Origin of the sequence: Parasphingorhabdus sp., from assembly GCF_039977335.1 — a bacterium.
Classification (GTDB): Bacteria; Pseudomonadota; Alphaproteobacteria; order Sphingomonadales; family Sphingomonadaceae; genus Parasphingorhabdus.
Genome location: NZ_JBDWDI010000004.1, coordinates 1,663,356 through 1,719,177 on the forward strand (window position 1 = coordinate 1,663,356; position 55,822 = coordinate 1,719,177).

The 55,822-nt window shown below is 54.2% G+C and carries 59 protein-coding genes (2 of these 59 only partly in view); 24 read left to right on the plus strand and 35 right to left on the minus strand.

The window, feature by feature from the left end; genetic code table 11:
- The 5 genes from ABJM21_RS15365 to ABJM21_RS15385 all read right to left on the minus strand — a co-directional run.
- Window positions 1-469: the beginning of a nitronate monooxygenase family protein gene (locus ABJM21_RS15365; protein WP_348300871.1), read on the minus strand. The gene continues 509 nt to the left of window position 1, outside the view; the window shows 469 of its 978 coding nt (coding positions 1-469); it begins with the start codon at window positions 467-469; its stop codon lies beyond the left edge, outside the window.
- A 73-nt stretch (window positions 470-542) separates the two neighbouring features.
- Window positions 543-1,568 (minus strand): acyl-CoA dehydrogenase family protein, encoded by a 1,026-nt coding sequence (locus ABJM21_RS15370; protein WP_348300872.1) that lies wholly within the window; start codon window positions 1,566-1,568, stop codon window positions 543-545.
- Entirely contained in the window at window positions 1,568-2,722 is a 1,155-nt protein-coding gene (locus ABJM21_RS15375; protein WP_348300873.1) for an acyl-CoA dehydrogenase family protein, read from the minus strand. Before ABJM21_RS15375 ends, ABJM21_RS15370 begins: the two co-directional genes overlap by 1 nt.
- A 24-nt stretch (window positions 2,723-2,746) precedes the next feature.
- A complete protein-coding gene (locus ABJM21_RS15380) occupies window positions 2,747-4,750 on the minus strand; it encodes an alkyl sulfatase dimerization domain-containing protein (protein ID WP_348300874.1) in 2,004 nt (667 codons plus the stop codon).
- Window positions 4,751-4,765: 15 nt separating this feature from the next.
- Window positions 4,766-5,563 (minus strand): enoyl-CoA hydratase-related protein, encoded by a 798-nt coding sequence (locus ABJM21_RS15385; RefSeq protein WP_348300875.1) that lies wholly within the window; start codon window positions 5,561-5,563, stop codon window positions 4,766-4,768.
- Between the two features lie 114 nt (window positions 5,564-5,677).
- Between ABJM21_RS15385 and gspH the strand changes: the two genes are divergently transcribed.
- Entirely contained in the window at window positions 5,678-6,163 is a 486-nt protein-coding gene (gene gspH / locus ABJM21_RS15390) for a type II secretion system minor pseudopilin GspH (RefSeq protein ID WP_348300876.1), read from the plus strand.
- Window positions 6,160-6,585: a type II secretion system minor pseudopilin GspI gene (gene gspI / locus ABJM21_RS15395; protein ID WP_348300877.1), complete on the plus strand. Its 426-nt coding sequence runs from the start codon at window positions 6,160-6,162 to the stop codon at window positions 6,583-6,585. The genes gspH and gspI overlap by 4 nt, the downstream gene beginning before the upstream one ends.
- On the opposite strand, the gene purU is transcribed toward gspI, so the two are convergent.
- A complete protein-coding gene (gene purU / locus ABJM21_RS15400; RefSeq protein ID WP_348300878.1) occupies window positions 6,582-7,442 on the minus strand; it encodes a formyltetrahydrofolate deformylase in 861 nt (286 codons plus the stop codon). The genes gspI and purU overlap by 4 nt on opposite strands.
- Before the next feature lie 125 nt (window positions 7,443-7,567).
- Between purU and ABJM21_RS15405 the strand changes: the two genes are divergently transcribed.
- The 8 genes from ABJM21_RS15405 (at window position 7,568) to ABJM21_RS15440 (ending at window position 16,688) form a co-directional block, all read left to right on the plus strand.
- Window positions 7,568-8,305 carry a 6-phosphogluconolactonase gene (locus tag ABJM21_RS15405; protein WP_348300879.1) on the plus strand — a complete coding sequence of 246 codons (738 nt, stop codon included), beginning with the start codon at window positions 7,568-7,570 and terminating at the stop codon, window positions 8,303-8,305.
- A gap of 141 nt (window positions 8,306-8,446) precedes the next feature.
- Entirely contained in the window at window positions 8,447-9,982 is a 1,536-nt protein-coding gene (locus ABJM21_RS15410; RefSeq protein ID WP_348300880.1) for an acyl-CoA synthetase, read from the plus strand.
- A gap of 26 nt (window positions 9,983-10,008) precedes the next feature.
- Window positions 10,009-11,316 carry a cytochrome P450 gene (locus ABJM21_RS15415; RefSeq protein ID WP_348300881.1) on the plus strand — a complete coding sequence of 436 codons (1,308 nt, stop codon included), beginning with the start codon at window positions 10,009-10,011 and terminating at the stop codon, window positions 11,314-11,316.
- Between the two features lie 78 nt (window positions 11,317-11,394).
- Window positions 11,395-12,822 carry an aldehyde dehydrogenase family protein gene (locus ABJM21_RS15420; protein ID WP_348300882.1) on the plus strand — a complete coding sequence of 476 codons (1,428 nt, stop codon included), beginning with the start codon at window positions 11,395-11,397 and terminating at the stop codon, window positions 12,820-12,822.
- 133 nt (window positions 12,823-12,955) lie between these two features.
- On the plus strand, window positions 12,956-14,128 hold the full coding sequence (locus ABJM21_RS15425; RefSeq protein ID WP_348300883.1) for an acetyl-CoA C-acetyltransferase: 1,173 nt from the start codon (window positions 12,956-12,958) through the stop codon (window positions 14,126-14,128).
- Between the two features lie 22 nt (window positions 14,129-14,150).
- Window positions 14,151-14,936 carry an SDR family NAD(P)-dependent oxidoreductase gene (locus ABJM21_RS15430; RefSeq protein ID WP_348300884.1) on the plus strand — a complete coding sequence of 262 codons (786 nt, stop codon included), beginning with the start codon at window positions 14,151-14,153 and terminating at the stop codon, window positions 14,934-14,936.
- 192 nt (window positions 14,937-15,128) lie between these two features.
- Window positions 15,129-15,998 carry a crotonase/enoyl-CoA hydratase family protein gene (locus ABJM21_RS15435; protein WP_348300885.1) on the plus strand — a complete coding sequence of 290 codons (870 nt, stop codon included), beginning with the start codon at window positions 15,129-15,131 and terminating at the stop codon, window positions 15,996-15,998.
- 51 nt (window positions 15,999-16,049) lie between these two features.
- Entirely contained in the window at window positions 16,050-16,688 is a 639-nt protein-coding gene (locus tag ABJM21_RS15440) for a TetR family transcriptional regulator (protein ID WP_348300886.1), read from the plus strand.
- Between the two features lie 99 nt (window positions 16,689-16,787).
- Here ABJM21_RS15440 and ABJM21_RS15445 read toward each other — a convergent pair whose 3' ends face one another.
- The 4 genes from ABJM21_RS15445 to ABJM21_RS15460 all read right to left on the minus strand — a co-directional run bounded on the left by ABJM21_RS15445 (window position 16,788) and on the right by ABJM21_RS15460 (window position 20,362).
- Window positions 16,788-17,933 (minus strand): serine hydrolase domain-containing protein, encoded by a 1,146-nt coding sequence (locus ABJM21_RS15445; RefSeq protein ID WP_348300887.1) that lies wholly within the window; start codon window positions 17,931-17,933, stop codon window positions 16,788-16,790.
- 123 nt (window positions 17,934-18,056) lie between these two features.
- Window positions 18,057-18,710, minus strand: a complete 654-nt coding sequence (locus ABJM21_RS15450) for an AraC family transcriptional regulator (RefSeq protein ID WP_348300888.1) — start codon at window positions 18,708-18,710, stop codon at window positions 18,057-18,059.
- 123 nt (window positions 18,711-18,833) lie between these two features.
- A complete protein-coding gene (locus ABJM21_RS15455; RefSeq protein WP_348300889.1) occupies window positions 18,834-19,148 on the minus strand; it encodes a DUF1330 domain-containing protein in 315 nt (104 codons plus the stop codon).
- Window positions 19,145-20,362: a CoA transferase gene (locus tag ABJM21_RS15460; protein ID WP_348300890.1), complete on the minus strand. Its 1,218-nt coding sequence runs from the start codon at window positions 20,360-20,362 to the stop codon at window positions 19,145-19,147. The genes ABJM21_RS15455 and ABJM21_RS15460 overlap by 4 nt, the downstream gene beginning before the upstream one ends.
- 94 nt (window positions 20,363-20,456) lie before the next feature.
- Here ABJM21_RS15460 and ABJM21_RS15465 point away from each other — a divergent pair, with 94 nt between their 5' ends.
- Window positions 20,457-21,974 carry a hypothetical protein gene (locus tag ABJM21_RS15465; protein WP_348300891.1) on the plus strand — a complete coding sequence of 506 codons (1,518 nt, stop codon included), beginning with the start codon at window positions 20,457-20,459 and terminating at the stop codon, window positions 21,972-21,974.
- 54 nt (window positions 21,975-22,028) lie between these two features.
- Here ABJM21_RS15465 and ABJM21_RS15470 read toward each other — a convergent pair whose 3' ends face one another.
- Window positions 22,029-22,529, minus strand: a complete 501-nt coding sequence (locus ABJM21_RS15470) for a PaaI family thioesterase (RefSeq protein ID WP_348300892.1) — start codon at window positions 22,527-22,529, stop codon at window positions 22,029-22,031.
- A 514-nt stretch (window positions 22,530-23,043) separates the two neighbouring features.
- Between ABJM21_RS15470 and ABJM21_RS15475 the strand changes: the two genes are divergently transcribed.
- The gene (locus ABJM21_RS15475) at window positions 23,044-23,502 is read left to right on the plus strand and encodes an Lrp/AsnC family transcriptional regulator (RefSeq protein ID WP_348300893.1); all 459 of its coding nucleotides are present in this window, start codon (window positions 23,044-23,046) and stop codon (window positions 23,500-23,502) included.
- Between the two features lie 227 nt (window positions 23,503-23,729).
- Here ABJM21_RS15475 and ABJM21_RS15480 read toward each other — a convergent pair whose 3' ends face one another.
- The 3 genes from ABJM21_RS15480 to hppD form a co-directional block, all read right to left on the minus strand.
- Window positions 23,730-24,740, minus strand: a complete 1,011-nt coding sequence (locus ABJM21_RS15480) for a fumarylacetoacetate hydrolase family protein (RefSeq protein WP_348301825.1) — start codon at window positions 24,738-24,740, stop codon at window positions 23,730-23,732.
- A 65-nt stretch (window positions 24,741-24,805) separates the two neighbouring features.
- Window positions 24,806-25,357 carry a VOC family protein gene (locus tag ABJM21_RS15485; protein ID WP_348301826.1) on the minus strand — a complete coding sequence of 184 codons (552 nt, stop codon included), beginning with the start codon at window positions 25,355-25,357 and terminating at the stop codon, window positions 24,806-24,808.
- The gene (hppD, locus tag ABJM21_RS15490; protein WP_348301827.1) at window positions 25,354-26,457 is read right to left on the minus strand and encodes a 4-hydroxyphenylpyruvate dioxygenase; all 1,104 of its coding nucleotides are present in this window, start codon (window positions 26,455-26,457) and stop codon (window positions 25,354-25,356) included. The genes ABJM21_RS15485 and hppD overlap by 4 nt, the downstream gene beginning before the upstream one ends.
- Before the next feature lie 178 nt (window positions 26,458-26,635).
- Between hppD and ABJM21_RS15495 the strand changes: the two genes are divergently transcribed.
- Entirely contained in the window at window positions 26,636-27,385 is a 750-nt protein-coding gene (locus tag ABJM21_RS15495; protein WP_348301828.1) for an ion transporter, read from the plus strand.
- On the opposite strand, the gene ABJM21_RS15500 is transcribed toward ABJM21_RS15495, so the two are convergent.
- Genes ABJM21_RS15500 through ABJM21_RS15510 form a run of 3 tightly spaced genes read right to left on the minus strand, consistent with a single transcriptional unit; the run spans window position 27,386 to window position 28,585 of the window.
- Window positions 27,386-27,682, minus strand: a complete 297-nt coding sequence (locus ABJM21_RS15500) for a DUF1971 domain-containing protein (protein ID WP_348301829.1) — start codon at window positions 27,680-27,682, stop codon at window positions 27,386-27,388. It abuts the gene before it with no gap.
- A 5-nt stretch (window positions 27,683-27,687) separates the two neighbouring features.
- Window positions 27,688-28,134, minus strand: coding sequence for a hypothetical protein (locus ABJM21_RS15505; protein WP_348301830.1), 447 nt, complete (start codon window positions 28,132-28,134; stop codon window positions 27,688-27,690).
- Window positions 28,121-28,585 carry a group III truncated hemoglobin gene (locus ABJM21_RS15510; protein ID WP_348301831.1) on the minus strand — a complete coding sequence of 155 codons (465 nt, stop codon included), beginning with the start codon at window positions 28,583-28,585 and terminating at the stop codon, window positions 28,121-28,123. Before ABJM21_RS15510 ends, ABJM21_RS15505 begins: the two co-directional genes overlap by 14 nt.
- 82 nt (window positions 28,586-28,667) lie before the next feature.
- On the opposite strand from ABJM21_RS15510, the gene ABJM21_RS15515 reads away from it, so the two are divergent.
- A complete protein-coding gene (locus ABJM21_RS15515) occupies window positions 28,668-29,105 on the plus strand; it encodes an Rrf2 family transcriptional regulator (RefSeq protein WP_348301832.1) in 438 nt (145 codons plus the stop codon).
- A gap of 12 nt (window positions 29,106-29,117) precedes the next feature.
- On the opposite strand, the gene ribH is transcribed toward ABJM21_RS15515, so the two are convergent.
- The 6 genes from ribH to ABJM21_RS15545 all read right to left on the minus strand — a co-directional run bounded on the left by ribH (window position 29,118) and on the right by ABJM21_RS15545 (window position 35,909).
- A complete protein-coding gene (gene ribH, locus ABJM21_RS15520) occupies window positions 29,118-29,537 on the minus strand; it encodes a 6,7-dimethyl-8-ribityllumazine synthase (RefSeq protein ID WP_348301833.1) in 420 nt (139 codons plus the stop codon).
- On the minus strand, window positions 29,537-30,844 hold the full coding sequence (ribB, locus tag ABJM21_RS15525; RefSeq protein WP_348301834.1) for a 3,4-dihydroxy-2-butanone-4-phosphate synthase: 1,308 nt from the start codon (window positions 30,842-30,844) through the stop codon (window positions 29,537-29,539). The genes ribH and ribB overlap by 1 nt, the downstream gene beginning before the upstream one ends.
- A gap of 270 nt (window positions 30,845-31,114) precedes the next feature.
- Window positions 31,115-32,017 (minus strand): sterol desaturase family protein, encoded by a 903-nt coding sequence (locus ABJM21_RS15530; RefSeq protein WP_348301835.1) that lies wholly within the window; start codon window positions 32,015-32,017, stop codon window positions 31,115-31,117.
- Window positions 32,018-32,046: 29 nt separating this feature from the next.
- A complete protein-coding gene (locus tag ABJM21_RS15535; RefSeq protein ID WP_348301836.1) occupies window positions 32,047-32,919 on the minus strand; it encodes an alpha/beta hydrolase in 873 nt (290 codons plus the stop codon).
- 279 nt (window positions 32,920-33,198) lie between these two features.
- On the minus strand, window positions 33,199-34,623 hold the full coding sequence (locus ABJM21_RS15540; protein WP_348301837.1) for a hypothetical protein: 1,425 nt from the start codon (window positions 34,621-34,623) through the stop codon (window positions 33,199-33,201).
- A gap of 461 nt (window positions 34,624-35,084) precedes the next feature.
- The gene (locus ABJM21_RS15545) at window positions 35,085-35,909 is read right to left on the minus strand and encodes a TauD/TfdA family dioxygenase (protein WP_348301838.1); all 825 of its coding nucleotides are present in this window, start codon (window positions 35,907-35,909) and stop codon (window positions 35,085-35,087) included.
- A 90-nt stretch (window positions 35,910-35,999) separates the two neighbouring features.
- Between ABJM21_RS15545 and ABJM21_RS15550 the strand changes: the two genes are divergently transcribed.
- Window positions 36,000-36,989, plus strand: a complete 990-nt coding sequence (locus ABJM21_RS15550; protein WP_348301839.1) for an SDR family oxidoreductase — start codon at window positions 36,000-36,002, stop codon at window positions 36,987-36,989.
- A 10-nt stretch (window positions 36,990-36,999) separates the two neighbouring features.
- Here the strand turns inward: ABJM21_RS15550 and ABJM21_RS15555 are convergent, their stop codons facing one another.
- Window positions 37,000-37,380 carry a hypothetical protein gene (locus ABJM21_RS15555; RefSeq protein WP_348301840.1) on the minus strand — a complete coding sequence of 127 codons (381 nt, stop codon included), beginning with the start codon at window positions 37,378-37,380 and terminating at the stop codon, window positions 37,000-37,002.
- Window positions 37,381-37,392: 12 nt separating this feature from the next.
- The gene (locus tag ABJM21_RS15560) at window positions 37,393-37,827 is read right to left on the minus strand and encodes a hypothetical protein (RefSeq protein ID WP_348301841.1); all 435 of its coding nucleotides are present in this window, start codon (window positions 37,825-37,827) and stop codon (window positions 37,393-37,395) included.
- Window positions 37,828-37,956: 129 nt separating this feature from the next.
- On the opposite strand from ABJM21_RS15560, the gene ABJM21_RS15565 reads away from it, so the two are divergent.
- From ABJM21_RS15565 to ABJM21_RS15575, 3 genes are all read left to right on the plus strand, one after another.
- Window positions 37,957-38,718, plus strand: coding sequence for a helix-turn-helix domain-containing protein (locus tag ABJM21_RS15565; protein ID WP_348301842.1), 762 nt, complete (start codon window positions 37,957-37,959; stop codon window positions 38,716-38,718).
- Window positions 38,719-38,768: 50 nt separating this feature from the next.
- Window positions 38,769-39,737, plus strand: a complete 969-nt coding sequence (gene bla, locus ABJM21_RS15570) for a subclass B3 metallo-beta-lactamase (RefSeq protein ID WP_348301843.1) — start codon at window positions 38,769-38,771, stop codon at window positions 39,735-39,737.
- Between the two features lie 77 nt (window positions 39,738-39,814).
- Window positions 39,815-40,162, plus strand: coding sequence for a nuclear transport factor 2 family protein (locus ABJM21_RS15575; protein ID WP_348301844.1), 348 nt, complete (start codon window positions 39,815-39,817; stop codon window positions 40,160-40,162).
- 5 nt (window positions 40,163-40,167) lie between these two features.
- Here ABJM21_RS15575 and ABJM21_RS15580 read toward each other — a convergent pair whose 3' ends face one another.
- The 3 genes from ABJM21_RS15580 to ABJM21_RS15590 are packed head-to-tail and all read right to left on the minus strand — an operon-like array spanning window position 40,168 to window position 41,726.
- Window positions 40,168-40,497: a hypothetical protein gene (locus ABJM21_RS15580; RefSeq protein WP_348301845.1), complete on the minus strand. Its 330-nt coding sequence runs from the start codon at window positions 40,495-40,497 to the stop codon at window positions 40,168-40,170.
- A 21-nt stretch (window positions 40,498-40,518) separates the two neighbouring features.
- Complete coding sequence (locus ABJM21_RS15585) at window positions 40,519-41,517, minus strand: nitronate monooxygenase (protein ID WP_348301846.1); 999 nt, start codon at window positions 41,515-41,517, stop codon at window positions 40,519-40,521.
- An 11-nt stretch (window positions 41,518-41,528) separates the two neighbouring features.
- On the minus strand, window positions 41,529-41,726 hold the full coding sequence (locus tag ABJM21_RS15590; RefSeq protein WP_348301847.1) for a DUF1674 domain-containing protein: 198 nt from the start codon (window positions 41,724-41,726) through the stop codon (window positions 41,529-41,531).
- 84 nt (window positions 41,727-41,810) lie between these two features.
- On the opposite strand from ABJM21_RS15590, the gene ABJM21_RS15595 reads away from it, so the two are divergent.
- The 5 genes from ABJM21_RS15595 (at window position 41,811) to purH (ending at window position 48,340) form a co-directional block, all read left to right on the plus strand.
- Window positions 41,811-42,740, plus strand: coding sequence for a M48 family metalloprotease (locus ABJM21_RS15595; protein WP_348301848.1), 930 nt, complete (start codon window positions 41,811-41,813; stop codon window positions 42,738-42,740).
- Window positions 42,741-42,839: 99 nt separating this feature from the next.
- Window positions 42,840-44,120, plus strand: a complete 1,281-nt coding sequence (locus tag ABJM21_RS15600; RefSeq protein ID WP_348301849.1) for an RsmB/NOP family class I SAM-dependent RNA methyltransferase — start codon at window positions 42,840-42,842, stop codon at window positions 44,118-44,120.
- A gap of 118 nt (window positions 44,121-44,238) precedes the next feature.
- Window positions 44,239-44,916, plus strand: coding sequence for a ribulose-phosphate 3-epimerase (rpe, locus tag ABJM21_RS15605; RefSeq protein WP_348301850.1), 678 nt, complete (start codon window positions 44,239-44,241; stop codon window positions 44,914-44,916).
- The gene (locus ABJM21_RS15610) at window positions 44,913-46,739 is read left to right on the plus strand and encodes a heparinase II/III family protein (protein ID WP_348301851.1); all 1,827 of its coding nucleotides are present in this window, start codon (window positions 44,913-44,915) and stop codon (window positions 46,737-46,739) included. Before rpe ends, ABJM21_RS15610 begins: the two co-directional genes overlap by 4 nt.
- 8 nt (window positions 46,740-46,747) lie before the next feature.
- On the plus strand, window positions 46,748-48,340 hold the full coding sequence (purH, locus tag ABJM21_RS15615; RefSeq protein WP_348301852.1) for a bifunctional phosphoribosylaminoimidazolecarboxamide formyltransferase/IMP cyclohydrolase: 1,593 nt from the start codon (window positions 46,748-46,750) through the stop codon (window positions 48,338-48,340).
- Window positions 48,341-48,415: 75 nt separating this feature from the next.
- Here the strand turns inward: purH and ABJM21_RS15620 are convergent, their stop codons facing one another.
- Window positions 48,416-48,817 (minus strand): GFA family protein, encoded by a 402-nt coding sequence (locus ABJM21_RS15620; protein ID WP_348301853.1) that lies wholly within the window; start codon window positions 48,815-48,817, stop codon window positions 48,416-48,418.
- Window positions 48,818-48,969: 152 nt separating this feature from the next.
- Between ABJM21_RS15620 and ABJM21_RS15625 the strand changes: the two genes are divergently transcribed.
- Entirely contained in the window at window positions 48,970-49,743 is a 774-nt protein-coding gene (locus ABJM21_RS15625; protein ID WP_348301854.1) for an SDR family oxidoreductase, read from the plus strand.
- A 37-nt stretch (window positions 49,744-49,780) separates the two neighbouring features.
- On the opposite strand, the gene ABJM21_RS15630 is transcribed toward ABJM21_RS15625, so the two are convergent.
- The 6 genes from ABJM21_RS15630 to ABJM21_RS15655 form a co-directional block, all read right to left on the minus strand.
- Window positions 49,781-50,188, minus strand: coding sequence for a DUF3035 domain-containing protein (locus ABJM21_RS15630; RefSeq protein WP_348301855.1), 408 nt, complete (start codon window positions 50,186-50,188; stop codon window positions 49,781-49,783).
- Window positions 50,189-50,299: 111 nt separating this feature from the next.
- A complete protein-coding gene (lspA, locus tag ABJM21_RS15635) occupies window positions 50,300-50,800 on the minus strand; it encodes a signal peptidase II (RefSeq protein WP_348301856.1) in 501 nt (166 codons plus the stop codon).
- Complete coding sequence (locus ABJM21_RS15640; protein WP_348301857.1) at window positions 50,797-53,829, minus strand: isoleucine--tRNA ligase; 3,033 nt, start codon at window positions 53,827-53,829, stop codon at window positions 50,797-50,799. The genes lspA and ABJM21_RS15640 overlap by 4 nt, the downstream gene beginning before the upstream one ends.
- Before the next feature lie 73 nt (window positions 53,830-53,902).
- The gene (locus tag ABJM21_RS15645) at window positions 53,903-54,886 is read right to left on the minus strand and encodes a glycerophosphodiester phosphodiesterase family protein (RefSeq protein ID WP_348301858.1); all 984 of its coding nucleotides are present in this window, start codon (window positions 54,884-54,886) and stop codon (window positions 53,903-53,905) included.
- A complete protein-coding gene (locus ABJM21_RS15650) occupies window positions 54,883-55,803 on the minus strand; it encodes a bifunctional riboflavin kinase/FAD synthetase (RefSeq protein ID WP_348301859.1) in 921 nt (306 codons plus the stop codon). The genes ABJM21_RS15645 and ABJM21_RS15650 overlap by 4 nt, the downstream gene beginning before the upstream one ends.
- Before the next feature lie 10 nt (window positions 55,804-55,813).
- Window positions 55,814-55,822, minus strand: the end of a protein-coding gene (locus ABJM21_RS15655) for a dipeptidase (protein WP_348301860.1). Its footprint extends 1,272 nt past the window's final position; the window shows 9 of its 1,281 coding nt (coding positions 1,273-1,281); the start codon falls outside the window, past its right edge; it ends in the stop codon at window positions 55,814-55,816.

A 55,822-nucleotide genomic window follows, 5' to 3' on the forward strand; every position in this document is an offset into this window, starting at 1 on the left:
TCGGAATATCATCTTCGCCGGGGTGGCCACCGCACTCGAAACCATCAACGGAAACCGCATCACAGCCAATGCTCTGTGCTTTCAATGCATGGCGCACCGCGGTGCATTTGTGGATGACCTTGACGCCTGCTTCTTTGAGGGCCGGGAGATATTGCGCCGGATTGTTGCCCGCGGTTTCCACTGCCTTGATGTCATTGTCGATAATCGCTTTGATATAGCCGGGATAATCGGGCGTGTTGACGATTGGCAGGAAGGTAAGGTTCACGCCAATTGGTTTGTCGGTCAGCGCTTTGGCTTTCTTGATCTCCTTGTCGAGATCTTCCGGTGTTTTCTGGGTCAGGCCGGTAATGATGCCGAGGCCACCTGCTTCGGAAACCGCTGCCGCGAGTTCGGCAAATCCCACATAGTGCATCCCGCCCTGAATGATCGGATGTTCGATGCCGAAAAGCTCTGTGATGCGTGTTTTCATGGGATTTGGTCCTCTTGCGTTGGAGTGATTGGAGACGGTATATGCCACCTCAAGAATCGGTTTAATCGGGCAGTTAACTAGCAATCCAGGCGCCGGTTGTCACGCCTTTCCAAATCTGGTCCGGTGACGTTACGGCAAGCTCAGCGCCCAGCAATTTGGACCAATGATGTTCGTTGCCCAACGTATCGCGCCAGGCCCACAGGCGGCGGGTATAATGGTGCAGATCATATTCCTGCGTATAGCCCATCGCGCCGTGCACCTGATGGAACGGCACGGTGACGGCTTCGACGCTATGACCGATTTGAACCTTGGCAACCACCGCTTCGTGCCATGCTTTTTCCGGATCATCGGCGTTGCGAGCGAGCGCGCTAGCGGCCTGCGTCGCGGCCATGGTCGCCGCGGCGCTTTCCGATGCGGCAACCGCGAGCTGATGCTGGATCGCCTGAAATTTCGACAATGGTCGTCCGAATTGTTCGCGATCGGAGACATAGGCGATGGACATGTTGAGCGCAGCCTCGATAGCAGAGGCCATTTGCACCGCACGGACGGTCAGGATTAACGCTTCGACCGCACGCCGCGACAGGTTGGTTGCGGCGCTGGCAACAGGCGTGGCGCTGGAGAAATCGAGACGATTGTCATCATCAGGGGACAGCGCTTGTCCGTCACCCGGCGATGTATCGGCGGTTTTGTAGAGGGCAATTTCGCTCTTGCCTGCATCGTAGACAGCAACATGATCAGCAGCACTAGCAAAGGGAACACCGGCCGTTTTTCCATCAAGCAGCGCAAAGCTGGTCGCGCCATCGGGGATGGCGATGCCAGCCCGGTCGAGCAGCCAGTTGGCAATCAGTGTCTCGGCAAAGGGAACCGGTGACGCGGCCTCTGCGGACACCCAGATCGCTCCAAAGACTTCGTCATAATCGGCACCAAAGCCGCCATTATCTTCGCTGACCCAAGCCAGCGGCAAGCCGTTTTCGGCGAGCGCATCCCACAATCCCTTCGGATACATCCCGGCTTCTGCTTCATGCGGTACTTCCCGTCCGCATAGATCGGTGTAAATTTTCGCCGCGGTTTCAGCGACCATGCCTTCTGTATTGATCATCAGCGTAGCCCTAACTGGCGCGCAGTAATGCCGCGCATGACTTCTGTGGTGCCGCCACGCAAGGTGTTGGGCGGTGATCGCAATATCCCGATATTGAGGATACGCCGCATCTCGTCGCTCCACTCTTCTTCCGGCAGATCGTTGAGCAAGGCCCGCACTTGCAGGGTCAGGTCATTTTCCAACCGGTTGCCGAGATCCTTGACCAAGGCAGCCTCGGTTTCCGGCGATACGCCTTGATGCAGCAGATTGGCAATGCCCCAGGACATGCCGCGCAAGGTTCGCAGATTGGCAATCAGCTTGCCGAGACGCGCCTGAGAATCCGATCCCAGCTTGCCCTGCAATTGATGGAGCGCTGTTTCGAGTGTGATGTAGCTCGACAAAAACCGCTCCGGCCCAGAGCGTTCCATCGCCAACTCTCCGGTCACCTGTTTCCAGCCGCCGCCTTCTTCGCCGAGCAGGCAGTCATCCGGCACGATCACATCCTCAAAATAGACTTCGTTAAAATGCGCATCGCCGGAAAGATCGGTAATTGGTTTGATCGTTACGCCCGGCAGGCTGAGATCAATCATAATTTGCGAAAGACCGACATGCCGGTTGCGGCCATCAGCCGGTGAGGTGCGTAAGATTGCGACCATATAATGGCACATATGCGCGCCGGACGACCAGATTTTCTGGCCGTTGATTTTCCATCCGCCATCTACTTTTTCGGCTTTGGTTTTGACATTGGCGAGGTCTGAACCGGCACCGGGTTCCGAAAGACCAATGGCGAAATAGCATTCTCCGGCGGCAATGCGTGGCAGGATGTCGAGCTTCTGTTCTTCCGTTCCATGTTCCAGCAGCATCGGCGCATGTTGGCGATCGGCAATCCAATGCGCTCCCACAGGCGCGCCGGCACGAAGCATTTCCTCGGTTACAATATAGCGTTCAAGGGCGGTCTTATCATGGCCACCATATTGGCTCGACCAAGTTAGGCCGATCCAACCGTGCTTTCCCATTTTTTTGGAAAACTCGGTATCGGCAGATGCCATCCAGCATTCCGGCTCGGGACGCAAATTGCCTGCCTCCAGCTCCTCTTTCAGGAACGCTTGCAGTTCGGCACGCAATTCTTCAAGCGCCGGATCAGGCTGGACAACAGGAAAATTGAAACGCTGCATCTAAAAATGCCTCTGGGTTAAGATTCAGGGTGTTACGATATTAAACTGTGCGTCAACCGGATCGAGCGCACCGAACATCGCGGCCATCAGGCCAACATTGCCTAGCACCCGCATGTTGCCGGACACAATAAGGTCCCGCGGCGTGACTTCCCGCATCAGGACACGGGTGAAATCGGCGCGGCTCACAGTGATTTGCGCAATCGAACGATCATTGGTCCCGTCACGCGGGAACATGACGCTTTTACCAATGTCGACATTCACGGCTTCACCGCGATCGGGGAAGGTAAACTGGATGATACCGCCGACATTGCTCATCCGCGCCGGATTAAAACGCGCCGCCAAGGCATCGAACAGATCGACCGCCGGAATACTGTTCAACACCCGCGCATTGTTGGTTGCGATGGCTTCGCCTTTGTCATTTCCTTCGCGCAGTTCCTTGGCGCCAGATAGATAGATGTTGCGCCATGTGCCTGCCTCGGCCTGAAAACCGAGCTGCTCATAAGTCGACGCAAGCCATTTTTTTGCCGCATCATTGGTAGGATCGACAAAGACGATATGATTGAAAACGGTCGCTGCCCAGCGGTAATCGCCGGTTGCAAAGGCTCTTTCCCCAACTGACAGGGCCTTGGGAGCACCGCCCATGGCCGCGACATATTTGCGTGAAGCTTCTACTGGCGGCAATTCGTGATAATGGGCTGGAACCCCATCCCACCAGCCGAAATAGCGTTGGTAGACCGCCTTACTATTATGATTGAGTGTGCCATAATAATCGCGCACGCCAAAATCGGTGGCGGCAAAATCGGGCTCACCAATATTTTCAGCAATCTCGTGCATCGTCGCGCCCTGATTGGCTTGCCGCAATGTCTGGTCATGGACATAGCGATAAAGACCGCGCTGGTTTTTCAGCGCCGTCTGCACATTCTCGCTGCCCCATGTTGGCCAATGATGGCTAGCGAGCATTACATCTGATTTCTCGCCATATTTGGCAAGCATCGCATCAATGACCTTGCTCCATTTCAACGTGTCCCGAACCAGCGCGCCGCGCGGGGTCAGGACATTGTGGAAATTGCGGGTGACGACTTCGGCAGTGTGCAGAGCTTTAAATTCAGGCAGGTAGAAAATTAGTTCTGCTGGTGCTTCTGTCTCACCGGCATCCATAAATTCAAACGTGACGCCATCAATGGTCAGGGTCTCACCATCCTTGCTGATGGTTTTTGTCGGTGGCAGCAGCGCCAAATCGCCCTTGGACAAATATTGACCAAGACCAGTCCCGACATGACCGGTCGGGCCAGCGGGCAGGTTTGTGCCGAACTGAAACTGTACCCGGCGGTTCATGGTGGTTCCGGCGAGGACATTCTCGCCAATGGATTCACGCAGGAAACCATGGGGTGCGATGATCTGCACCTTGCCATATTGCAATTCTTGCGGCGTAACCACACCGCTAACGCCGCCGAAATGGTCGCCATGGCTGTGAGTGAAAATCACTGCCTGAACCGGGCGCGGGCCCAGTGTTTCATTGGCCAGCGCCAAAGCCGCTTTAGCCGGAGCCGGCGTGGTTAGCGGATCTACAACTATCCAGCCTGTCTTGCCGGCGATCAGCGTCATTTGCGCCAAATCATAGCCGCGCAGTTGGTAAATGCCTTCCTGTACCTTGAACAATCCGTGAATACTGTTGAGCTTGCCCTGGCGCCAGAGGGAGGGGTTTACGGTATCGGGAGCTGCGTCTTTGACAAAATCAAACTGCCCGACCTCCCACGCGACCGAACCGTCTTCGTTGAGGATTTGCGGGTCTTCAATCTTGGCCAGAAAACCGCGATTGGCGTTGTCGAAATCCGTCTGGTCGGCAATCGGCAGGCGAGCGGCAACTCTCGCGTTAGCGGCCTTGGTGGATGCTGTCGCTACGCCTTCTGGCGGCGTGTTGGCCGGTGGGATGTTGGCTGGCGGAGCGTTGGTTTGTGGTTGGCCAGCGGCCATCAACAAGGGGGCAGCTGCGAGAAGGGCTGTTGTGAGATATCCGGTTTTCGTCATGATCACTGCTTTCTCTTATTGGCCCTTGAATACCGGTTTGCGTTTCTCAAGGATCGCATCAATCGCTTCTTGATGATCATCAAGCTGTTGCAATACGCCCTGGAACAACGCCGCCTGATCGAGATTTTCTTTCAGCGTCACGCTCTGTGCGGTGCGCACCAGTTCTTTTGTTTTGCGGATCGCCAGCGGGGGTAAGGCAACCACTTTTTCGGCCAATTCATAGGCGCGTTTGAGCAAATCATCGTTCGCCACCACTTCGGATACTAGACCGTAATCCAGCGCCTTATGCGCATCGATAAACTCGCCGGTAAACAGCATCTGGTTCGCACGCGCCTGACCGATGATGCGTGGCAGCAGCCAAGCACCGCCATCGCCGGGAATAATCCCGACGCGCAGGAAACTCTCGGCAAAAATCGCGTCTTCGCCAGCGATCCTGATGTCACACATGGTGGTCAGGTCGTTACCGGCACCGATTGCGTGGCCATTGACCGCCGCGATGACTGGAACCGAAATCTCGGCCATGGTCAGGGGGATGCGTTGAATGCCGGTCCTATACCATTCTTCAATCTGCATAGGTGTCATGTTTTGCTCGGCGGTCATCGCCTTGATCTCATGGAGGTTACCGCCGGAGGAAAAGCTTTTACCATTGGCCGCGAGCACAACACAGCTGACGCCCTTATCGGCATCTGCCTTTTTCATCGCCTCCACCAGCGCGGAGCAAAGATCGGTCGACAACGCGTTGCGCGTCTCCGGCTTGTTCAATGTAATGGTGACCACGCGGTCTTGCTTGTCATAAAGAACGGCGTCGCTCATAATTTTCCCACCTGCTTATTTGGTCTGAATCACTTTAATTGTTCCGCTCATCCATTGCAGGCCCGCCCCGCTTCTGCAAGAGAGGGATCGGACTGGACCGAATAAGCTATTGTTATGAAACCCCACCAAAACTCTGTTCGCAATCATCATGAAACCGGCTTCACGCTGGTGGAACTCATGATTGTATTAGTGATTTTGGGCCTGATGGCGTCGATTGTGGTCTTGTCTATTCCTGATGGCAGCAATGATCTGGAACAGGATGCGCAAAAATTTGCGGCACGCACGGCGGCGCTGCGAGACAATGCGATATTGCAATCCCGCCCGATGGCGGTGCAGGTCACGCCTTCCGGTTATAGTTTTCTGGAGCGGCGCAAAGGTGCGTGGTCGGTTATGGAGGACAAGCCTTTTCGATCGACCAACTGGTCCAACGGTGTGACCGCAGCGGTCGCTGAGACAGGGCCCTTGCTGATCAGTTTTGAAAGTACGGGTTTGCCCAGCGACCGCGCCGAAGTGCGTTTGAGTTACAAGGATTTTGCGCGCGATATTACCATCGCCCCGATGGGTGATGTCCAGTTGGCCGGTGTGGAGCAAGCCCCATGAGGTTCCGTAGAAACAAATCCGGCGAGAGTGGTTTTACCCTCATCGAAATGCTGGTGGCTTTGTCGGTCTTCAGCCTCGCCGCACTCGCGCTGATCCGGTTACAAGGCTATACCGCCCGCAATGCTGCTGAACTCGAACTGCGGGTCGTGGCGCAATCTGTGGTCCGCAACCGGGCGGTTGAAATACTAACCGATCCGCGCCCGCCGAGCCTTGGTGAATCCAGTGGCGAAGAACAAAATGGCGGCCTGAGTTGGACATGGACGCAAAGCGCGCGCCTCACCGAAGAAGGAAATTTCGTGCAGGTTGATATTACCGCGCAGGAAAAGGTCAGCGGCGCCCCTGCTGCACTAACGATATTGCGGCCAGCGGGCATATTGCTCGATGCGCCGCCCCCACCACAGGCATCAGAGAACCAACCTTAGCGGAACACAACCGTGCGATTGCCGTTGAGCAGGATGCGGTGTTCGCCCGCCCATTTTACTGCCTTGGCGAGCACCTGTGCCTCGATATCTCGGCCGATGCGGATCATCTCTTCTACGCTCGCCCGGTGATCGACCCGCTCGACCGCTTGCTCGATAATCGGGCCTTCATCGAGATCGGCGCTAACAAAATGCGCCGTTGCTCCGATAAGCTTTACCCCCCGCTCATGAGCGCGGTGATAGGGCTTTGCCCCTTTGAAGCCGGGCAGAAAACTGTGATGAATGTTGATGCAGCGACCAGCCAATTTGGCGCTCAGATCATCGGACAATATCTGCATATAGCGCGCGAGGATCAGATAATCGGCGGCTGCCTGATCCATCACATCCAATATCGCTTGTTCCTGCTCGACGCGATTGTCGCTGGTCACGGGGAGGTGATGGAAAGCGACGTCATGCCATTCGGTCAGATCGCGCAGGCTTTCATGATTGCTGACCACACCGGCAATATTGACGGGTAATCCGCCGGTTTTCCAGCGGTGAAGCAGATCATTGAGACAGTGGCTGCCTCTGGAAACCGCGATCACAATATTCGGCTTTGCTGCGCCGCTGACCAATGTCCAGTCGAGCGCATAGCGGCTGCCAACTGCTGAAAATTCATCAGTAAGCGCATCGAGATTGGCCGGAAACCTATCGCCCGCGCCCTTGAACTCAACCCGCATGAAAAAGCGCTCCAGTTCCAGATCGGCATATTGCTGGCTGTCGAGAATAAAGCCGTCATGCTCGGCCAGAAAGCCGGTCACAGCAGCCACCAGGCCAACCCGGTCCTCTGCCGTCAGCGTCAATATGTAGTTTTCTGTCATAGGAATATTGCCTCTTCGGCTATCAATTGGCGCAAACTTGGCGGTTTGAAAAGCGGGATTTCCCCTTGTGCTGATTTCTGCAACGATTAGAAGCCTCAACAAGAGACCGAAAGACAGGACGCGATATGAGTGAAGACGAGTCATGGGATTTGGATGATTTGCCGGAAGGTGAAGATTCACAACTCGAATGGTGGGATTTTGACGACCGGGCCGAAATGATTGAGGCGGTTGTCGGAGATATCAAGTTCATCATCGAAAGTGCTTTGGATGCGCGCGGTGAGGCCCTTTTGGCGCTTCCGGTGAGCGAAGAAGCGATGCCGGTGCTCGAAGCCCTCGCTGAACAACAAATCAAGTGGAAATATGTCACGATCATCCCGACTGACGATTATCTCGTCCCCGTTGACGATCCGCGCAGCAATGTCAAAACACTGGCGCAACTGTTTATGACGCGCGGTGCCCGGGTGCTGCCGATCGCGACTGAGAATGATGATTATCATTTGGCAGGCGGTGCCGCCGATGCACGGCTGCAGGATACCAAATGGCCACCTGATCTCATCTGGCTCGGCATGGGCGAGGATGGCAGTACCGCTGGTCTTGTCGAAAGCGCCGATCTGGAAGAAGCGCTGGAAGGGCCGAAAGAGAAGCGCGCTGTCGGCATCATGCCTGACAATGGCGACACGCCGCTGGTTACAATCACCAAGGCCGCTATTTGTGAGGCACGGACAGTGTTGGTGCTGCTCAACGGCGCTGGCTCGCAAATGTATCTGGAACAAGCCATTGGCGAAGGCGCTGGCAGCATGGCTTCGATTGGCCGTGTCTTTGCTGATCTCTCCGTGCCTGTGGACATATATGTGGAGAATTAGGGGATTATTCTTTTCGTCTATCGATAGACGGCCAGACAATCCATTGATTTAACTGCGCGCTTAAACCATGATGGGAAAAATGCGAATCGCCACACTCAAACAGGGCAAAGGCGGTCGCCCCCAAATGGAGAGACGCAACCGATGCATCCTTATCTGCATGCCCAGGAAAATCCTGACAAACCTGCGATTATCATGGCCAGCACTGGCGCTGTTGAAACCTACGGCGAGCTGGACGAGGCGACCAACCGCATGGCGCAGCTGTTCCGCAGCCAGGGCCTGAATATTGGTGATACGGTGGCGGTCTTTCTCGACAACCATCCCAGATTTTTTGATTTTGCATGGGGGGCTCAGCGTGCGGGCCTCTATTATGTTGCTATCCCTAGCCGCCTGACGGCTGAGGAAGCCTCCTATATTTTGAGCGATAGCGGGGCGTCGCTATTGGTGAGTTCCGACGCAAAGCTGGATGTGCTGGACGAACTGATCACACGCAATCCTGATGTGAAGCAATATGTCTATGGTGTTGATGATAGTCGCGCCATGGAACCCGCTTTGGCGGCGATGCCGGACACGCCGATTGATGATCAGCGCCATGGCACCGATATGCTCTATAGCTCGGGGACGACCGGACGGCCCAAGGGTGTGCGTATTCCCTTTCCGGAGAATGAAGATATTGCCGCGCCCAATGCGCTGGTGATGATGGCGCAGGGTGCTTTTGGCTTTACGCTCGGCTGCACTTACTTATCGCCCGCACCGCTTTATCACGCTGCACCGCTGCGCTGGTGCATGACCGTCCACAAAATGGGCGGCACCGTGATCGTGATGGAAAAATTCGATCCGGAACAGGCCCTGGCACTTATTGACCAATATAAGGTGGATGTCAGCCAATGGGTTCCCACGCATTTCAGCCGGATGCTCAAACTGCCCGAAGAGACGCGTGCAAAATATGATGTTTCCAGCCTGACATGTGCCGTCCATGCCGCGGCCCCTTGCCCCATTCCGGTGAAGGAAAAAATGATCGAGTGGTGGGGGCCCATAGTCCGGGAGTATTATGCCGGTTCAGAGGGCAATGGCTTTACCTTCATCAACTCCGAAGATTGGCTGGAGCATAAAGGCTCGGTCGGGAAAGCGCTTCTGGGCATTGTGCATATTTGCGATGAGAATGACGACGAAGTTGCTGTCGGTGAAGAAGGGCAAATCTATTTTGAAGGCGGTGCTCCGGTCAAATATCATAATGATCCGGAGAAAACCAAAGCCGCGCATAACAAACATGGCTGGACCTCGCTGGGCGATGTCGGGAAAGTCGATGAAGACGGCTTTCTGTATCTCACCGACCGCAAGAGTTTCATGATCATTTCGGGCGGCGTGAATATTTATCCGCAGGAGATTGAGAACCTGCTGGTCACCCATCCGAGAATCATCGATGCTGCCGTTATCGGCGCGCCGGATGAGGATATGGGCGAGAAGGTTGTTGCCGTGGTCCAGCCCGCCGATATGGCGGAGGCAGGCGACGCCTTTGCGCAGGAGCTGGAAGTCTATTTGCGGCAAACGCTGTCCGGTGTGAAGGTGCCGCGCCAGATAGATTTTCGCGCCGAATTGCCGCGCGTGGCGACCGGCAAACTCTACAAGCGCCTGCTCCGCGATGAATATTGGGGCAAAACCGGCAGCAAGATTGTTTGACGGCCAGATATTTTGAGAGGAATGATATGAGCGCAGCACCACAAGCACCGGCAGAGATAGCGGCGGCCGTTATTGATCCGCTCGCCTATGCCGAATGGGATGGCCTGCTCGACAAATTTGATGTGTTGCGCCGGGACATGCCGGTGGCTCGAATCGAGAATGGCGATCTGCACGATCCTTTTTTGCTCGTCACCGGCTATGACGATGTGATGCGGATCAGCAAGGATAACAAGACTTTCCTCAATAGTCCGAAGGGCGTGGTGTTTGGATTTCGCGAAGGCGAGGAAATTGTCAAAGCAGTCACCGGAGGCAGCCCGCATTTGGTCAATTCACTGGTCGCGCTGGATGCGCCGATCCACCCCAAATATCGCCGGCTGACCCAGGAATGGTTCATGCCAAAAAACCTGAAGCAGCTCGAAGCGGAAATTGGTGCACTCGCCAAGACAACGGTCGATCGGTTGGTGGAGGCTAGCCAAGAAAATGGAAATGGCGAAGCGGATTTTGTCCCATTGGCAGCATCGCCTTACCCGCTGCATGTCATCATGCAAATATTGGGCGTGCCAGAGGCGGATGAGCAGCGCATGTTATTCCTGACCCAGCAGATGTTCGGCGGACAGGATGAGGATCTCAATAAAACCGGCATGGCGAATATGACGGCGGAGCAGATCACCCAATTGGTCATTGGTGCGGTGGCCGATTTCGAAACCTATTTTGCCAAAATAACCGAGGAAAAACGGGCCAATCCCACCGATGACGTCGCCAGCGTGATCGCCAATGCCAAAGTTGATGGCGAATATCTCAGCGACCGCGATATGGCCGGCTACTATATTATCGTGGCATCGGCAGGACATGACACCACATCGGCCTCGACATCCGGCGCGATGATGGCGCTGGCGCAGGACCCGGAGCAGTTTGCGCGGTTGAAAGTCGACCGTGATTTGCTGCCCGGCATTGTCGAAGAAGCGATCCGCTGGACTTCTCCGGTGCAGCATTTCATGCGCACAGCCGCCGAAGATGTGGAAGTTGGCGGCGTGTCGGTGAAAAAGGGTGACTGGTTGATGATCAACTATGTCGCGGCCAATCATGATGACCGGGTTTTTGAAAATCCGCGGAAATTTGATGCGGCCCGTTCGCCCAATCGCCATCTGGCATTTGGTGCCGGGGCACACCAATGTCTCGGCCTGCACATGGCGCGAATGGAAATGAAGATATTATTCAACGAATTGCTCGACCGGATCGAGACGGTTGAACTGGCTGGAGAGCCCAAGCGGGCCAAGTCGAGCTTTGTCGGCGGGCTCAAAACGCTACCACTTAGATGCACTCTATCAAAATGACAGGCGGCGATAGTCTTGTAATAGTTTATAAGAAACCAAAATAGAAACGATACAGCAGAAATTCCAAAGGAGAGCGACATGGTTACCCAATATAAGAATCTCATCAATGGCCAGATGATCAGCACGGACGACATGCTGGACGTGGTCAATCCCGCCAATGAAGAAGTAATTGGACAGGTGCCGTCCTGCGGCGAGATGGAACTGAATGAAGCAGTGGCTGCTGCCCGTGCCGCCTTCCCTGCATGGAGCAAGAAACCGATCGAAGAGCGCCGCGCTGTGGTGCAGGCGATTTCTGCGACCATTAAAGAAAATCTCGACGAGCTATTCCGCTTGCTGACTGCCGAGCAGGGTAAACCCCATGCACAGGCGCAAGGCGAAATCATGGGCGCGTCGCTGATGGCTGGCGCGCAATCAACGCTCGATCTCGATGATGAGATTAATGAAGATACCGAAGAGCGGCTCAGCCGCACCCGCCGCGTTCCTGTTGGTGTCGTTGGCGGCATCGTGCCGTGGAACTTCCCGGTGATGATGGCGGTGCAGAAAATCGCGCCGGCATTGCTGTCCGGTTGCACGATTGTCTTGAAACCATCGCCGTTTACGCCGCTCACCACCTTGCGGCTGGCAGAACTGATTAAAGACGTCGCACCCGCTGGCGTGGTCAACATCCTGACTGGCGAAGACAGCCTTGGGCCATTGATTACCGGTCACCCGGATATCGACAAGATCACCTTCACCGGCTCGACCGCGACCGGTAAGAAGATCATGGAAGGCGCTTCCAAGGACCTCAAACGGATTACGCTGGAACTGGGCGGCAATGATGCTTCCATCGTTCTTCCTGATGCCAATGTCGAGAAAGTGGCGGAGCAGCTATTCTGGTCCAGCTTCACCAATGCCGGCCAAATCTGTGTCGCGGCAAAACGCATCTATATCCACGAAGATATTTATGATGAGCTGAGCGCAGCCATTGCCGAATATGCCAAGCATGTGAAAGTCGGTGACGGCTCGCAGCAAGGCACCGCGGTTGGTCCGATCCAGAACAAGAAGCAATATGACCGTGTGCTGGAACTGGTTCAGGACGCCAAGGATAATGGCTATAAATTCCTCGTCGGTGGCGATCATGACCCAGATGTGCCGGGCTATTACATGCCGATTACCATCCTCGACAATCCGCCGGAAGATGCGCGGATCGTGGCGGAAGAGCAATTTGGTCCGGTCATGCCGCTGATGAAATTCAGCACCGAAGAAGAAGTCATCAGCCGCGCCAATGACAGCGAATATGGCTTGGCCGGAGCGGTCTGGACCGCTGACCCCGACAAAGGCGTCGAAATTGCTGAGAAGCTGGAAACCGGTACGGTGTGGGTCAATGAATTTCTCCACCTGTCGCCTTTCGCTCCTTTTGGCGGCCATAAACAATCCGGCTTTGGCGCTGAATATGGCAAGGAAGGCTTGCTGGAATTCACCTATCCACAGGTGATTACGGTTAAGAAGAATAATGTCCCTGCCTAAAAACGCAGGTTAGGATTGAAAAGGGCCGGTTATCACAAATGTGATGATCGGCTTTTTTATTTGACGCTAGAGCAGTGCAAGTTTAATCGTTCAATTAAATTTCAGATTCTCATAAATACTAAGGAGTAGGAAAATGGCAGAAGCCTATATTGTAGACGCAGTTCGGACCGCAGGTGGTCGTCGCGGCGGCCGGTTGGCTGGAACCCATGCAGTGGACTTGGGCGCGGCAACGCTTGATGCAATCGCAGATCGCAATGATTTTGACGCCAGCGCGATTGAAGACGTGATCACTGGTTGTGTGATGCAGGGCGGCGAGCAATCCGGCGATGTTGGCCGGAACAGTGTATTGGCCTCTAAACTTCCTGACAGTATTCCTTCGGTTTCCATTGATCGCCAATGCGGTTCTTCGCAGCAGTCGATTCAGTTTGCGGCACAAGGCGTTATGTCCGGCACGCAGGATATGGTTTTGGCGCACGGTATTGAAAGCATGACACGCGTGCCAATGGGATCAACCTTCAAGCTGTTTAAAGATGCTGACCTCGGCACCAACAAAAGCCCTCGTCTCGAAGAAGCTTATCCGGGCATAAATTTCAGCCAGTTCATGGGCGCTGAAATGCTAGTGAAAAAGCATGGCTTTAATCGCGATGATCTGGATGCCTTCGCATTGGAAAGTCACCAAAAAGCTATCGCAGCGACTGAATCCGGCGCGTTTGCCAATGAAATTGTCGGTGTGCAGATCGAAACCCCAGAAGGCGATGCAACGCATAATGTTGACGAAGGCATTCGCTTTGATGCCTCAATGGAAAGCATCGGCGGCGTGAAAGTCTTGCAAGAAGGCGGCGCGATTACCGCTGCTAATGCCAGCCAGATTTGTGATGGTTCCAGCGCGGTTCTGGTTTGTTCCGAACAGGCCCTGAAAGACCACGGTCTCACGCCTCGTGCAAAGATCGTCAACCTGACTGTGACCGCTGGTGACCCTGTGATCATGCTCGAAGAACCCTTGTTCGCAACCGACCGTGCTTTGCAGCGCGCTGGCATGAATATTGGAGACATCGATCTCTATGAAGTGAACGAAGCTTTTGCTCCCGTACCGCTCGCATGGCTCAAACATACCGGCGCGGATCGCAGCAAGATCAACGTCAATGGCGGTGCGATCGCTCTGGGCCATCCGCTGGGTGCTTCGGGAACGAAATTGATGGCGACCTTGCTTAACGCTATGGAGAATCGCGGCTCCAAATATGGTCTGCAAACCATGTGTGAAGGCGGCGGTCAGGCGAATGTGACCATCATTGAGCGTTTGAATTAAGTTTAAAACAGAAAGAAAAATCATGGAACTCAACAATAGTATGTCAGCTGTCGTCACCGGCGGTGCCTCCGGACTTGGCGCGGCCACTGCGCGGCGCTTGGCGGAAAAAGGCGTGAAGGTCGCTCTGTTCGACTTGAACGAAGAAAAAGGCGAAGCGCTGGCTGCGGAACTGGGCGGTGTTTTCTGCAAGGTTAATGTGACCGATGACGACAGTGTCGATGCTGGCTTTGAAAAAGCCCGTGCAGCCAATGGCCAGGAACGCATCCTCGTGAACTGTGCCGGTATCGGTAACGCAATCAAAACCGCAAAACGCAGCCGCGAAGATGGCTCGATCAGTCATTTCCCAATGGATGCTTTCAACTTCGTCATTCAGGTCAATCTGGTCGGCACATTCCGCTGCATCGCCAAATCGGCGGCTGGCATGCTGACCCTCGATCCGCTCGACGACAATGGCGAGCGCGGCGCTATGGTCAACACCGCTTCGGTTGCTGCTGAAGACGGTCAAATGGGTCAGGCGGCCTATTCCGCTTCCAAAGGCGGCGTGGTTGGTATGACGCTTCCGATCGCCCGCGATCTGATGAGCGACGGCATAAGAGTGAACACGATTCTGCCGGGCATTTTCGATACGCCACTGCTTGCTGGTGCACCAGATAAAGTGCGCGATGCTCTGTCGGCGTCTGTGCCTTTCCCGAAACGTCTGGGTCAGCCGGACGAATATGCCAAACTCGCCATGTGCATGATCGAAACCGGTTATTTCAACGGTGAAGATGTGCGGCTCGACGGTGCGATCCGTATGGCACCACGGTAATTGACATTCATCCTCTCCCCTTGAGGGAGAGGACAGATTTGCTTGTCAGTTTACTAACTAGAAAATCTTGGAGAGGGGTGAGAGGGCACGCCAAGCCAATCCCCTCTCCAACTTCGCTAGGCAGGCAAGCTGCCAAGCTCTCGTTTCCTCTCCCTCAGGGGGAGAGGAGTTTTAAAGGAGAGGATCCTCCCCATGACCTACACTCAGATCAAATATGATGTCGCCGACAATATCGCGACGATCACGATCAACCGCCCGGAAAAAATGAACGCCTTCACCAACACCATGTTGAAGGAAATGTGCGACGCATTTGATCAAATTGATGCGGATGACGATGTCCGCGCAGTGGTCGTGACCGGGTCCGGAGAACGTGCTTTTTGCGCCGGTGCTGACCTGACACCAGAAGGCGGAGCAAAGCCCTTTGCCAGCAGTGATCCGGTGGACGATTATTCCGATCCTCGGGTGCGCGATGGCGGCGGCAAGCTGACGCTGCGTATCTATCAATGTCTGAAACCAGTAATTGCAGCGGTCAACGGGGCTGCGGTCGGGGTCGGTGCGACCTTGCAACTGCCGATGGACTTTCGCCTCGCCAGTGAAACGGCCCGCTTTGGATTTGTCTTTGCGCGGCGCGGTATCGCGCCCGATGGCGCGGCGAGCTGGTTTCTGCCGCATATTGTCGGCCGACCGCAAGCGATTGAATGGTGCATGACCGGGCGCGTGTTCAATGCGCAGGAAGCACTGGATGGCGGCCTAATCCGCTCAATCCACAAACCGGATGAGTTGCTTCCCGCCGCCTATGCCTTGGCGCGGGAGATTATCGACAATACCGCGCCGGTATCCATAGCGCTCACCCGGCAGATGTTATGGCAAATACCCTGCGCGGATCACCCAATGGAAGCGCACAAGATTGACAGCCGGATCATCTATAATCGCGCGAAATCAGGTGATGCAGCGGAAGGTATCGCCAGTTTCCTCGAAAAACGTGATCCGGTCTATCCGGATAAAGTATCATCGGACATGCCAGACACCTTCCCATGGTGGGAAGAACCTGTTTATAAGTAATCACTTGAGTTAGGGCCATAGAGTAAGGCCCGCCAAGTGAGGGGAAGAGTTATGAGCGCTGACAAACAGGCCGACAAAAACGGGGACATAGACGGCGCCAGTGCGCGCGGAAAATTGATCGAGACGGCCAGTCAGATCATGCGCGAAGGCGACACGATTGATATTTCCTTTAGCGAGCTATCAGTGCGGTCAGGTCTCAACAGCGCGCTGGTTAAATATTATTTCGGCAATAAAGACGGCCTGCTTGAAGCCATACTTGAACGCGACATGACCAAGATTGTCGAGGATGTCGGGCTATTAATCGCCAAGGATATGCCGCCCGAAGACAAGCTGCGCCACCATATCGGCGCGGTCATCGATACCTATTATAAATATCCCTATATCCACCGCCTAACCATGCGCCTGATCCGTGATCTGCCGCCCGAAGGCGCGCGCGATATCGCCAATAAATATCTGAAACCGCTGTCCGAAGCTTATGGGATTTTTGTCGGCGACGGTATCAAAACCGGCGTATTCCGCGATCTCGATCCCGACCTATTCTATTCCGCCGTAACCGGCGCTGCCGACCGTTTCTTCACCGGCAAACTGGTCTGGAGATATTGCTATGGCCGCGAGGATTTCGACGAAAAAATGCGCGACGCTTATCGGGAACAGACGGTGGACCTGGTGATGGCCGGGATATTGAAGTGATGCGGATTTCAGACACAGAAGTTACCGGTCTACAGCCGGCTCGCCATACGGATTCTTTTGCCAAGTAGGGCCAAGCAGAAACTGCCCGACTATTCTGGGTCATTTGGAGTATTGTACAAGAAGATCTGCATAGATTTCATCCATCATATCATCAAGCCAAATGCCACCACTCGTAGTAACTGCAACAACCCCCAATCCCAGTTCTGGCGAAAACCGGTAATCGCTTCCATAGCCGTCAAGGTCACCGAAATGATCGTAGCGGGTGGCTCGCTGAAAAAGACCGTATCCATAGTGCATGGGCGGATCACCAAACTCTGTGGAAGCGGTGCGAGAGGTCAGAATAAGATCGGAAGGCGTGCCAGTCTTTGCATTAGATCGATAGGCTTGGATCTGGCTACCAACCAACCTTAGCAGACCCTCTATGTTGGTATAAACGCCACCAGAAGGAGCTTGCTTACCCATTACCCATGCATATGTTTCGATCCGTCGATCATCTTTTCGGTAAGGCGTCGCGATACGACTTGTCCAACGCTCAGTGGGTTCAATGAAAACCTCCTTCATCCCATATGGTTTGGCTACATAGTCCTGTATCAATTTCTCAAAAGACCGCCCAGTCTTTCGCTCAAAGATATAGCCAAGAATATCATAGCCGAAGTTTGAATATTCCCACTTCGATCCGGGCGTAAACGCCAACTCCATAACATTCAGATCCGCAACCATCGCTTCTTCGGAATATCCGTCTAGCATCGGACTGTTGTGGTCAACGCGTACCGGCGTTACAGAATCGCGTGGGACACCAGCACGGTGATGCAGCAGATGCTCAATTGTTACAGGCTCAAGCCGCGCCTGCGCTTCTGGGCTGAGCAAGTCACCAAGATATTTCACTATGGATTCTTTTGGATCAATCACACTCTCTCGGATCAACCGGTTCGCTACAATTCCGGTCATCACTTTTGTCACCGAAGCAATTTGGATTAGAGAAGTTTCATTAAAGGGCGCCGGTTCCCCTCTCTGCATCACGCCGAAACCTTGAATCAGCAGCGGCTTACCATCCTTGATAACGCCGATGGCGACGCCGGGAATGTCGTTCTCCGTCTTATAATCGCGCACCCGATCAACGACCCACGCTACTTCGCCGGCAGAGCTAGAGCTATCTGAAGGACTGGCAATGGAATGAGCATTCAATCCCTCAACACAAGCAGACAGGGCGATAAACATAAACAGACGGGAAAAAGTATTTCGCACGTATATTCACCTTTCGAAGAAGGACAAGCCGAGACTATTATTTCTTGGCGTTTGAAATAGTTAAGGGGGCCGAGATGGAACTTTGGTCATTCACGGCAATTGCAATTACATCGCTGTATGAGGTTAGTCTTGAACGGTTTTGACTTTTCGCCATTCTCTAGGAGTAGTTCCGGTCAATGCAACGACCGACCGAGTCAAATGCGCCTGATCTGAAAATCCAGTGCGATATGCAATATCTGCTAGGCTGCAGTAGCTGCATATGATCTCGCGAAGCGCGTGTCGCGTTTGTGCTTCCCGCCGGTAACGGGCCGGTGTCGTGTCATAGGATTTTGAAAAACCGCGGGATACTGTCTCTGGTCGAATTCCTGCTCGATCTGCCCATCTTGCAAGATGAGTTGGCGATTCGAGAAGGTCTCGAGCGAGCATGTCAGTCCAGTCCTGAATAAGGGGTTGCTTGACCCGGTGCGGGATTAGGATTGCAGTAAGCTCTTCCTCACAACTAGTAACCGCCTTCAACAGGTCGTCTGGATGCTTAACTTGAAACACCGGCGGCAATGCAAGGTAACCTGGAACGGGAATATTGATGATTGAACAGGACGATGAAATACGGTTTGCATGAGCTTCAAGCGGGGAATGGTAGACGATGTCTCCGGCCTCGACTTGCCACCGACCGGTATCGCCAATCTCTTCGTAGGTGCCTGACAATACCAGTGCTGCATAGCCTATTGTGTGCCGATGACGCGGTTCCGCGCCCTTCTCCAAAAGCTGATGCTGCATGCTTGACGCATAACTTTTTCCTAAAAATGTGTCTAGCTTTTGTCGTCTAAAACGACCAAAATTCAATGTCCGCTTTCGGGATGACGCGGACATCGATCGAGCCCAGCTCTCACCCAATCAAAACTACCGCCCCGGCATCGGATGCAACATCGTCAGGAATTTGAGCTCTGTTCCGGCCCGCCGATGTTCCGACAGCGCCTGATAGTCGGGATCATTATACCAGGCCGTCGCCGCCTCTGCGCTTGGGAATTTGAACAGCACAACGCGGCCCTCGGGCGGCGTGCTACCTTCAAAGGTTGTGCTGTTGTCATCCAGGGTAATGAACGTGCCGCCATGTCTTTTCAGGATCGGAAAAAATCCTTTCTCATAGAGGCGATAGGTCTCGGCATCGTGGACGATGAAATTGGCCATGACGTGGACAGGGGCGGTGTCGCTCATGATGCGTCCTCCGCTTTTGGGAGCCCAACCGCGTTCCTGATCTCGTCATTATCTGCGCCCAATGTCGGCGGGTCGGCATAGACATTGGCAGGGCTGGCGGAATAGTGCACCGGATGTTTGATCGAGCGATATTTGCCGATCTTTTCACCCTCGCGCTCGGTCCAGAAGCCGACTTGCTGAAGATGCGGATCTTCGAGCACATCGGTCATCTGGTTATAGCGCATGGCCGGGATGTTGTTCTCGTCGAGCAGCTCCAGCCATTCGTCGGTCGTCTTGGTCGAGGCGATTTCCTCGATCAGGGCATAGAGCGCGGTGATATTCTTGGTGCGCTCTGAATAGGTGGCAAAGCGCGGCTCGTCAAAGACGCCCGGCTTACCGCCCAGTTCAAAAAATGTCTCCCATTGTCCGTCGCTATAGGGGACCAGGCCGATATAGCCGTCTTTGGTCGGATAGGGCTTGCGATTGGGGTTTATGGAACGCGTATAGGCAAGCTTGCCATTGCCGGGAATGAATGTCTCGCCCCACAGATTTTCGACCATGTTGAACCAGGTAAAGGCTTCGAACATCGGCACCTGAACAAATTGTCCTTCGCCGGTTTTTTCCTTGTGATACATCGCCGCCAGCGTCGCATTAACCGCGAACAGACCGATGGTTTTGTCGGCCACGAGTGACGGCATGTACAGAGGACGCCCGCTATCGCCGCGCATTTCAAACAGGGATGCAAAGCCCGATGAACATTGGATCAGATCATCATAAGCCTGCCGGTGGGAATAGTCGCCGCCTTGGCCAAAGCCGGCGCAATGGACATAGACAATGCCCGGGTTGATCGCCTTCACCGCTTCATAGTCGAGGCCGAGCCGCTCCATCCCGGCAAGCCGGACATTGTGGAAAAACACATCGGCATGTTTGAGCAATTCAACAATCACCGCCTTGTCGGCTTCCTCTTTCGCATTGAGCGTGATCGATTTCTTGTTGCGGTTGAGCGAGGTGAAAATCGGGCCGAGATCACCGGTCGGACTATCACCAGCATGGCGCATCATATCGCCGGGAAATTTGCCGCTGTCATTTTCAACCTTGATGACCTCTGCACCCATGTCGGCAAAATTCAAGGTTGCAAAAGGACCCAGCACAACCGTGGACATATCCAATATTTTCAGGCCCTTTAGCGGCCCGGTTGGTTCGACATCCCATTGCAGTTCCGGCCATCCGCTCATCTACTTATCCTTAAATTATTAGGTGCATGAATATGCGTGTCTGTTATCAGTTTTAATCGATCGATATACTGTTTATTTTGAGGGACTTTCGCGCATGACTATTTCCGACCGCCAGGCACCTGTATTGATAGGTGTGGGAGAAGCCAGCGGGCAATCCCTGAAGCAGGCATTGGGGCTGGAATGGCCATCACCGGTTGATCTTGCATCGGCCGCAGCGAAGAAGGCGCTGGCGGACAGCGGCGTCGCAGACAAGCTTAGCGCGTCGATCGACTGCCTGCTAGCCATTAGGCTATTTCATGATAGCGGCGTGGCTCATGCTTATGGCTCACCTGATAATTTTCCGGATGCCATTGCACAGGCATCAGGCCTCAATCCGGACACGCTTATCTATGGTGATGTCGGCGGCCAAAGCCCGCAAAAACATATTAACGAGCTGGCGATCCAGCTGCATGAGGGTAAAATCAAGGCAGCTCTTTTATGCGGCACAGAATCCATCGGCACCGTCAAACGCGCCAAGAAAGCCGGGCATGAGATGGATTGGAACCAGCCGTCCGATCGTGATTTCATCGACAAGCGCACCGAATTTCCGGTCCTCACCATGTATGAATTTCGCCACGGGATTATCTCCATGCCAATGGCCTATGGTTTGCTGGAAAACGCGCGCCGCAGCCGTTTGAATATGGACCGGGCGAGCTATGCGAAGGATATGGCAGAGCTGTGGTCGGCTTTTTCCTCGGTCGCATCCTCGCGCGAACATGCGCAATTTGCCAAGGACTGGAGTGCGGAAGAGTTGTTGCAAGACGGTGGTGGTAACTATCAGCTTAATGACCCCTATCGCCGCTGGATGGTGGCGCAGGATGCGGTCGCTCTGGGTGGTGCGGTTATTATCACCACAGCCGGCCATGCGGAAGATTTGGGCATTGCAGAAGACAAGATGATCTATCTGCACAGCGGCGCGGATGCGAGTGTCCCGATCATCAGCCAGCAAATGGATCTGTCACGATCTCCCGCTGTCGAATGGGCAGTGAGCAAGGCGCTGGATTTGGCCGAGCAGCAGGCGAGCGATATCGGTCCGATTGATATTTACAGCTGCTTTCCGGTCGCGGTCTCTTTGGTGATGGAAGCGCTAGGTCAACCGGATAGGCCGCTGTCCAGCTATACCCTGACCGGCGGGCTGAGTTTCTTTGGCGGACCGGGCAACAGTTACAGCACCCACGCGATTGTCGCATTGGTGCAAGCGCTGCGCAAGGACGGCAGCAAGCCCGGTATGATCTCCGCCAATGGCGGGGCGATCAACAAAGAGTCAGTCGGCATTTACGCCGCCGATCCGCTGGCAGGCGGATGGTCACCCGACCGGATTGCGACGCCCAATGCCTTACCGCCGGATGAAGGCACCAAGCCCGATCATTTCGCCTCGGGCAGCGGCGTGATCAAAAGCTATGCCTTGCCCTATGTGAAGGGTGTTGCTGGAGCTGCGACGTTATGGCTTGCTGACGAAAATGGCGTGCCGTGTATCGGTCTGCTGGAAGACCCACCGGAAGACACGGATTTGATCGGCAAGGCGGTTACGATCACGACGGACGGCAAACGCAATCGGGCTGTGCTGGTATAGGATAGGCGATGGTGGTTTGGCCGTATGGATGTCGGCCTGAAACCAGGAATAGGATCATTTTGACGGATCTGGTCCGAAGTCACGGTTAACAATCATCCATGATCCGACGACGAGAGCACATAGTTTTTCGGTTTGTTGGTTGATGAACCGCGTTTCAACAACACCAAGTCGCCGTGAACGATTTACGACCTGGCTCCTAACATCGATAATTTCGCCAGCCTTCATGGGCCGAAAAAAGCGTGTCGCAAAATCCGCAGTCGAAAACGCCTCCGGTTTTTGGCTTGTTGTCGAATAGGCAAATGACTGACCGGTATCTGCGATAACATTTACAATTCCGCCCTGAACCATTCCATCAAAATGCGTAAGATGCTGGCCAATGGTCCACACCATATCGAACTCACCGGCCGAAACACGTGTGAATTTTAGCCCGCTCAAATTCATGCCTCGCACGAAAGGAGGGGCCATAGACATGTCTGGTTCCTGCCCATCGGACACAGGCGCATTATCCATCATCATTTGAATATTCGCGATCGGGTCAAATACTTGTTCAGTCATCACAAGGCCCTCCGTTGAACAACGTCCGTGACTCTATCCGTCAGGCACAAGAGAGTCGACTTCGGATTTGAAGGCGCCTCTACTCAAGCTTATTGGGCCAGGGAGTGCTTTCCTACATTGGCCCGGCTATGATATTGCAATGCTGGTTCTTTCTCAGCTTTGAATATTGATCCCGTGTATCCATCCCATCATGAGCGAAGCGGTGTGAACCGTGTGAACTTTGGCATGATTTCACTCACCCTATAGCGATCCAAAGCGGGTGTGATTTGTGTGAACTTTGAAATAAATGACGCAGGTCCAAACGCCCCAAAGGACCTTGTGTACTTTGTGAACTTCGTACCCGATCTTTAGCAAATGGTCTGCCTATCCAGCAATTCGACCAGCGGCATCAGATAGCAATCACGGCGCGACTCTTCCTTGACCAGATCAGTTGAGAGATATTTGGCATTGCTGTCATAATAATTCTCTTGGAATAGATAGAAATAGTGATATTATTCTAGATATGAATGAAATAGTGAAAAAAATTGATGAGAATGACCGCAATATCTTGAAGGCTTTGCAACAGGATGCAAGCCTGTCGCTAGAAAACCTCGCGGCACAGCTTAGTCTATCGACCAATGCCTGCTGGCGGCGGGTGAAGCGGATGGAAGCGGATGGGATTATCGCGCGGCGTGTTGCCATTGTGGAACCGGAGGCTGTCGGGCTTGGGATGACCGCTTTTGTCGCGGTGCGCACTAATGACCATAGCGACAAATGGCTAGAAAAATTCGCCGCCGCCGCATCCTCGATTGACGAGGTGGTTGAGTTTTACCGGATGGCTGGCGAAGTGGATTATATGCTCAAGCTGCTGGTCCGCGACATGGCGGACTATGACCGGGTTTATAAGAAATTGATCAAGGCAGTGCCTTTGTCCGATGTGTCCGCAAGCTTTGCAATGGAACGGATTAAGTATGAAACGGCGGTGCCGTTATGATTGAACCTCAGGCGCCGGGCGCGGGCATCCGCCCGCTTGGCTACCGCGCCAATAAGGCACGGCGCGCAGTCGCGCTTGCCTCGCTATGCTCGTATAATAAACTCTATAGCTGTAGCCAAACCGACGCGAAGCGGAGGCAAGGCCGACCGGCCGCCGCGCCTTATTGGCGCGATAGCCAAGGGCACGGATGTGCCCACCCGGCGCTTGAGGTTAAATAAAAATTCCCTCTAAACAGTCACCACTTCCTGCCGGATCGCACCAAAGATTGAGTGACCCTCTCCATCCAGCATCTGGATTTTCACGGTATCTCCAGCACTCATAAACGGTGTTTTCGCTTCGCCATCAGCGATGGTTTCAATCATCCTGATTTCCGCGATGCAGCTATAGCCAAGTCCGCCTTCTGAAACGGGTTTGCCGGGACCGCCGTCGGCATCCTGATTGGACACGGTTCCCGAACCAATAATGGTGCCGGCGCATAAGGGACGGGTCTTCGCAGCATGGGCGACAAGCTGCGCCAGACTGAAAGTTGCATCAACACCAGCATTGGCGCGGCCAAATGGTTCGCGATTATAATCGACCTGCAGAGGTAAGTGGATGACCGACCCTTTCCAGGCATCGCCCAATTCATCGGGTGTAACACAGACTGGGGAGAAAGCGCTCGGCGGCTTGGACTGGAAAAATCCGAACCCCTTGGCAAGCTCTCCGGGAATTAGGCCGCGCAGGGATACGTCATTGCACAGCATGACCAGTTTGATGTGATCCGCAGCCGCTTCTGCACCAACACCCATCGGAACGTCGCCAGTAATGACCGCAACTTCGCCTTCCATGTCACACCCCCATTTCGGATCGCCCAGCGGGATATCATCGCGGGGTCCGAGAAACGCATCGGAGCCGCCTTGATACATAAGTGGGTCGCTGTAAAAACTCTCTGGCACTTCGGCACCGCGCGCTTTGCGAACCAGTTCGACATGGTTGATATAGGCGCTGCCATCGGCCCATTGATAGGCGCGCGGTAGCGGAGAATGCGCATCATTTTCATGGAAGCGTTCGCATGGAACAACCTGATGTTCGACATCCCGGTAGAGCGCGTCCAGTTTAGGCGCACAATCTTCCCAATTGTCGAGGGCGGCTTGCAGGGTCGGGGCTATATTATTCGCTTCGCAGCAACGGGTCAGATCTTTCGAGACAACGACCAGCCGGCCATCGCGTGTATCATTTTTCAGCGTCGCGAGTTTCATAGGGTTCCCATCTTTTGTTGAAAACGGATAGTGCGCCGGAACGCCTCAACAATCAACATGCGCGTTTAATGTTCGTCGCGGGCTTTCTCGTGCAGCCAGGCGGCATGTTGCGGTGCCTTTTTGGTGCGGCTCCATTCTTCGAGCATTTCTGGGGCCACGCGGCGCAGTTCCTTCATCTCTTCGTCGGTTCCGATGTCGCAGGCGATTTCCAGCCGGTGCCCATTGGGGTCAAAGAAATAGATGGACTTGAAAATGCCGTGATGGGTGGGACCCAGAACTTCGAGACCTTCGGCCTCTGCTTTGGCCTTGGCGGCCAGCAGTTCATCCAGCGTATTCACCTTGAACGCAATATGCTGCACCCATGTCGGCGTATTGGGATCCTTGCCCATCTCGGGTTGTTCGGGCAGCTCGAAAAAGGCGAGTATATTGCCGCCGCCAGCATCGAGGAAAATATGCATGTAAGGATCATATTCACCGGTCGATGGCACTTCGTTTTCAGCAAAGGCCAGGTCAAAATCCATGCCCATGACGCGCTGATAAAATTCGGTGGTCTCCTTCGCATCCTTGCAGCGATAGGCGACGTGATGAATGCCGGAGAGATTGGGGGCAGAAGTCATTCTGCGGGTTCTTCCACATTAAGCACGCCGCGCGCAACCTGATCGCGTTCAATGCTTTCGAACAGCGCCTTGAAATTGCCTTCGCCAAAGCCGTCATCGCCTTTGCGCTGAATAAATTCGAAAAATACCGGTCCGACTTGCGGCTCTGCAAATATCTGTAGCAGAAGCCGAGGCTGGCCACCTTCGGTTGTACCATCGAGCAATATCCCACGACTTTGCAGCGCGCTGGCATCCTCACCATGGCCTGGCAAGCGCTCACCGAGCATCTCGTAATAGGTATTTGGAGGGGCGGTCATGAACGGAACGCCGAGCTTTTTAAGGCGGTCCCAACAGGCGATCAAATCGTCACAGATGAGGGCGATATGCTGAATGCCTTCGCCATTAAACTCGCGCAGGAATTCCTCAATCTGGCCTTTGCCGCCTTCACCCTCTTCATTGAGTGGAATGCGAATTTTGCCATCGGGAGCGGTCAGTGCTTTCGACGTCAGGCCGGTATATTCGCCTTTGATGTCAAAGAAACGGATCTCACGAAAATTGAACAGCGTCTCGTAATAATCTGCCCAATAAGCCATCCGCCCGCCATAAACATTGTGGGTCAGGTGATCGATAATGTCGAACCCTGCACCAACCGGGTTGTGGTCAACATCGGGCAGATATTCAAAGTCGATGTCATAGATGGAAAGCGCATCGCCCCGCTCTTCATCGGCATAGCGATCGACCAAGTAGAGGATGGCCCCGCCAATGCCGCGGATGGCTGGGATATGCAGTTCCATTGGACCGGTTTCGACGGCCACTGGTTCGGCGCCTTTTTCCAGCAGGTGGGCATAAGCTTCTCGCGCATCCCGGACCCGGAAGGCCATGCCGCAGGCTGATGGACCATGTTCGCGGGCAAAATACCAGGCCGCTGATTTTGGCTCATAGTTGACGATAAGGTTGATCTGTCCTTGCCGCCACAAATGCACGTCCTTGGAACGATGCTGTGCAATGCGGGTAAAGCCCATCACTTCAAACACCGGTTCGAGTACACCTTTCTCTGGCGCACAAAATTCAACAAATTCAAAGCCATCAAGGCCAGCCGGGTTTTCAAAAAGATCAGCCATGCGTGTATTCCTTACAGGAGAGAGTAATATAGTTTCAAATGAAACTATAGCTGAGCCAGCCTCGAAATGCAAGAGCGGCGAAGCGTTCAATCGTTACTTGATCCGCTGAGCGTAAGTCGCCAAATGGCAGAAATCAAAGTTAAAAAGGGTGAGCTTAGTGATCCAGAAGATCAAAACCATGATCGAATCCACCTGGTTTCAAAATGCGGTGATGGCTGTAATCATTATCAATGCGATCGTGATTGGCATCGAAACCTCTGCTGATGCAATGGCGGCCTTTGGACCGTTTCTGGAGGCTTTGGATCAAATTGCCATTACGATCTTCGTCATCGAAATCCTTTTAAAGTTGCTGGTCTATCGTTTGGGGTTCTTCCGCAGCGGCTGGAATATTTTCGACTTTGTGATTGTCTCGGCGGCTTTGCTGCCATTGGGCGGGAGTTTCGCTATTCTCAGGGCACTGCGCATCGTGCGGGCCTTTCGCCTGATCTCGGCAATGCCGAAAATGCGGCAGGTGGTGCAAGGCCTGTTGGCGGCTATTCCGTCCATGGGGTCGGTGATTTTATTGCTCGGCCTGATTTTTTATGTCGCGGCGGTGATGGCAACAAAACTCTTTGGAGACTCCTTTCCGCAATGGTTCGGCTCGGTAGGTTCCTCGCTTTATTCATTGTTCCAGATCATGACGCTGGAAAGCTGGTCCATGGGTATTGTCCGCCCGATCATGGAAGTTTATCCTTGGGCCTGGGCGTTTTTCGTGCCGTTTGTTCTGGTCACGTCTTTTGTTGTGCTGAACCTGTTCATCGCGATTATCGTCAATGCAATGCACGAGGAAGCGGATGAAGAACAAAGCGCGCAGCGTGATATCATATTAGATGAGATACGCGGATTGCGGCAAGAAGTCGCAGCGTTGAGGAGTGACAAAAGCGGCTGATTACTTGTCGCTGATTCCGGGCCCGATATCTGGCCTTTCGCGATAGAAATGCACCTGCATCTGCATAGGGCCAATTAGGGCGACATGATGCAATTGTTCCGGCTCGATCAATTGCCGATCTCCGGCAGTCATTAGTCTGGTCTCCTGATCTTCTTCAATCACATAGTGAAGGCTGCCATTAATTATCTCAAGCACGCCCCAAGCACCGGCTTTGGTGCTGTGGGCAGCTTGCAAGGCTTTGGGCAAGTTGTTTTCATCGAAGACCGGTGTTGAACTATAGGGTGTCGGTTCAGGCATATCGGTCACATCACGATCGAGCGAATAATCGCAATACTGATGCCAAAGAACGCGAACACCATCGGCACAATCAACATCTGTCCATAGACGGCACCAAAGCTCATTCTACCAGTAAAGGTATCAAACTTGCCCTTGATCCACTGGCTCTTTTCGTTCTCAGCTGATCCGCTCAAGCTGTTCAGGGCAAAGACAGTACCAAAGTACATGGCCGTATAAAGCATGCTGACGGCAATCATGAACAAGGCGCGTCCATCGTGACCCGTGCCGAGGATCAGGCCTAAGAAAAACAACGCATAGCTTGCGGCCATACTGCCCCAGATGATTGCGGGAATGCCGAAGGTGCGGGCTTCGGGTTGAGCGGGAGCGGCAAGCACATCCAGCTTATGGGGTGCAGGCGCGTGGTAATATTCGTCACTTAGGACGGCTAATTCATTCTCATCAAGCAACATCATTAATCTCCTTTTTCTGAGATATTGTGGGCAAGCCATCACGGTGGATGGAAATGCCGGTCATCAGGCTGTCAGCAATACGTTCTGCCCGTTCGGACAGGAATTGGCAGGCAGCTGCATTGGACATCACCTCAGGCAATGTCTGATCAAACAGAGCAAGCCAGTGATTGAAATGGGCACGTTCAATATCGGGGATCGCCAGATGTTTGACCATCGGATTGCCGCGAAACCGGCCTGACTCAATTGCGATCGACGTCCAAAAGTCTTTCATGCGTGCAAGATGGGGCGGCCAGTGGGCGATATGTTTGTTGAAGATCGGTCCTAGCAGAGCATCGCTGCGGATCTTTTCATAGAAATTCTCTACCAGGTCCGAAATCCGTTCTTCGGTAATCCCAAGAGCTTCTGCATAGGCGGCTTTTTCTTCTCTGGCAGCAATTGTGTGAGCGTGTGGCATCGTGCGACTCATTTAAAGAGGTATATAATATGCCTCTTATATCTGCCTTGAATTTAAAAGCAATATATAATATGCATGTTTAATGAGATTAACCACACAAACTGATTACGCGTTGCGGACATTGATGTTTTTGGCATCGCAAGAGGGCAGCCAGAAGATCGATGATATCGCGTCCGCCTATGACATTTCAAAAAACCATTTAATGAAAGTCGTGCAGCGCCTGGTCGGTGAAGGCTTTATCACTAGCCAACGCGGGCGTGGTGGGGGACTGACTCTGGCCCGTGATCCTGCGGAGATCAATATTGGCGCTGTCGTTCGCGCGATCGAAGAGGTCAGTCAGTTTGTTGAATGCAGTCCCGGTTCAACCAACCATTGCATAGTGACGCCCGTATGCGGCCTCTCCCACATGTTATCCGATGCGGTTGAAGCTTTTTTGAGTCATCTCGACAAGTTTACCCTGTCTGATGTGATGGGTAAAAAGGAAAGATTCGCTGATATATTTCAAGCAGCGATGGCCTAAACCCTCTGGCACTCAACTATATTTTAGCGCCAGATCATACATGGCAACAGCCGCTTTGGCCGCTTCTCCGCCCTTGTCTTTCTGTCCCTTGTCGGCGCGAGCCAAGGCTTGCGCTTCATTTTCGACCGTGATGATCCCGTTTCCAATCGCCGCGCCGTCTAGTGTCAGGGCCATGATGCCGCGCGCACTTTCGTTGGATACGATTTCAAAATGATAGGTTTCGCCGCGCAGCACGACGCCTAGTGCGACAAAGCCATCGAACTGGCCGCTGTCAATTGCGAGGGAGATAGCACCGGGTACTTCCAGTGCGCCAGGAACGATCAAGGTCTCATGTTCATGGCCAGCAGCTTCCAGAGCCGCCTTGGCGCCGTCGAGCAGCATATCATTCAAATGGTCGTAGAAACGCGCTTCGACGATCAGGAATTTGGCCATTATGCGGTCTCCAATTCTTTATGTGTTTCGCCATCGGGAATGGCACGTTGGCCGACAATACGCAGGCCATAGGCATCGAGCCCGACCAAGTCATGGCTGGTATTGGAAAGCAATTCCATATCGCTCACGCCCAGCTCGGTCAGGATTTGCGCGCCTACGCCATAGTCGCGAAGCTGATCCATATCGGCTGGCTTTTCCCCTTTCAGTCTTGCGACCTGACGGGAATAATAATCCGGTATGCGGGGGCTGATAAACACGATGATTCCGGAACCTGCTTCTCCGATGATTTTCATCGACTCTGCCAGCGTCCCGCTATGGGCGCCCATCTTACCAAACACATCGCTGAAAATAGCGGTGGCATGCATACGGACCAAGGTCGGGCTGTCCGGATCGACATGGCCTTTTTGTAGGACAATCTGTTCGGACTCGGTCGCCGTATTGAAGAAGGTGATTGCTTTCCACTCTCCGCCCCAACGGCTTTCGAATGTTGCCTCTGTACGTTTCTGGGCAAGATGATCGTTGCGCAGACGATAGGCGATTAAGTCGCGGATCGTGCCGATTTTCATGCCGTGATGTTGGGCAAATTCGATGAGATCATCGAGCCGTGCCATTTCGCCATCATCCTTCATGATCTCACAGATCACACCGGACGGGTTGAGACCGGCAAGGCGGGACACATCGACAGCCGCTTCGGTATGACCAGCGCGCACCAGCACACCGCCATTACGGGCCTGCAACGGGAAGACATGACCGGGTGTCACAATCTCGCTCTTGCCCTTGGTACCATCAATCGCAACCGCAACAGTGCGCGCGCGATCAGCAGCGGAAATGCCGGTGGTCACACCTTCGCGTGCTTCAATCGAAATCGTGAAGGCGGTCTCATGGGCGGTCCGGTTATTCTGGCTCATCATGTCGAGGCCCAGCTCTTCCACCCGGTCTTTCGCCATCGCCAGACAGATCAGCCCGCGGCCATATTTCGCCATGAAGTTAATCGCATCGGGTGTCGCCATTTGCGCCGGGATGATCAGGTCACCCTCATTTTCACGGTCCTCGTCATCGACCAATATATACATCCGGCCATTACGGGCTTCGTTGATAATCTCTTCTGCCGTTGCCATCACGCTATTACCACCGCGGGCCAGATATTTTTCGAGCTTGCCCAGCGTTTCGGCGGTCGGGTTCCAATCTGCCTCACCGAGTCGGCGCAAGCTGTTGGCATGCAGGCCAGCGGCGCGGGCCAGACCTGCACGCGTTTCCTTGCCAGAATCGATCAGTTCGATGAGTTGCTCTATCAATATCTTGCTCATGGATACGTCCTATTTGCTAGTAATGGCATATAGGTATCACATTGCAATGTGATCCGTCTAGAGGAATATCACATCAAGTGTGATAGGGTTTTGACGATTTCGGCCAGTTTATACGCAATATACACAGAATCGACCAAAAATTTTTGCGCGTCCGGTCTTTATAGCGCGACCGCAATGTGATGATCGATGTGCTGCAATATGAAAAAGCCATCCGCTCCACTATCATGGCAGAGGTTATGTAGGAAAGCGTTCCGACGCCTGTCTACTGGTTCACTCCGCAGGCTCCAGCGTTAGCGCATATTTCGGGCAGTCACTGCGGCACACGCCGTCATGGGACCATTCCGGCGGCTTCCACAGATAGAGTAGTTTATCTTGCCAGCGCTCCGCATGGCTCATTCGTTCGGACAGCTGTTTAATGCCGGCAAATTGTGCGGTGAGCGGATTATTGTCATGGACCTGTTTGACCAGCCCGACCACTGGGGGCTCCTGATAGGGTTCAAAACTGCCAAACAGCCTGTCCCACAGGATCAGCACCTGAGAAAAATTCTTGTCGATATAATGCGGTTGGTTGGCATGATGGACCTTATGATTGCGCGGGGTCGCGAATATGTGTTCCGCTGGTCCCAGATCACCGACATAGCTGGCATGATTCCAGATACCGAAGATATTTTTAAACGCCGACACACCCAGGAAGATGATCGGCGGCACGCCCATCAACGCCGCAATTGCGTCGAGCGGCCCCCGCGCAACATTATCGAGGACAAACCCGCGCGCCGACGTGCTGTGGTTAAATTCATTCGAACTGTGGTGGATCGAGTGAAACGCCCAGAGCAACCCAACGCGGTGGCCCAGCCGGTGATCCCAATAATAGGACAGCTCGTGCACGACAAATGCGAGCACCGCCGCCAGCGCGAGATTGTCGATCATGAAAAACCGGAAATTTTCATAGACCAGAATATAGAGTGCAAAAGGCAGCACGAGGCCAAATATCAGCTTGATGACGCTCCCGAGCAGGTTGAGCCCAATGCTGCATAAAGCATCAGCATTATCATAGCGGCCGCCTTTTAGAAGGTGATAGACCCGCTCTGCCAATACCATTCCGAAATAGGCGCCCGCCATCCACCAGATGCCGGTTTCGCTGCCCAAAGTTTCTATGGCTGTTTCGATCATCATCCGATCCCGCTCCGGTTGAGACAATAAGCTTACAGGAAATCCCTTAACTCGCCAACAAACTGATCAAATTGGTCATGATGCAACCAATGCCCCGCATCGGCAAATTCCTTCACCGCGACAGTGTCACCGAAAAATTTTATCCGGCCGTCTTTCTCCGGATTGCTCGCCCAGCTGTCGGCGCCATAGTGTAATTGGGTGGGGCAAGAGATGTTCTTCCACAATTGCTGAATGTCAGATTGTTGTAGATCGATTGAATCCCAATGCTGCACATAGGGATCGAATTTCCAGCTATAGCTGCCATCCTCATTGCGGATGACCGCATGGGTGGTGAGATGGCGAGCCTGTTCGTCCGACAGATGGCCATTGGCATCCTGCATTCGTTTCAGGGCATCTTCAAAGGTCGGATAGCGCTTTACCTGGCGACCGGCAGCCTTGCGTTTTTCCTCAATTGAGCTTCGCACGCGTGCGAGTTGACCGACTTTTTCACGCTCGGCGAGCATTTCCGGCCCGGGGCCCAATCCTTCAATCGCAACCAGCTTACGCACAGTATCAGGATAGAGGCCGGTGTAGCGCAAAGCGATATTCCCGCCCATGCTATGCGCGACAATAGTTACTGGCGACAGATCAAGCTGATGGATAAGCTGCGCCAGATCGGTGACCATCGCCATAGTCGTATAATTACCATCAGTGCTCCACTGGCTATCGCCATGGCCGCGGACATCGGGCGCAATAATATGCCAATCATTGCGCAATTCCTGCGCAACCCAGTCCCAGTTGCGGCAATGATCCTTACCGCCGTGAAGTAGGATCAGCGGCGGTTTCTCCGCATTACCCCAATCAGCATAATGCAGCCGCAGCCGCTGGGAGAAATAGCTGTGCGAAGCAGGGCCGACCAATTCCATGTGTGTTCCTTGGGATGTAATGCGTTTGGATGGTCTATAAACGGTTCGCCCTCGGTTTGTCGAAGGGTGTTTGTCGGGATGTGGTTCTTATCAGCGGCTGTCCGCTTTATTCCGAAAGCGGACATTGGCTTTGACTTCCCTGAACGACAATTTTTGGGGGTGAAAGCGGACATTGCAAGAATGATCTCAAAGCAGCCCAATTTAGCATCGAATGGGCGTCGCCCATTCCCATAAACCATTGGCAAGCAAGCACTATGGCTTTTGGCTGATGTGATTCTATCAATTTGTCACAATGATGTTATCTGACTCTTCGTATAACTCTTGCCTGATTGGTGCTAGCTTGGGCGACGATTCTTGTTCGTTACCACGATCAATCATTCGCTTCCGGCAGGCCTGAGACGGCAAGCGCCCCGCCGCTTGTGCCTCCGTTATGACGCAGGAATGCCCTGGGTAGCCCTCAGGAATATTCACTCCATCTTTCACCACGAAGTCCTCCCTGTGGCTTCCAGTTAGTCTTGCTGGCCAATGGGGCATCGCATCGGTGATAAGCAGCCAGCTGTTTTTAATTCTCTCAAGCGCGCCGCTCGCCAGCAATTGCGCCAGCCCAAACTGGTGGGGCAGGACTTTGTAGACCCCGACGGCCTGACTTGTGACCAAAGAAGCCGGATCGACGTTCTCCAAGCCGCCGGGCTTGTACCTAATGGCGTCGCGCCACATTAGCGCGTCAAATCCTTCTGGCGCCGGCTTCTTGCTTAGCATGACTCGCTGTGCCGTTGCTTGCGGTAGTTTCACTGACCCTACATTGTACTCGTTTGCGATTACATTCATCGCGCTACGGCCAATTATCTGCGCGATCCGATCTGCCCCGCCCCGATGTTCGTTGCTAATATTTGCACCATTGGTCAGACACTCTGCGGGCAAGGCATGAAACCGATCCTCATCGATCCCGATGGCAGCGACCGCTGATGCCAAAGGCCAATCTTGATCGCTATATCCTGATTTTCGTTCATGGCTGTCAAAGGACGAAGCAACGACCTTTTCAACCCTTTCGGTCGCGCCGGAAAAACGCCAGATCGTCGAGTGATATGAATCAAGAATTATATAAAGTGGCGCCTGGCCCGGTTCGATGATCACATCAGCTATGCTGGTTTCGACTGAGGGTTTGCCAATCCATGTGTTGGCGAGAACTCCCGCTTGGTATGTGGAAAACAGCACCAATTCGGCGTCCACACTTGCAACAGGATAAACGCAACCTTTGCTGATCAGTCGCTGACGAATGCGCTTTTCGCTCTGATATTGAAAAAGCCGGTGGTGCTCGCCCTTGTCGATAAGTCCGTTTTCATTCTGATCGAAATGGTCAAAGACCTTTTTCGCAATTCTGCTCAGTTCCAGGACCGTCAATTGTCCATCATCATCGGGGTCAAGCGCAAGCAGGCCGTTTAGGAAAAGGTCGCGCTCTTTTTGTTCTTCCTCGGGATCAATTTGCGTGACTTCTTCAAGCGTTGCGACCCCGTCGCCATCGCGATCGAACCGAGCCATTTGACTATCCGCTTCCTCTTCGCGTTGGGTCGCGTCAAGACTGCGTGAGTATTCGATAATTTCAGCGCGAGTGACGGTGTAATCGCCATTATAGTCAAAGCCTAGCAGCTGATTGATCGCATGCCGGCGCCGAATCGTCGCCCGCCTTGCATATTCTCGCGCCAAATCTGTCTTGTCTAAACCGTCTCTATCGCGGTCTAGATTGCGAATGGGCCTCAACGTGCTTGCGATGTAGCTCTCGCGTGCGGTTCCTTGTCTAAGCGAATGCGTTAGAACCCCTTGTGAGGTTATTAACGCCTTGAGAATTTCTTCGTCAAACTCCACAGGTTGCGCGCGCGCCGTATCCCGAAACTAGAGCCATGGACAGACCAACCGCGACAAGGGATCGTTTGACCCCCAAATTCGCTCGCGGTGGTTTTGTCATATCTTCACACTCCTTTGACCTGTCGTTCCAAGTTGCGACGACTGCCAAATACTAACAATTTTGACTCTAAAACACTAATATTAAGTACTTACAGTAAACGTCCTAAATTGGGTCGTTTGCTGAATGGCCGCTTTTGCTTTCTTAACGTCCGCTTTTGCGCTCAAAGCGGACGTTGAAACTCGTTACCAAACATTATTTATTCTCAGAGCAACGGCACGCCCGCCACCGTAATCCGGTTGAGATAGCGCCGATGGCCCTGATAATCGTTTAGCGCATAATGCCAGGTTGAGCGATTGTCCCACATGGCGAGCATGCCCTCTTCCCATTGCAGGCGGAAATGAAACTCGGGTTGGGCGATATGGGCATAGAGTTCTGCCAACAGCGCTTTGCTGCCTTCCTCTGCCATATCGACGATGTTCAGCGTGAAGCCTGGATTGACATAGAGTCCTTTTGCTCCGGTTTCGGGATGGCGGAGCACTACAGGGTGAACCGCTTCTTGTACGGCGGATTCCGTATTGCCGAACCGACCGCCAAATTTCTTTTGATAGTCGCTGTCTTCGCCGAAAATATGGGCGTTGCCATGCCGGGCCTTCAGGCCATCGAGGCGCGCCTTCATATCATCATCCAGTGCCTCATAAGCGGCCTGCATTCCGGCGAACAGTGTGTCTCCTCCGCTGGGCGGGATTTCCAATGCGTAGAGGATTGAGCCCATGGCGGGAACCTCATCATAGCTGTGATCGGTATGCCAGCCGCCGCCAATATTCACTTCCTGATCAGGTTCCTTGAGGACTTTTGCAATTTGCGGATAGCCCTCAACAGGCGTGAAGAAGCGGTTGATGTCGATATCGTTCCAGCGCTCGGCAAAGGCGATATGATCTTCCGGTGTCAGCTTCTGATCCCTGAAAAACAGAGCGCCACTGTCGAAAAAAGCGGCTCGCAATTCGGCAAACTGGTCATCGCTCAGGGATGTCAGATCGATATCCTCGACGATCGCGCCCACGGCTTCGCTGGCTTTGGATATCTGCATATTTTCTCCCCGTGATTCTTATTATATAATAGGTATATATCCTATTTTTGTGATAATGTGACAGGTGAAATAGATAAGGAACAGGCCTCCATGACCGATATGAAAATGAACCGCCGCCAGATGCTTGCCGCTGGTGCGGCCACTGGCATCGCGCTAACCGCTTCCCAATCCGTTGCCGCGGAAGACGGGCCGACCAGTCTCAAGGGCAAATCTGTGCTCATCACGGGATGCTCGTCAGGCTTTGGATATCTTGGTGCTCTGCTTTATGCAAAACAGGGGGCGAAGGTCTTTGCCACGATGCGCAACCTACCGCGCCCGGAAGCGACTGCGTTGATGGATGCAGCAAAGAAAGAGAAGTTGGACCTGACGATATTGGAACTCGATGTGTTGTCGGACGAATCCGTGACCAAGGCGGTCGCGGAAGCCGAAGGGCTTAGCGGTGGCGCGCTTGATGTGGTCATCAACAATGCCGGTGTCGGCACTGGTGCGCCAGTGGAGCTTCAGGATATGGAAGCGATGCAAATGTTGTTCGACACCAATGTCATGGGCCCACAGAGGGTCGCGCGCGCTGCGCTGCCAGCGATGCGAGCGAAGAAATCAGGTGCGATCATGAATGTGTCGTCCCAACTCGGGCGAGTGATGATACCGGGTATGGGACTCTATTCTTCCACCAAATTTGCACTGGAATCGATGAGTGAGCAAATGGCTTATGAGCTGGTTCCGCATGGCGTTGATGTTACGATCGTCCAGCCGGGCGGCTTCCCGACCGATATATGGGACAATGGCAACAAGCTCACCGCACCGATGTTGGAGCGCGCGGATGAAGAGCGAAAAGCTGCTTATCCTGAACTGGTCGCCGGGGCGCTGCGAGATGGCGGCGGATCAACCGATCCTATGGACGTACCGCGCGCAATGGCCGCTGTTATGGCTATGGCACCGGGCAAACGGCCGCTGCGCCTGCCTGTGCATCCTGTTCGCAAACCATCATTGGCGATCAATGATGTTAGCGCCAAGACGCAGGTGGCAATGCTTGGTGGTTCTGCCTTTGGTCCTTGGGTCAAAGATGTGAACGAGCGCTAGCCATAAGGCATTAGCTTGCCTTCTGGCGTCCGATTAGGGCGGCGCAGGTCATGAATAATGCAACGCCAAACAGCAGCCATGCCGCACCATTGGCAAGGTGATCGCCGGGCCCGCCATAGAGCTGCGGTGCCCAGGTGATCGCGAAACCATCGAGAAACATCGCGGTAACCACGCCGACACAGGTTGCCGAAAAGAGGTGGTCGCGCGGTAGGCCCGTCACTTTCATCAGCAGGTAAACCGTGACCCAGGTTCCGGGGATAGAAACCAGAAACAAAATGATTCCCGAGGTGCCGCCGCTAAACATCTCTGGGAAAAGCTGAATGATCATTGCGGCGATGAACCATAATATGGCGCCGATTAGAGCGAAGGTGAAGAAATAGCCTTTAGACATGTTAACCTCCTCTTAAACCGATGCGGTTTCGGGTGCTTTGACCCAAACCAGCGGCAGCAAATAGAGTATCAGAAGGATGCTGTTGGATAGCGCGTTTAGTGGAACGCCCCCTGCAATTGATGCACTGCTGTCGATGACAAACCACGCCAAGAGCGCATAGATGCTCGCGCGTTTAATGGCCGCATTGCCCTCTTCAATCGCTGGTGCGGTGATCAGCAAGAGCATCATCATGAAACCGGCAAAGAGCCCGCCGGCGATGGCAAAGCCGACTTTGGCCTCTGGCGTAGCGATGCCGCCAACCCCCTCGGAACCAGGAATGATGATAGTGAGAAACTGGCTTAAAATGCCGGTTGGATCACCGATAGCTCCCAGCGCAAATACCAGGGCGGATAGCAAGGACGCGATTGCAAGGAAGCGCATAAAATTGGCTGCTGCTTTGGGTGACATAATCTATCTCCTTTTTCAGTTAAGGATCATGAAACCCGATAGCGATAGCGAAAACAATTACCTCATGGGTAAGTGCGCTGCTTGTGCTGTGCTGGCATGATACGGTAATAATGACAGGAGGAGCGGGTAATGCGATCAGAATTTGGCAGCATATTGAAGGAATGGCGTAAGGTCCGACGGTTCAGCCAGTTGGATCTCTCTCTCGAAGCCGACATGTCGGCACGCCATCTCAGTTTTCTCGAATCCGGTCGTTCCAATCCCAGCCGGGCGATGGTGCTGCGGCTGTCGGAAGCCCTACAACTGCCCCGACCTATGGCTAATCAGGCGCTGCATGCGGCGGGTTTTGCGGCGACCTATCCCAGCCTGCCGGAAGATGCACCGGAGCTCGCCCCGGTTCATCAAGCTATTGCAACGATGCTTGACCATCACGACCCCTATCCCGGCATCGCGGTCGATCGGCACTGGAACATCGTACGCTCCAACAAGGGAGCAGAGATGCTGTTGGCGCTCGCTAGTCCCGGTGAGACGGTCAACATGATGGAGATTCTGATTAAAAGCGCTGAAATGTCGCTTATAGAAAATTGGGATGAAGTGGCCATGCTTTCGCTGACCCGTTTGCGCACCGAAATATTGGAATTGGGCGGTGATGAAAAGCTGTCTGCCCTGATGCAACGTGTTTCCGATCTCGACCGGGTGAAAAATGTCGACATGGGATCGATCAATCTTAATCAGGCGGTGATTCCTACAATTCTGCGGATGGGCGAAACCCGCCTGTCACTCTTTTCAACCATCGCTCAGTTCGGCTCAGTGCAGGACACGCAGGCGGGTGAAACGCGGATTGAATTGATGTTCCCGATGGATGATGAAACTATTCAGTTTTTTGAAAGGTAGGGGCTGGCATTTGGCTGCGACGGGTTTGTCGGGGAGTGGAGTTTTTGAATATGTTGAAGATGCGTTTTTTGACCCTGCCTCTGTTATCTCTCGCAGCCTGTGCACCCAGTCCGGATATTGCCGAAACCCCGGCAGAAGAGGCCAGTATAGACGCAACCGAGGCCATCGCTGAAAATAGAGTCACGCCCGAAAATCTGGCCAAATGGCGCAGGGATAACCCTAGCTGGTATGCTGCGGTCGAGCCCTTTCAAGTTGTTGGCGAGGATGGCACAGGCATCTATTTTGTCGGCACCGAGGGTCTCGGCATGTTCTTCATCCCGACGCCCGATGGACACATTGTTATCGACGGCGGCATGCCCGACCAGGCATCAACCGTGGCCGAAGCGATCACTAAACTCGGCTATGATCCCAAGGATATAAAAATTCTGCTCAACAGCCATGCTCATCTCGATCATTCGGGCGGGCTTGCGGATTTGAAAGCCATGAGCGGCGCGCAGATGATTGCCAGCGAAGGGGATCGGTCTGCTCTGGAGGGCGGTTTCTATCTCGGGTCCGAGGAGGAAGACTTCCTGTTCGCGCCTCCGGTCAAGGTCGACCGGATCATTGCCGATGGTGAAACCGTAAGCCTTGGCGGCGTGACGATGACCGCCCATTTGCACCCCGGTCATTCGCGCGGTTGTACGTCCTGGTCGATGGACGTTACGCAGGGCGGCAAGATTTATGACGTGCTGGTTTTTTGCTCCGCCACTGTAGCAGCGAACCGGCTCGTTAACCCGCCGCAATATGAAGGCATAGTGGACGATTATCGCAGCACATTTGACAAAACCCGTAACCTAAACCCGGACGTGTTCGTCGCCAATCATCCGGGCTTTTTCGGCATGATGAAAAAACGCGAAAAGCAAAAGGCAGGCGATGCCTTAGCCTTTGTCGATGATAAGGCTTTTGGAAAATTTATCACCCGCGTCGAAGGCTGGTTCAAAGACGCGCTGCAAAAACAATCGGCCAAAGCCGCGCCATAGGCTAGTCAAATGAGGACTTGTCGCTGGATGGGCTTGGCGCCTATTCCTTTGCCATAAGGCGAGTGAAGGGAATTGATATGACAACAGCAAAGCAGGTGATCGAGAAATTCTGGGAAATTCAGAATGACCATGATTATACGAAATTAAGTCCTCTATTTGCGGATGATGCTGTGTTTGAAGATCCTGCCATTGGCCGCGTCGAAGGGAAGCCCGCGATTGAGAAGCTGCTGGCAGGTCTGACCAAGGAACTGGCCGACAAGAAAATGCACTTTGAGGTGTTGGAAATTGCTGGCGACGAGCATGTCGCGTGGTCCCGCTGGCTGTGGAAACGGCCTGAGGGGGATATTGAAGGCGTCGGACTGTATAAAGTCGCGGATGGCCAGCTTATCTCTTATCGCGATTTTTACGCCGTGCCGGAGGGCTAGCATTCTCAATTCTTGGGCTGGATATCTTCCGGATAGGGATTGCGCGCAATCAGGCCCCAGCTACTGTTGTTCGACAGGCTCTGCCGCGCGTCTATCTCGATTAGCAATTCTTTGGTTTTGATTATGTCGGCACCGACGGCAGACGATAAGGTTTCAATATCCCGCCACTTATATTTTTCACCGCGCAGCAACAGGATTAGCCGCTCTTTGCGTTTGTCATCCAGCCAATATTCGCGGCGCTTGGAAAGCCAATGCGTGAGGAATACCGTCGCGAGAGAGGCTATCGCGCCGACCACGGCACCGATCAGAACGGCGATTTCTGCACTAACGGTCATTCCGGGCCCTCCAAGTTTCGATCACGGATTAAGCCGCTTCAAGGCGCTTTTCATTTCTGATTCAATGTCACCAATCAAGGTCGCTGCATCCGGGACGTTGGATATCATACCAGCAGCCTCGCCGATACCAATATGGGCTCTGTTAAAATCTGCTTGGCGCACGCCTTCATCATAAGCGGCTCGACCTTCTTCTGGATCATTTTGCAACTTATCAATGCGATCTTCCCATTGCCGGTACAGGTCATTTCGGATGGCCCGAAAGTCAAAAGATTCAGGCCAGTTTTTCCGCCGCAAAATATCAAAGACCGAACTGCGCGCCGTATTATCGCCATCTGTCTCGGTGGCAATTTTCTTGGCCTGCGGGTTGGCGAGACATTCTCTGGTGGCCCAAAACCGTGATCCCATCATGGCACCATCGGCCCCCAGCATCATCGCGGCGGCCAGGCCCCGGCCATCGGCAATGCCCCCGGCACCCAGCAAATAGGTTTCAGGCGCATGGACCGCAAGCCAGTCTGCCGTTTCCGAGATAAAGGAAAATGTTCCGCGTCCGCGCTCTTGGGTTGCGCCATGTCCGCCAGCCTCGGTGCCTTGCGCGACAATTATTTTTGCGCCTGCTTCCACCGCCAGCGGCAAATCTTTGAGCGAATGGATTTGGCAGATAAGCCACGCACCGGAGTCTATGATCCGTTTGGAAAATGGCCGGGGATCACCAAAGGACAGCATGAGCGCAGCAGGGCGATGATTGTCGATCAACCAATCAAGAGCATCAGCATTTTCGGCCAGCTTCCAGCTGATGAACCCGCAGCCCAGACGCTTCATGGCCGCTGCACTATCACCGATAGCCTCCACAGCGATTTGATATTCCCGGCTGGTCCATTCCAGATCACCATATCCGCCACCGACCAGTCCCAATGTCCCGGCCTGCGCGCAAGCCGATGCCAGATCGCCGCCGGACGCCAGTGCCATGGGGGCGAGGGCCAAGGGGATTGTCAAATCGAAATGATCGGCAAAGCGGTTCATTTCTGTTCCTTTTAAAAATCTATCGCCAGACCTTTAAGTTCCCAATCACCGTAGCGGGTGGGGCCGTCTTTTTCCAAAATATCGTCCGCTTTCTCGAGCGGATCCGGTTGTGGCACGGGTGGGCTTTTGGACAAATGGGCAGGGGCTTTGATATGATCAGGGCGCTCACCGGGCTTTCTAGCATCGGCTTTTCTATCTTCTTCGGTCATAGTTTCTATTTCCTGCACATTTGAAAAAGCCCGCCTCAACCCCTATATTGAGGGAGAAATCACTATAATCAAGCGAGTAAAGCCATGAATTTTCTAAAGACGACGATGTTGCTGGCTGCGTTGACGGCGCTGTTCATGGTTATGGGCTTCTCGCTCGGCGGACCGCGTGGCGCTATTTTGGCGTTGCTGGTTGCAGCGGGGATGAACCTGTTTACCTATTGGAATGCTGATAAAATCGTCCTGAAAATGCACAAGGCAGTTGAGGTTGATGCGGGCAGCCATCCGGAATTCTATACGATGGTCCAGCGACTGGCACAGCGCGCGCAGCTACCCATGCCGAAAGTCTATATTGTCGATCAGCCGCAACCCAATGCTTTTGCTACGGGCCGTGACCCCGAAAATTCAGCCGTGGCTGCGACCACCGGGCTGCTCAATATGCTGAGCTATGACGAGATTGAAGGTGTGATGGCCCATGAACTCGGCCATGTGAAAAACCGTGATACGCTGATTATGACGATGGTTGCGACCATAGCCGGTGCAGTGTCGATGCTCGCTAATTTCGGAATGTTCTTTAGAAGCAATCGCGGCCTAGCCGGAATACTGGCCGTTTTTATCGCGCCCTTCGCGGCAATGATCGTGCAAATGGCGATTAGCCGGACCCGCGAATTTGGCGCTGATAAATCGGCGGCGGAGATTAGCGGTAAGCCGATGGCATTGGCCTCAGCCCTCCACAAGATTTCAGGGCAGGCCCAGCGTATTGCCAATCCGGTGGCGCAGCGTAATCCGGCGGCAGCACAGCTTTATATCGTGCCTGCTGGCGTTAAGCAGATGTTTTCAACCCATCCCGCCACAGAGGATCGTATTGCGGCACTCCAAGACATGGCGCAGGGTGGTGGATCAGATGGTTGGTCCAATAATGCTGACGAAATTGGCGATATGGGCCGGCTGAAAGGCCAGCAACAAGGCCAGCAACAAAGAAGGCGCAGCGCGCTCAATCCGACGCGCGGAAACTAGCTTTGTCGTGCTCCGGACTTGATCCGGAGCTTAGGGCGTCTATGGGGATGCTCTGCGTGGTCCGCTCTGGATTCCGCATCAAGTGCGGAATGCAAAAAAATGAACAGTCAAAGCCCCTCCAAAACTCCCGGTCTGCCAGCACGAACCGCTGCTTTGCGTCTGCTCGATGCTGTGTGCCGACGCGGCGAAACGCTGGATCAAGCGCTACCGGCGGCCACTGCCAAACTGGGCAATCCTTCCGACCGCTCGCTGGCCCATAATATCGCGGCCAATGCGCTGCGCTGGATGACCGCTCTGGATGGCATGATCGATAGCGCGACCAAGAAGCGCCTGCCCGATGATGCCAAAGCGCGGATGGCGTTGCGGATCGCATTGGTGCAGGTATTGGTGCTCGAAACGCCCCAACACGCGGCGATTGCGACCGCTTTGCCATTGGTCCATGGCGGACCGCGACGACTGGTTCATGGCGTGTTTTCCACCGTGATGCGCGGTGTGGAATCTGGCGAGTTGGGGCTGCCCGAATATCCTGAAATTCCTGGCGAAACGCTGGATCGCTGGACGAACCATTGGGGAGAGAAAGTGGCTGTTGCAGCAGGGCAGGCGTGGGCCAATTCCCCGCCACTTGATCTCAGCTTCAAGACAGATGATGTTGGTACGCTTGAGGGGGAAAAACTGGTACCCAAACATCTTCGGTTACAGCCGACTGTTCCCGTCACCGAACTAGCGGGTTTTGCAGATGGTGCGTTTTGGGTGCAGGATATTGCTGCTTCTTTGCCTGCACGATTGCTGGGCGAAGGAGGCCGAAAAACGGTGCTCGACCTCTGTGCCGCACCAGGCGGCAAGACCATGCAGCTCGCTGCCGCAGGCTGGAAAACGCTGTCCGTCGACAATAGCGAAAAACGGATGGAGCGGTTCAAGGATAATCTCGGCCGGACCAATCTGGAGGCAGATATTGTCATTGCCGACCTGATGAAATGGGAGCCGTCGGAGCCCGCTGATGCCATATTGCTGGATGCACCGTGTAGTGCGACCGGTATTTTCCGCCGCCATCCCGATGTGCTCCATTGTATCGGATCGCGGCAGATTGCAGATCGCGCAGACGTGCAAAAGGCGCTGCTCGACCGGATCGCGCCTTGGGTAAAACCGGGCGGTGTGCTGATCTATGCTGTCTGCTCGTTGGAGCCTGAAGAGGGCGAAGACCAAGTAGAGCAGTTTTTGGACAGCCATGAGGATTTTGCAATTGTTCCCGTGGATGGCGACACGCTTCCCAATGACATTAGCCCGACCGAAAATGGTTGCATACGAACGTTGCCCAATATGCTTTCCGAAAAAGGCCATCTCGATGGCTTTTTCATTGCGAAATTGCAGCGAAAAGACTGACCAAGCGGTAAAATCCAGCCTGTCCCCAAATTGTCCACAGGCCATTGGGATTTCAGCCGAATCGCGCCTTGCGGGGGCTCTACAAAAATCCTAAACGCAGGATCGCAAAGGAACCGCCATGACCACCACTTCTCATTCCGGCCAAATCCGAATCGCCCCGTCCATCTTGTCCGCCGATTTTGCGCGTCTGGGTGAAGAGGTGCGGGCGATTGACGAGGCCGGCTGTGACTGGATCCATGTTGATGTGATGGACGGCCACTTCGTGCCGAATATTACCATTGGCCCCGGCGTCGTCAAAGCGCTGCGCCCACATAGCGACAAGCCGTTTGATGTCCATTTAATGATTTCTCCCGTTGATCAGTTTCTGGAAGATTTTGCAGAAGCTGGCGCGGATATTATTTCCTTCCATCCCGAAGCGGGTCCGCATCCACACCGCACCTTGCAGACGATCCATTCATTGGGCAAGCAGGCTGGGCTGGTTTTGAACCCCGCAACGCCGCTGGATATTCTCGATTATCTGATCGATGATCTTGATCTCATCCTGGTGATGAGCGTCAATCCCGGTTTCGGCGGACAGAGTTTTATCGACACACAGCTGCGTAAGATTGAAGCGATTCGAAAGCGGATTGAAGCGACCGGTAAGGATATCCGGTTGGAGGTTGATGGCGGGATTGATCGCAATACAGCGCCTCAGGCAATTGCCGCTGGTGCGGATACGCTGGTCGCCGGCACGGCTACATTCAAAGGTGGGCCGGATCATTATGCCTCTAATATCAGTGCTTTGAGGGGTGAATGAGCGCAAACCCGCCTGAGACAGATAAGTTGATCGATGATCCTGCCACAGATCCCGCCACAAATCCCGGTAGCGGGGTAGACCGCTATAGCGGAGAAGAAAGCCAGGCACCGGAAGGCCGCAGTCTGACGCTGCGAGCGGACGGCGACCGCGGGCAATCACTCGCAGAGCAAACCGCGCTGCTCTATTATCGCATGACCTGGCGAATGCCGCTGCACCGGTTGCGCCTGTCGGGCAAATTACCTTTGCGGTTGCTAGCCGTGCCGGTTGATCCGGTAGACGGCGACCGTGTTCAGGGCACAGCGGTGCGAGCTGGACATTTTTTGTTTCGCGGTCTCAAAAAGAAGCTTGAAGGCATTGATTTTGCCGATCTGAAACTGCCTCCTGCTTTTGAAGATTATGTCCATCGCTTTGTGTGGTTGCGTGATCTGGATACAGCGGCGTCGCGGGATCAGGCTTTACCGGTTGCTGAAAAATTGATGGAAGAATGGCTGGATGCCAATGGCAAGAAAATCCGGCAACCGGCCTGGCGTCCGGATAATTGCGGTTGGCGCCTACTGATCTGGGCCAGCCATGCGCCGCTGATCTTGTCTTCCAATGACCTGATTTACCGCTCCAAGGTTTTGAACAATATCGCGCGCACCGCCCGGCATCTCGATCGGACGGCTGACAAAGCAACCTCTAGCCTAGGCCGTTTGGTTGCGTGGAGCGGAGTGGTCGCGGCATCGCTTCTAATCCCCGAAGGTCGCGTACGCCGCATCGTAGGTGAAGCCGGTCTTGAAAAGGCCATGGGCGAATTTTTTTACGCCGATGGAGGATCCGTCTCGCGCTCTCCGCTCAATCAGATGGATGCCGTAATCCTGCTGTCGATGCTCAAACAAGTCTATCTCGCGCGCGAGGAGGATATTCCGGAATTTATCGAAAATGCTTTAGCTATGGCTGTGCCGCCGCTCACCGGCCTGACGCATTTTGACGGCAGCATGGGCAATTGGCAGGGCGGCGGTGCAACCTCCGCCGAGCAAGTTGCGCAGGTCATCGAAGCAAGCGGAGTTCGCGCCCGTCCGTTACGGCAGGCGCGCGATTGGGGTTATCAACGGGTGTCCTCGGGCCGCTCCGTCCTGATCCTTGACGCTGCGCCGCCGCCGATTGCACGGATGGCGGTGGCGGGTTGCGCATCCACGCTAGCGTTTGAATTTTCTAATGGTGACAACCGGATCATTGCCAATTGTGGTGGCGCGGGATTGGTTGGCGCTACCATACCTGCTGGATTGGCGCGGGGGTTGCGTTCGACGGCGGCACACAGCACCTTGTGTATTGATAATAGCAACAGCACTTCTATCCTACCCGATGGTAAGCTTGGGCGCGGGGTGAACGAAGTGGAGTTGTTCCGTCGCGACGTTGAAAATGCGACCCGGCTGGAAGCAAGCCATGACGGCTATGGTCGGCGTTTCGGACTGGTTCACAAACGGCTTTTGTTGATGCGTTCCGATGGACTGGAATTGCGCGGCGAGGATATGCTGATCCCCCATGGTCCCCAAAATAAAAAGTTGCGCCGGCGGAAGAAAAAGGACGTGGAATATGCGCTGCGTTTCCATCTTGGCCCTGATATTGAAAGCGACCTGATATCAGACGGCAAGGGCGTGTTGCTGCGCTTAAAAGACGGGAATTTATGGCAGTTCCGCTCAACAAGCGGGACAATTGTCTTGGAAGATAGTGTCTGGGTAGATGGCATGGGGATTCCTCATAGCGTCATGCAGATGGTGATAACGGATATAGTGGGTAGCGGCGGTGGAGCGACCGGCTGGCTGCTCAAACATATGGGATAAAGACTATCATGACCGAAAATATTACAATCAAACGGGCTTTGCTGTCTGTGTCGGACAAAAGCGGCCTGGCCGATCTTGGCAAAGAGCTGGCTGCGATGGGTGTGGCTTTGATCTCGACCGGCGGTACGGCCAAGGCATTGCGTGATGCGGGGCTGGACGTCGCCGATATCTCCGACGTGACGAATTTTCCAGAAATGATGGATGGTCGCGTGAAAACGCTTCACCCCAAAGTGCATGGTGGCCTGCTTGCGCGGCGCGATGATGCCGGTCATGTCGCGTCGATGGAAGAACATGACATTGCCGGAATTGATCTGGTGATTGTCAATCTCTACCCATTTGCCCAGACCGTTGCGAAAGGCGCTGAACGCGACGAGATTATCGAGAATATTGATATTGGCGGCCCGAGCATGGTACGCAGTGCCGCGAAGAACCATGATTTCGTCACGATTGTCACCGACCCGTCCGACTACGATACTTTGCTCGCGGAACTGAAAGAAAGCGGTGGCGCGACGAGTATTGATTTCCGCAAGAAAATGGCCGCCAAGGCCTTTGCCGCCACTGCCAGCTATGATGGCATGATCGCGCAATGGTTCGGTTTTGCCGATCAGCAGCAAATGTTCCCGCCGACCCTGCCGCTCACCATGAGCCAGCCCACCGAACTGCGCTATGGCGAAAACCCGCATCAGATGGCGGCGCTCTATCTGCCCGATGGCCCGTCCGCCAAAGGCATTGCGCAGGCCGAACAATTGCAGGGCAAGGCGCTGAGCTATAATAATTATAATGATGCCGATGCCGCGCTGGAACTGGTCAGCGAATTTCGCGATGGCCCGCCGACGGTGGTGATTGTTAAACATGCCAATCCCTGCGGTGTCGCCAGCGGTAACAGCATATTGGAAGCCTATCAGGCGGCCCTGGCCTGCGACAGCGTCTCGGCCTTTGGCGGGATTATCGCGGTCAACCGGCCCTTGGACGGAGCGGCGGCCGAAGCGATGACCGGCATTTTCACCGAAGTCGTCTGCGCGCCGGATGCCGATGCCGATGCCCGCGCGATTTTTGCCAAGAAGAAAAACCTGCGGCTCTTGCTAACCGGCGAGCTACCTGATCCCGCGCGCGGCGGCATAGGGTTGAAAACCATAGCCGGCGGCTATCTGCTACAATCACGCGACAATGGCCAGATTGTTCAAGATGATCTGAAATGCGTCACCAAGCGCGAGCCAAGTGATCAAGAAATGGCGGATTGTCTATTTGCGTGGACGGTCGCCAAACATGTAAAGTCCAACGCGATTGTCTATGCTAAAGGCGGCTCCACCGCTGGCGTCGGCGCGGGGCAAATGAACCGCCTCGAATCCGCCCGAATTGCCGCATGGAAAGCCAAGGATGCTGCCGAAAAAGCCAGCTGGAGCGAAGCGCGGACCATTGGCTCAGCCGTGGCGTCCGATGCGTTCTTTCCCTTTGCCGACGGCCTGATGGCGGCGGTTGAAGCCGGCGCGACAGCGGTGATCCAGCCCGGCGGCTCGATCCGCGATGACGAGGTGATTGCGGCGGCGGATGAAGCAGGCTTGGCGATGCTGTTTACCGGGATGCGGCACTTCCGGCATTGATCTGGAGCGAGTTTGGAAGTGTGATTGAGTGTCCGCGATGGGCGCAAAAGCGGACATATTGAAAGGCGGCAGTAACTAGCCTTGGAATTCTCTTTGGTGAAGCTTGCCTTCATCGCAAATTTTATCCCAGACCGCTTTGGATTCTACCCAAATATGATGAGAAACTTCTAGATTATTTGCACCTGCATCGAGCAGTCCGACTGGAACAAACATGTTCATTTCGTCATTTTTGCCAGGTAAAGCAGACCCACAGTTCCGACAAAACCAGCTTTGCCAATCGGCATTTGGTTTTTGCCAGCTTGCTACATTTTCTTCTCCAGAGACCCAACGAAACTGTTCTTTTGCAACGATCGAAACCGCCACACCGTTGTTTCCGGTCCATCGTCTGCAGATTGAGCAGTGACAAATATAGACGTCTTTGAGATCCATCTCGATTGCGAAAGACACCAAACCACAATTGCATTGCCCCGTCACCATCGCTGACGCTCCCTTTTGTCGGCTTTTCTATAAAGAACTGGATCCTACTAGATGCTTTAGTAATTTTTTCAATGTCCGCTTTCGGGGTATTGCCGACATAAGAGCGGGTTCCCCACTATACATCCGCGCCTCATTCCGCCACACTTGCCCACATGAAACTAAACCTAGAAAACAAAACCGTCCTTGTCACCGCTGGCAGCAAGGGCATTGGATTGGCGACCGCCTTGGGATTTCATGAATGCGGCGCGAAGGTCGCGATTTGTGGGCGGTCGCAGGACAAGCTGGATGTAGCCGCTGCACAAATACCCGGCTGTTTGGCGATGATCGGGGATGTCTCAAAATCGGAAGATATTGACCGGGTCGTGCAAACAACGACCGACAAATTTGGCGGTATCGACATATTGGTGAACAATGCTGGCGGGCCGCCGCCCGGGCTTTTTGAACAACTGGCCGATGATGACTGGGACAAAGCCGTGCAGTTGACCTTGATGTCAGTCATCCGCGCAACGCGGCTGGTCTTGCCGCATATGCGGGCGCAGAAATGGGGCCGTATCATCACTATTTCATCATCCGGCGTGAAACAACCGGTGCCGGGTCTTACCCTGTCGAACAGTATCCGGATGGCGGTGCTGGGCTGGGCCAAGACGCTCGCCAATCAGGTGGCGGGTGATAATATATTGATCAATACGGTCTGCCCCGGCTTCACCAATACCGACCGAGTCACCCAGATATTGGAATCGCAGTCCAAAGCCTCTGGCAAAAGCACCGATGAAATTGCCGCGGGAATAGCTGCCCAGATTCCGATGCAGCGCATTGGCGAGCCGGAAGAAATTGCCAATCTGGCAGTTTTTCTGGGATCAGAAGCGGCCAGCTATATTACGGGTACAGCCATCCAAGTGGACGGCGGTTCCGTACAAGGGTTCTGAAAAGCCAGCGAATAAGCACCGGCTGTTTGCGGGAAATTTATTCCGGCGTAGCGGCCTGTGCAGCCTGTCCATCACCTTCCGGTGCGGCGATAATGTCACGGGTCACGCTGCCTTTATCGACGGTAAAGGTCCCGGCATCTCCGACGGAAGAACGGATACCGGCATCGGCATCACCGGCTTGGCCGACAATGGCGGACTCGGTAACGCTGCGCGCTTGTGATCCGCCAAACATGGCTTCCAAAGTCTGTTGCTGCACACCACCGGTTTGAGGACGCGGCTGGCCGGGCTGTGGCGGGGTCAGGGCGAAATCGGGTGGAATCACCAATGGCGCTTGCCGCGACACGGCAAACTCATCGGGACGGTCACGGTCAAACAGGCCGCTCGATCCGCAAGCGGAGAGTCCGACCAACGAAACCAGGCTGATACCTATGATTGATTTACGCATATTCACTTCCCTTAAATTTCTTCTTGGCCTTAAATCTCTTCTCGGCCTTAAAATCTCTCTAGAGCCTTTGGCGGGCTCTTTGCCATGGGTCAACTGTCGCCAAGCTGAATATTATTCTTCGTCCGGCTTCTCGCGTATTAACAGCGCGCGTGCAAGCAGGATTACGACTCCGATTGAGATTGCAGCATCAGCCACGTTGAAAATCAGGAACGGACGGAAATCGCCGATATGTAAATCTGCAAAATCAGCAACATAGCCGAGCCGCGCGCGATCCAGGATATTGCCCATGGCCCCCCCGAGAACGAATGAAAGCGCAATAATGTCCCATTTCGCCTTTTCCCGCCACATCCAGATCAACACCGCCACGGCGATCAAGCCGGTCAACGCGACCAAGGCCCAGCGCTGAAAGTCGGTGGACGCGGTCAAGAAGCCCATGGACACGCCATAATTCTCCGCCCAGGTCAGGTTGAAAAACGGCAGCAATTCGATCTGGCCTTTGGCTTTCAAATCAAGTGGATACATCACCATATATTTGGTGAACTGGTCGGCGATGAAGATCAGGAAGGCGACGACAAGCCCTGTGATCCGGTATTTCGATGTTGCGTCCGTCATGCGTTAAGAACCCCATCACAGCGGCCGCACAGCGCGCCGTCTTCCGATACATCGGGCAGCAAGCGCCAGCAGCGCCCGCATTTGCTATGTCCCGTTTTGGTCACGGTGATATCACTCCCGTCTTTGACATCGGCAACGATGCACAGTTCCGCAAATTCATCTGTGTCAATCGGCAGGTCAGCCATTGGATAGGTGACTTCTGCTTCCAGACTGGAGCGAATGGTCTTCTCTCGCCGCAAGGGCTCGATGGCTTCGGTGACATTGATCCGCGCCGTACGAATAGTGCCCCACTTTCCGGCCAGGGCTTCATCAGTCCATGCACAATCAACTTCCGGCCATTCTTGCAAGTGGATACTGTCGTTTTCGTCGGGGAAACGGCTTTGCCAAATCTCCTCGGCGGTAAAGACCAGCACCGGCGCGATATAGCGGGTCAGTGCATGGAATAGGATATCCATGACCGTCCGGTACGCCATGCGTTTGGGATCATCCGGCGCATCGCAATAGAGACAGTCCTTGCGGATATCGAAGAAGAAGGCGCTGAGATCATCCTGCGCAAAGGCAGTCAGCTCGCGCATATAGGGGCCGAAAGCGAAGTCATTCACATGCTGTTTCAGCTTCGCATCCACCTCGGCCAGGCGGTGGAGAATATAACGCTCCAGCTCCGGCATATCGGCGACGGCCACCCGCTCGCTATCCTGAAAATCGCTCAGGCCGCCAATCATATAGCGGAAGGTGTTGCGCAATTTGCGGTAACTGTCGGTGACGCCTTTGATGATTTCATCGCCAATCCGGTGATCTTCGGTGAAATCGACACTAGCGGCCCAGAGGCGCAAGATATCGGCGCCATTGACGTTGATAATCTTTTGCGGATCAAGCGTATTGCCGAGTGATTTCGACATTTTCTTGCCGTTCTTGTCGAGCGTCATGCCGTGGGTCAGCACCGCTTTGTAAGGCGCACGGCCGCGTGTGCCGGCGCTTTCCAGCAGGCTCGACTGGAACCAGCCGCGATGCTGGTCGCTGCCTTCCAGATAGAGATCGGCAGGCGTTTGATGATCTGGCCATTTGCCGCTTTCCAGCACAAAGGCATGGGTGCAGCCGCTGTCGAACCAGACGTCGAGAATATCAGTGATCACTTCATAGTCATCGAGGCTGTACTTGTTGCCAAGAAATTCCTGATGATCGGCATTGAACCAGGCATCCGCTCCGCCGGTCTTAAACGCTGCGATGATGCGCTCGTTAACGGTGGGATCGTTGAGATATTCGCCGCTTTTGCGATCCACATAAAGCGCAATCGGCACGCCCCAGGCACGCTGGCGACTGAGCACCCAGTCGGGGCGGCCTTCGACCATCGATTCCAGACGGCGGCGGCCGCGTTCCGGCACAAAGCGGACCTTGTTGCGGATTTCGTTGAGCGCGACTTCACGAAGGGTAGCAGCGACGCCTTCGGCATGGCCGACAACCGTCTCGTCGGGCTCATCTTCAATCGGTTCGATGTGGCTGGGCGCGGTAAGTGGCTCGTCCATCGGCACAAACCATTGCGGCGTGCAGCGATAGATGATTTTCGCTTTGGAGCGCCAGCTATGCGGATAGCTATGCTGGAAATCATCACTGGCCGAGAGCAAGGCGCCTGCTGCGCGCAGGTCTTCACAAATCGGACCGGTGCTGCTGACAAATTTCTTGTTGATCACCCCGCCCGCGCGCTCATCACCACGCGGCAGCCAATCCCAATCCTCGCGATACACGCCATCCGCATCGACCGCGAAAACCGGGTTGATACCATTGGCCTTGCAGAGGTCAAAATCATCCTCGCCATGGTCAGGCGACATATGGACAAGGCCCGTGCCCGCTTCGGTGGTGACGAAGTGCGAGCCGTCGAGGAAGGGCCGAGGCTTGTTGTAGAATTCGCTGTCCGGGAATGTGCCGGCCATTGGGTGTTTGGCGATGGCGCCGGCAAGTTGGGAGCCTTTGAATACGTAATGTTTTTTGTCGAAAGACGGCTTGTTTCCAAGAGGTGGATAAGACAGCTCAATAGAAGGATTGATCGCTTCGGAAGAAGGTATATCTAACTTACTTAGCTGCAAGTTAAGTCGCTTTTGCAATTCTTCGACAAGATGGCGGGCAACCAAAACCTGCACGTCGCCGACCGGAAGACCTCCTGCTTCGGCGACTTCAATTGTTGCGACTGTTCCGGCATGAGGTTGGCTGTTTTCCGGCGCAACTGCGTCGTAGTTTAGATCGCACAAAACATATTCAACATCCGCCCCATAGGCGAGCGCCTGATTGACCGGAATGGTCCAAGGCGTCGTCGTCCAGATCACCGCATGCGCGCCGACTAGCTCTGGCGCATTTGGCGCTTCGACAATCTCAAACGCCACATCAATCTGGGTCGAGGTAATATCTTCATATTCCACCTCGGCTTCGGCCAAGGCGGTTTTCTCAACCGGCGACCACATCACCGGTTTCGCACCGCGATAAAGCTGCCCCGCTTCCGCAAATTTCAGCAGCTCTGTGACAATCGCCGCTTCGGCATCGTAGTCCATCGTCAGATAGGGCTTGTCCCACTGCGCCAGGATGCCGAGCCGCTTGAATTCCTCGCGCTGCACATTGACCCAATTGTCGGCATAGGTGCGGCATTCGGCGCGAAATTCGCTGGCCGGAACTTCGTCCTTGTTGCGCTTTTTCTTGCGATATTGTTCCTCGATCTTCCATTCGATCGGAAGGCCATGACAATCCCAGCCGGGAACGAACGGCGCATCCTTGCCGAGCATATTTTGCGAGCGGACGACCAAATCCTTGAGCGTCTTGTTGAGGCTGTGACCGATATGGATATTGCCATTGGCATAAGGCGGGCCATCGTGAAAAATGAACTTTTCACGGCCAGCGCGCGCTTCGCGGAGCTTTTCGTAAAGCCCAATATTCTGCCAACGCTCCAAAATTGCCGGTTCCTTGTTCGCAAGGCCGGCTTTCATCGGGAAATCAGTTTTCGGCAGGAAAACCGTATCTTTATAATCTGGTGCATTGTCAGTCATGATTGGCGGGGATTAGGCGAGGGAGAGCCGGCGCGCAAGCGGGATTTGAAGCGCATGTCTGTGCACATATGGGCTAGCGAATAAGCGCTGGCCCTACCGTGCTAATATCCTCGACCATGACATAGCCGTTATAGGTCACCGGAATGTCGGCCAGCTGGTCGCCACGGGTCAGCCCCCGGGTGGATTCGCGGTCATTCATCGGGCCAATGATCAGCGCGCGGGCACCGACGGCTTCCATGCGCGCTATGGTGCGATTGGGCCATCCGGCAAAGGCCCATTGATAGTCGAGCGGTACCACCAATGTGCCATTTTTGCAGCTGTCGGGTGTGATACCGAGCCAGCCCATCCACGCATAATCCTTGGTACAGGCTTTGACGCCGGGTTTCGACCAGGCCCAAATGCCGGGGACCAGTTCTTTCATCCGCTGGACCGGCGCGTCGCCACCGTAAAAGCCATCCCCTTCCCTCAAAGGATCGCGACCCGCGGCTTTTAGGATCGCAAATAGTTGATCGGCCTCATCCGGGTCTTTGCTTTTGAAATTGAACAGAAACGGTTTGAACGTTTCCGATGCAATGGCGTCTTCCACGGTCGGTATTTTTCCGACACCCTTCCCGCGCAAAGGAAAGGTTTTGCCGCCATCAGAGGAATAGCCATAGCCCACATCAAGCGCCTTTAATTCCGCAAGGGTGAGATCGCGCGTATTGCCTTTGCCATCGGTACGGCAATCCACGGTCCAATCATGAAACAGCACCATTTTTCCGTCCTTGGTCGGTGCGATATCCACCTCGACCATATCCGCCTGCCGGTTCACGGCCGCGCGGATGGAATGAATGGTATTCTCAAAAATCTCGCGTTTTTCCTGACCGGGGAGCAGGCGAACCGCTGTGCAGTCATCCCGGCCAATTCCCGTAGGATCATAGATGTGGTGAACGCCGCGATGGGCGATCATCTTGAGCCGGCCATCAGGGTCGGGAGCCCATCGGGAGCTGTTCAGCAACAGGACGATGAGGAACAGCATCCAGAGGCCGCCCAGACCCCATAACAGCTTTTTCTTCATCCAAGCATGTCCTTGGCCTTGGCGCAGTCTTTCTCCATCTGCACCATCAGGGCGTCAAGGTCGTCAAATTTTGCTTCGCCGCGGAGAAAATGATGAAGTTCGACTTCGATAGTCTGTCCGTAAAGGTCTTGGGCAAAATCAAAGAAATAGGGCTCGAGCAATTCTTTTGGCGGGTCAAAGGTCGGACGGATGCCGAGATTGGCTGCTCCGTTTAAGACGCGTCCATCTAGCAAGCGGCCTTTGACAGCGTAAATGCCATATTTGGGCCTCAGATAATGATCGATATCAATATTGGCGGTGGGATAACCCAGCTTCCGGCCATTTTTGTCGCCATGAATGACCATGCCTTCAATCGCAAACGGCCGTGTCAGCAATTCGGCTGCTGTTTCGCAATCACCCGCTTTCAGGGCATCGCGGATGCGGCTGGAAGAGATGACTTCTGTGCCATCACTAACCGGTCCGACCGCCTTGGTCGACAGGCCTAGTGGTGCGCCTAATTGCTTCATCACGTCGATATTGCCAGCGCGCCCTTTGCCAAAAGTGAAGTCCTCACCCGTCACAATCCCCGCTGCGCCAAAGCGCTCGACGAGCAGCTTCTCGACAAAATCCTCGGCAGTCGTACCTGCCAGCTCCGCGCTAAATTCGAATACCAGCATCGCATCCGCGCCTGCAGCCGTGAAAAGCCGCTCGCGTTGGTCCAACGTAGTCAGGCGAAAAGGCGGTGCATCTGGCTGAAAATGGCGCACGGGATGCGGGTCAAAGGTGGCGATAATCGCGGGTCGACCCTCGGCCTTGGCCCAGTCGATCGCCGTTTGCGCCACAACCTGATGACCCTTGTGAAACCCATCAAAATTACCCAGCGCGATGATCGCGCCGCGCATATTCTCCGCTATTCTATTTTGCCCACTCAACCGCATGATATTTCGGCTATTGGCC

Coding starts and splice junctions, on each gene's coding strand:
- ABJM21_RS15370 (WP_348300872.1), bottom strand. CDS start 1,568: ATGATCAATACAGAAGGCATGGTCGCTGAAACCGCGGCGAAAATTTAC.
- ABJM21_RS15375 (WP_348300873.1), bottom strand. CDS start 2,722: ATGCAGCGTTTCAATTTTCCTGTTGTCCAGCCTGATCCGGCGCTTGAA.
- ABJM21_RS15380 (WP_348300874.1), bottom strand. CDS start 4,750: ATGACGAAAACCGGATATCTCACAACAGCCCTTCTCGCAGCTGCCCCC.
- ABJM21_RS15385 (WP_348300875.1), bottom strand. CDS start 5,563: ATGAGCGACGCCGTTCTTTATGACAAGCAAGACCGCGTGGTCACCATT.
- gspH (WP_348300876.1), top strand. CDS start 5,678: ATGAAACCCCACCAAAACTCTGTTCGCAATCATCATGAAACCGGCTTC.
- gspI (WP_348300877.1), top strand. CDS start 6,160: ATGAGGTTCCGTAGAAACAAATCCGGCGAGAGTGGTTTTACCCTCATC.
- purU (WP_348300878.1), bottom strand. CDS start 7,442: ATGACAGAAAACTACATATTGACGCTGACGGCAGAGGACCGGGTTGGC.
- ABJM21_RS15405 (WP_348300879.1), top strand. CDS start 7,568: ATGAGTGAAGACGAGTCATGGGATTTGGATGATTTGCCGGAAGGTGAA.
- ABJM21_RS15410 (WP_348300880.1), top strand. CDS start 8,447: ATGCATCCTTATCTGCATGCCCAGGAAAATCCTGACAAACCTGCGATT.
- ABJM21_RS15415 (WP_348300881.1), top strand. CDS start 10,009: ATGAGCGCAGCACCACAAGCACCGGCAGAGATAGCGGCGGCCGTTATT.
- ABJM21_RS15420 (WP_348300882.1), top strand. CDS start 11,395: ATGGTTACCCAATATAAGAATCTCATCAATGGCCAGATGATCAGCACG.
- ABJM21_RS15425 (WP_348300883.1), top strand. CDS start 12,956: ATGGCAGAAGCCTATATTGTAGACGCAGTTCGGACCGCAGGTGGTCGT.
- ABJM21_RS15430 (WP_348300884.1), top strand. CDS start 14,151: ATGGAACTCAACAATAGTATGTCAGCTGTCGTCACCGGCGGTGCCTCC.
- ABJM21_RS15435 (WP_348300885.1), top strand. CDS start 15,129: ATGACCTACACTCAGATCAAATATGATGTCGCCGACAATATCGCGACG.
- ABJM21_RS15440 (WP_348300886.1), top strand. CDS start 16,050: ATGAGCGCTGACAAACAGGCCGACAAAAACGGGGACATAGACGGCGCC.
- ABJM21_RS15450 (WP_348300888.1), bottom strand. CDS start 18,710: ATGCAGCATCAGCTTTTGGAGAAGGGCGCGGAACCGCGTCATCGGCAC.
- ABJM21_RS15455 (WP_348300889.1), bottom strand. CDS start 19,148: ATGAGCGACACCGCCCCTGTCCACGTCATGGCCAATTTCATCGTCCAC.
- ABJM21_RS15460 (WP_348300890.1), bottom strand. CDS start 20,362: ATGAGCGGATGGCCGGAACTGCAATGGGATGTCGAACCAACCGGGCCG.
- ABJM21_RS15465 (WP_348300891.1), top strand. CDS start 20,457: ATGACTATTTCCGACCGCCAGGCACCTGTATTGATAGGTGTGGGAGAA.
- ABJM21_RS15470 (WP_348300892.1), bottom strand. CDS start 22,529: ATGACTGAACAAGTATTTGACCCGATCGCGAATATTCAAATGATGATG.
- ABJM21_RS15480 (WP_348301825.1), bottom strand. CDS start 24,740: ATGAAACTCGCGACGCTGAAAAATGATACACGCGATGGCCGGCTGGTC.
- ABJM21_RS15485 (WP_348301826.1), bottom strand. CDS start 25,357: ATGACTTCTGCCCCCAATCTCTCCGGCATTCATCACGTCGCCTATCGC.
- hppD (WP_348301827.1), bottom strand. CDS start 26,457: ATGGCTGATCTTTTTGAAAACCCGGCTGGCCTTGATGGCTTTGAATTT.
- ABJM21_RS15495 (WP_348301828.1), top strand. CDS start 26,636: ATGATCGAATCCACCTGGTTTCAAAATGCGGTGATGGCTGTAATCATT.
- ABJM21_RS15500 (WP_348301829.1), bottom strand. CDS start 27,682: ATGCCTGAACCGACACCCTATAGTTCAACACCGGTCTTCGATGAAAAC.
- ABJM21_RS15505 (WP_348301830.1), bottom strand. CDS start 28,134: ATGATGTTGCTTGATGAGAATGAATTAGCCGTCCTAAGTGACGAATAT.
- ABJM21_RS15510 (WP_348301831.1), bottom strand. CDS start 28,585: ATGCCACACGCTCACACAATTGCTGCCAGAGAAGAAAAAGCCGCCTAT.
- ABJM21_RS15515 (WP_348301832.1), top strand. CDS start 28,668: ATGAGATTAACCACACAAACTGATTACGCGTTGCGGACATTGATGTTT.
- ribH (WP_348301833.1), bottom strand. CDS start 29,537: ATGGCCAAATTCCTGATCGTCGAAGCGCGTTTCTACGACCATTTGAAT.
- ribB (WP_348301834.1), bottom strand. CDS start 30,844: ATGAGCAAGATATTGATAGAGCAACTCATCGAACTGATCGATTCTGGC.
- ABJM21_RS15530 (WP_348301835.1), bottom strand. CDS start 32,017: ATGATGATCGAAACAGCCATAGAAACTTTGGGCAGCGAAACCGGCATC.
- ABJM21_RS15535 (WP_348301836.1), bottom strand. CDS start 32,919: ATGGAATTGGTCGGCCCTGCTTCGCACAGCTATTTCTCCCAGCGGCTG.
- ABJM21_RS15545 (WP_348301838.1), bottom strand. CDS start 35,909: ATGCAGATATCCAAAGCCAGCGAAGCCGTGGGCGCGATCGTCGAGGAT.
- ABJM21_RS15550 (WP_348301839.1), top strand. CDS start 36,000: ATGACCGATATGAAAATGAACCGCCGCCAGATGCTTGCCGCTGGTGCG.
- ABJM21_RS15555 (WP_348301840.1), bottom strand. CDS start 37,380: ATGTCTAAAGGCTATTTCTTCACCTTCGCTCTAATCGGCGCCATATTA.
- ABJM21_RS15560 (WP_348301841.1), bottom strand. CDS start 37,827: ATGTCACCCAAAGCAGCAGCCAATTTTATGCGCTTCCTTGCAATCGCG.
- ABJM21_RS15565 (WP_348301842.1), top strand. CDS start 37,957: ATGCGATCAGAATTTGGCAGCATATTGAAGGAATGGCGTAAGGTCCGA.
- bla (WP_348301843.1), top strand. CDS start 38,769: ATGTTGAAGATGCGTTTTTTGACCCTGCCTCTGTTATCTCTCGCAGCC.
- ABJM21_RS15575 (WP_348301844.1), top strand. CDS start 39,815: ATGACAACAGCAAAGCAGGTGATCGAGAAATTCTGGGAAATTCAGAAT.
- ABJM21_RS15580 (WP_348301845.1), bottom strand. CDS start 40,497: ATGACCGTTAGTGCAGAAATCGCCGTTCTGATCGGTGCCGTGGTCGGC.
- ABJM21_RS15585 (WP_348301846.1), bottom strand. CDS start 41,517: ATGAACCGCTTTGCCGATCATTTCGATTTGACAATCCCCTTGGCCCTC.
- ABJM21_RS15590 (WP_348301847.1), bottom strand. CDS start 41,726: ATGACCGAAGAAGATAGAAAAGCCGATGCTAGAAAGCCCGGTGAGCGC.
- ABJM21_RS15595 (WP_348301848.1), top strand. CDS start 41,811: ATGAATTTTCTAAAGACGACGATGTTGCTGGCTGCGTTGACGGCGCTG.
- ABJM21_RS15600 (WP_348301849.1), top strand. CDS start 42,840: ATGAACAGTCAAAGCCCCTCCAAAACTCCCGGTCTGCCAGCACGAACC.
- rpe (WP_348301850.1), top strand. CDS start 44,239: ATGACCACCACTTCTCATTCCGGCCAAATCCGAATCGCCCCGTCCATC.
- ABJM21_RS15610 (WP_348301851.1), top strand. CDS start 44,913: ATGAGCGCAAACCCGCCTGAGACAGATAAGTTGATCGATGATCCTGCC.
- purH (WP_348301852.1), top strand. CDS start 46,748: ATGACCGAAAATATTACAATCAAACGGGCTTTGCTGTCTGTGTCGGAC.
- ABJM21_RS15620 (WP_348301853.1), bottom strand. CDS start 48,817: ATGGTGACGGGGCAATGCAATTGTGGTTTGGTGTCTTTCGCAATCGAG.
- ABJM21_RS15625 (WP_348301854.1), top strand. CDS start 48,970: ATGAAACTAAACCTAGAAAACAAAACCGTCCTTGTCACCGCTGGCAGC.
- ABJM21_RS15630 (WP_348301855.1), bottom strand. CDS start 50,188: ATGCGTAAATCAATCATAGGTATCAGCCTGGTTTCGTTGGTCGGACTC.
- lspA (WP_348301856.1), bottom strand. CDS start 50,800: ATGACGGACGCAACATCGAAATACCGGATCACAGGGCTTGTCGTCGCC.
- ABJM21_RS15640 (WP_348301857.1), bottom strand. CDS start 53,829: ATGACTGACAATGCACCAGATTATAAAGATACGGTTTTCCTGCCGAAA.
- ABJM21_RS15645 (WP_348301858.1), bottom strand. CDS start 54,886: ATGAAGAAAAAGCTGTTATGGGGTCTGGGCGGCCTCTGGATGCTGTTC.
- ABJM21_RS15650 (WP_348301859.1), bottom strand. CDS start 55,803: ATGCGGTTGAGTGGGCAAAATAGAATAGCGGAGAATATGCGCGGCGCG.